The organism is Actinokineospora spheciospongiae, from assembly GCF_003182415.1.
Classification (GTDB): Bacteria; Actinomycetota; Actinomycetes; order Mycobacteriales; family Pseudonocardiaceae; genus Actinokineospora; species Actinokineospora spheciospongiae.
On sequence record NZ_QHCP01000004.1, the window covers coordinates 281,877 to 339,547 of the forward strand.

42 protein-coding genes, 1 pseudogene and 1 riboswitch (2 of these 44 cut by a window edge) are annotated in these 57,671 nt (G+C 74.0%); of the genes and pseudogenes, 24 read left to right on the forward strand and 19 right to left on the reverse strand.

Annotated elements, in window-relative coordinates; genetic code table 11:
- Nucleotides 1-587, reverse strand: partial view of a FadR/GntR family transcriptional regulator gene (locus DFQ13_RS12435; protein ID WP_035288233.1) — the 5' portion only. 103 nt of this gene lie to the left of the window's left edge; only the first 587 of its 690 coding nucleotides appear in the window; its start codon is at nucleotides 585-587; its stop codon lies off the left edge, out of view.
- A gap of 182 nt (nucleotides 588-769) precedes the next feature.
- On the opposite strand from DFQ13_RS12435, the gene leuA reads away from it, so the two are divergent.
- Together leuA and DFQ13_RS12445 are read left to right on the forward strand one after the other, a co-directional pair.
- Nucleotides 770-2,521, forward strand: a complete 1,752-nt coding sequence (leuA, locus tag DFQ13_RS12440; RefSeq protein ID WP_110079892.1) for a 2-isopropylmalate synthase — start codon at nucleotides 770-772, stop codon at nucleotides 2,519-2,521.
- Nucleotides 2,518-3,312 carry an ABC transporter ATP-binding protein gene (locus DFQ13_RS12445; protein WP_110079893.1) on the forward strand — a complete coding sequence of 265 codons (795 nt, stop codon included), beginning with the start codon at nucleotides 2,518-2,520 and terminating at the stop codon, nucleotides 3,310-3,312. Before leuA ends, DFQ13_RS12445 begins: the two co-directional genes overlap by 4 nt.
- A gap of 54 nt (nucleotides 3,313-3,366) precedes the next feature.
- Here the strand turns inward: DFQ13_RS12445 and DFQ13_RS12450 are convergent, their stop codons facing one another.
- The 6 genes from DFQ13_RS12450 to DFQ13_RS12475 all read right to left on the reverse strand — a co-directional run bounded on the left by DFQ13_RS12450 (nucleotide 3,367) and on the right by DFQ13_RS12475 (nucleotide 8,610).
- Nucleotides 3,367-4,197 (reverse strand): SAM-dependent methyltransferase, encoded by an 831-nt coding sequence (locus tag DFQ13_RS12450; RefSeq protein WP_052020454.1) that lies wholly within the window; start codon nucleotides 4,195-4,197, stop codon nucleotides 3,367-3,369.
- A gap of 207 nt (nucleotides 4,198-4,404) precedes the next feature.
- The gene (locus DFQ13_RS12455; RefSeq protein ID WP_035278049.1) at nucleotides 4,405-5,079 is read right to left on the reverse strand and encodes a TetR/AcrR family transcriptional regulator C-terminal domain-containing protein; all 675 of its coding nucleotides are present in this window, start codon (nucleotides 5,077-5,079) and stop codon (nucleotides 4,405-4,407) included.
- Between the two features lie 152 nt (nucleotides 5,080-5,231).
- The gene (locus DFQ13_RS12460) at nucleotides 5,232-6,692 is read right to left on the reverse strand and encodes an MFS transporter (RefSeq protein WP_233438377.1); all 1,461 of its coding nucleotides are present in this window, start codon (nucleotides 6,690-6,692) and stop codon (nucleotides 5,232-5,234) included.
- A 157-nt stretch (nucleotides 6,693-6,849) separates the two neighbouring features.
- A complete protein-coding gene (locus tag DFQ13_RS12465) occupies nucleotides 6,850-7,035 on the reverse strand; it encodes a PspC domain-containing protein (RefSeq protein ID WP_035278047.1) in 186 nt (61 codons plus the stop codon).
- Nucleotides 7,036-7,133: 98 nt separating this feature from the next.
- The gene (locus DFQ13_RS35580; protein ID WP_110079895.1) at nucleotides 7,134-7,886 is read right to left on the reverse strand and encodes a TetR/AcrR family transcriptional regulator; all 753 of its coding nucleotides are present in this window, start codon (nucleotides 7,884-7,886) and stop codon (nucleotides 7,134-7,136) included.
- Nucleotides 7,789-8,610: an alpha/beta hydrolase family protein gene (locus DFQ13_RS12475; protein WP_035278045.1), complete on the reverse strand. Its 822-nt coding sequence runs from the start codon at nucleotides 8,608-8,610 to the stop codon at nucleotides 7,789-7,791. Before DFQ13_RS12475 ends, DFQ13_RS35580 begins: the two co-directional genes overlap by 98 nt.
- A gap of 76 nt (nucleotides 8,611-8,686) precedes the next feature.
- Here DFQ13_RS12475 and DFQ13_RS12480 point away from each other — a divergent pair, with 76 nt between their 5' ends.
- Both DFQ13_RS12480 and DFQ13_RS12485 read left to right on the forward strand, forming a co-directional pair.
- Nucleotides 8,687-10,036, forward strand: coding sequence for a zinc-binding metallopeptidase family protein (locus tag DFQ13_RS12480; protein WP_110079896.1), 1,350 nt, complete (start codon nucleotides 8,687-8,689; stop codon nucleotides 10,034-10,036).
- A gap of 251 nt (nucleotides 10,037-10,287) precedes the next feature.
- Nucleotides 10,288-11,634: a hypothetical protein gene (locus DFQ13_RS12485; protein ID WP_052020446.1), complete on the forward strand. Its 1,347-nt coding sequence runs from the start codon at nucleotides 10,288-10,290 to the stop codon at nucleotides 11,632-11,634.
- Nucleotides 11,635-11,752: 118 nt separating this feature from the next.
- Here DFQ13_RS12485 and DFQ13_RS12490 read toward each other — a convergent pair whose 3' ends face one another.
- The 8 genes from DFQ13_RS12490 to DFQ13_RS12525 all read right to left on the reverse strand — a co-directional run bounded on the left by DFQ13_RS12490 (nucleotide 11,753) and on the right by DFQ13_RS12525 (nucleotide 19,913).
- Complete coding sequence (locus tag DFQ13_RS12490; RefSeq protein WP_110079897.1) at nucleotides 11,753-12,301, reverse strand: DUF998 domain-containing protein; 549 nt, start codon at nucleotides 12,299-12,301, stop codon at nucleotides 11,753-11,755.
- 135 nt (nucleotides 12,302-12,436) lie between these two features.
- Nucleotides 12,437-13,201 carry a hypothetical protein gene (locus DFQ13_RS12495; protein ID WP_146241202.1) on the reverse strand — a complete coding sequence of 255 codons (765 nt, stop codon included), beginning with the start codon at nucleotides 13,199-13,201 and terminating at the stop codon, nucleotides 12,437-12,439.
- A 28-nt stretch (nucleotides 13,202-13,229) separates the two neighbouring features.
- Nucleotides 13,230-13,799, reverse strand: coding sequence for a S1 family peptidase (locus DFQ13_RS12500; protein WP_325050926.1), 570 nt, complete (start codon nucleotides 13,797-13,799; stop codon nucleotides 13,230-13,232).
- 430 nt (nucleotides 13,800-14,229) lie between these two features.
- Complete coding sequence (locus DFQ13_RS12505; RefSeq protein WP_035278038.1) at nucleotides 14,230-14,997, reverse strand: ABC transporter ATP-binding protein; 768 nt, start codon at nucleotides 14,995-14,997, stop codon at nucleotides 14,230-14,232.
- Nucleotides 14,994-16,022 carry a FecCD family ABC transporter permease gene (locus DFQ13_RS12510; protein WP_110079899.1) on the reverse strand — a complete coding sequence of 343 codons (1,029 nt, stop codon included), beginning with the start codon at nucleotides 16,020-16,022 and terminating at the stop codon, nucleotides 14,994-14,996. Before DFQ13_RS12510 ends, DFQ13_RS12505 begins: the two co-directional genes overlap by 4 nt.
- Nucleotides 16,019-16,900: an ABC transporter substrate-binding protein gene (locus tag DFQ13_RS12515; RefSeq protein WP_233438378.1), complete on the reverse strand. Its 882-nt coding sequence runs from the start codon at nucleotides 16,898-16,900 to the stop codon at nucleotides 16,019-16,021. The genes DFQ13_RS12510 and DFQ13_RS12515 overlap by 4 nt, the downstream gene beginning before the upstream one ends.
- Before the next feature lie 196 nt (nucleotides 16,901-17,096).
- Nucleotides 17,097-17,240, reverse strand: a riboswitch (cobalamin riboswitch).
- A 62-nt stretch (nucleotides 17,241-17,302) separates the two neighbouring features.
- Nucleotides 17,303-17,986 (reverse strand): response regulator transcription factor, encoded by a 684-nt coding sequence (locus tag DFQ13_RS12520; protein ID WP_110079900.1) that lies wholly within the window; start codon nucleotides 17,984-17,986, stop codon nucleotides 17,303-17,305.
- On the reverse strand, nucleotides 17,979-19,913 hold the full coding sequence (locus DFQ13_RS12525; RefSeq protein ID WP_146241203.1) for a GAF domain-containing sensor histidine kinase: 1,935 nt from the start codon (nucleotides 19,911-19,913) through the stop codon (nucleotides 17,979-17,981). The genes DFQ13_RS12520 and DFQ13_RS12525 overlap by 8 nt, the downstream gene beginning before the upstream one ends.
- 187 nt (nucleotides 19,914-20,100) lie before the next feature.
- On the opposite strand from DFQ13_RS12525, the gene DFQ13_RS12530 reads away from it, so the two are divergent.
- The 3 genes from DFQ13_RS12530 (at nucleotide 20,101) to DFQ13_RS12545 (ending at nucleotide 22,537) form a co-directional block, all read left to right on the forward strand.
- The gene (locus DFQ13_RS12530) at nucleotides 20,101-21,276 is read left to right on the forward strand and encodes an alpha/beta hydrolase (protein ID WP_110079902.1); all 1,176 of its coding nucleotides are present in this window, start codon (nucleotides 20,101-20,103) and stop codon (nucleotides 21,274-21,276) included.
- Nucleotides 21,277-21,591: 315 nt separating this feature from the next.
- Entirely contained in the window at nucleotides 21,592-21,807 is a 216-nt protein-coding gene (locus DFQ13_RS12535; RefSeq protein ID WP_110079903.1) for a hypothetical protein, read from the forward strand.
- A 226-nt stretch (nucleotides 21,808-22,033) separates the two neighbouring features.
- Entirely contained in the window at nucleotides 22,034-22,537 is a 504-nt protein-coding gene (locus DFQ13_RS12545) for a hypothetical protein (RefSeq protein WP_146241204.1), read from the forward strand.
- Between the two features lie 164 nt (nucleotides 22,538-22,701).
- Here DFQ13_RS12545 and DFQ13_RS12550 read toward each other — a convergent pair whose 3' ends face one another.
- The gene (locus DFQ13_RS12550) at nucleotides 22,702-23,211 is read right to left on the reverse strand and encodes a sigma-70 family RNA polymerase sigma factor (RefSeq protein WP_110079906.1); all 510 of its coding nucleotides are present in this window, start codon (nucleotides 23,209-23,211) and stop codon (nucleotides 22,702-22,704) included.
- Between the two features lie 313 nt (nucleotides 23,212-23,524).
- On the opposite strand from DFQ13_RS12550, the gene DFQ13_RS12555 reads away from it, so the two are divergent.
- The gene (locus tag DFQ13_RS12555) at nucleotides 23,525-23,761 is read left to right on the forward strand and encodes a hypothetical protein (RefSeq protein ID WP_146241205.1); all 237 of its coding nucleotides are present in this window, start codon (nucleotides 23,525-23,527) and stop codon (nucleotides 23,759-23,761) included.
- Between the two features lie 46 nt (nucleotides 23,762-23,807).
- Here DFQ13_RS12555 and DFQ13_RS12560 read toward each other — a convergent pair whose 3' ends face one another.
- Complete coding sequence (locus tag DFQ13_RS12560) at nucleotides 23,808-25,769, reverse strand: Hsp70 family protein (RefSeq protein ID WP_233438379.1); 1,962 nt, start codon at nucleotides 25,767-25,769, stop codon at nucleotides 23,808-23,810.
- A 220-nt stretch (nucleotides 25,770-25,989) separates the two neighbouring features.
- On the opposite strand from DFQ13_RS12560, the gene DFQ13_RS12565 reads away from it, so the two are divergent.
- The 6 genes and pseudogenes from DFQ13_RS12565 to DFQ13_RS12590 form a co-directional block, all read left to right on the forward strand.
- Nucleotides 25,990-28,602 (forward strand): hypothetical protein, encoded by a 2,613-nt coding sequence (locus tag DFQ13_RS12565; protein WP_146241206.1) that lies wholly within the window; start codon nucleotides 25,990-25,992, stop codon nucleotides 28,600-28,602.
- 23 nt (nucleotides 28,603-28,625) lie between these two features.
- The gene (locus tag DFQ13_RS12570) at nucleotides 28,626-29,171 is read left to right on the forward strand and encodes a type VII secretion system-associated protein (RefSeq protein WP_110079909.1); all 546 of its coding nucleotides are present in this window, start codon (nucleotides 28,626-28,628) and stop codon (nucleotides 29,169-29,171) included.
- 236 nt (nucleotides 29,172-29,407) lie between these two features.
- Nucleotides 29,408-31,825: a right-handed parallel beta-helix repeat-containing protein gene (locus DFQ13_RS12575; protein WP_110079910.1), complete on the forward strand. Its 2,418-nt coding sequence runs from the start codon at nucleotides 29,408-29,410 to the stop codon at nucleotides 31,823-31,825.
- A 117-nt stretch (nucleotides 31,826-31,942) separates the two neighbouring features.
- Entirely contained in the window at nucleotides 31,943-35,260 is a 3,318-nt protein-coding gene (locus DFQ13_RS12580; RefSeq protein ID WP_146241207.1) for a hypothetical protein, read from the forward strand.
- Nucleotides 35,260-36,498 (forward strand): type VII secretion-associated serine protease mycosin, encoded by a 1,239-nt coding sequence (mycP, locus tag DFQ13_RS12585; protein ID WP_110079912.1) that lies wholly within the window; start codon nucleotides 35,260-35,262, stop codon nucleotides 36,496-36,498. Before DFQ13_RS12580 ends, mycP begins: the two co-directional genes overlap by 1 nt.
- A gap of 1,377 nt (nucleotides 36,499-37,875) precedes the next feature.
- A pseudogene (locus tag DFQ13_RS12590) lies at nucleotides 37,876-38,409 on the forward strand (glycosyltransferase); the annotation flags it as partial.
- Here DFQ13_RS12590 and DFQ13_RS12595 read toward each other — a convergent pair.
- Together DFQ13_RS12595 and eccCa are read right to left on the reverse strand one after the other, a co-directional pair.
- Nucleotides 38,403-38,954: a hypothetical protein gene (locus DFQ13_RS12595; RefSeq protein ID WP_110079914.1), complete on the reverse strand. Its 552-nt coding sequence runs from the start codon at nucleotides 38,952-38,954 to the stop codon at nucleotides 38,403-38,405. The pseudogene DFQ13_RS12590 and the gene DFQ13_RS12595 sit on opposite strands and share 7 nt — an antisense overlap.
- A gap of 229 nt (nucleotides 38,955-39,183) precedes the next feature.
- On the reverse strand, nucleotides 39,184-43,167 hold the full coding sequence (gene eccCa, locus DFQ13_RS12605; protein WP_110079916.1) for a type VII secretion protein EccCa: 3,984 nt from the start codon (nucleotides 43,165-43,167) through the stop codon (nucleotides 39,184-39,186).
- Between the two features lie 140 nt (nucleotides 43,168-43,307).
- On the opposite strand from eccCa, the gene eccD reads away from it, so the two are divergent.
- From eccD to DFQ13_RS12655, 10 genes are all read left to right on the forward strand, one after another.
- A complete protein-coding gene (gene eccD, locus DFQ13_RS12610; RefSeq protein WP_110079917.1) occupies nucleotides 43,308-44,705 on the forward strand; it encodes a type VII secretion integral membrane protein EccD in 1,398 nt (465 codons plus the stop codon).
- Nucleotide 44,706: 1 nt separating this feature from the next.
- Nucleotides 44,707-46,131 carry a type VII secretion protein EccB gene (gene eccB / locus DFQ13_RS12615; RefSeq protein WP_110079918.1) on the forward strand — a complete coding sequence of 475 codons (1,425 nt, stop codon included), beginning with the start codon at nucleotides 44,707-44,709 and terminating at the stop codon, nucleotides 46,129-46,131.
- Between the two features lie 92 nt (nucleotides 46,132-46,223).
- Nucleotides 46,224-46,550 carry a hypothetical protein gene (locus DFQ13_RS12620; protein WP_110079919.1) on the forward strand — a complete coding sequence of 109 codons (327 nt, stop codon included), beginning with the start codon at nucleotides 46,224-46,226 and terminating at the stop codon, nucleotides 46,548-46,550.
- A gap of 81 nt (nucleotides 46,551-46,631) precedes the next feature.
- The gene (locus DFQ13_RS12625; RefSeq protein WP_110079920.1) at nucleotides 46,632-46,937 is read left to right on the forward strand and encodes a WXG100 family type VII secretion target; all 306 of its coding nucleotides are present in this window, start codon (nucleotides 46,632-46,634) and stop codon (nucleotides 46,935-46,937) included.
- Nucleotides 46,938-47,020: 83 nt separating this feature from the next.
- Nucleotides 47,021-47,440 (forward strand): hypothetical protein, encoded by a 420-nt coding sequence (locus tag DFQ13_RS12630; RefSeq protein ID WP_035282721.1) that lies wholly within the window; start codon nucleotides 47,021-47,023, stop codon nucleotides 47,438-47,440.
- 132 nt (nucleotides 47,441-47,572) lie between these two features.
- On the forward strand, nucleotides 47,573-50,389 hold the full coding sequence (locus DFQ13_RS12635; RefSeq protein ID WP_110079921.1) for a hypothetical protein: 2,817 nt from the start codon (nucleotides 47,573-47,575) through the stop codon (nucleotides 50,387-50,389).
- Nucleotides 50,390-50,392: 3 nt separating this feature from the next.
- A complete protein-coding gene (locus tag DFQ13_RS12640; RefSeq protein WP_110079922.1) occupies nucleotides 50,393-52,234 on the forward strand; it encodes a hypothetical protein in 1,842 nt (613 codons plus the stop codon).
- 1 nt (nucleotide 52,235) lies between these two features.
- A complete protein-coding gene (locus tag DFQ13_RS12645; RefSeq protein ID WP_233427569.1) occupies nucleotides 52,236-52,712 on the forward strand; it encodes a YbaB/EbfC family DNA-binding protein in 477 nt (158 codons plus the stop codon).
- Nucleotides 52,705-53,025, forward strand: a complete 321-nt coding sequence (locus tag DFQ13_RS12650; protein ID WP_035282717.1) for a WXG100 family type VII secretion target — start codon at nucleotides 52,705-52,707, stop codon at nucleotides 53,023-53,025. The genes DFQ13_RS12645 and DFQ13_RS12650 overlap by 8 nt, the downstream gene beginning before the upstream one ends.
- Nucleotides 53,026-53,085: 60 nt before the next feature.
- Nucleotides 53,086-57,671, forward strand: the 5' end (the start) of a protein-coding gene (locus tag DFQ13_RS12655; RefSeq protein WP_110079923.1) for a WXG100-like domain-containing protein. Its footprint extends 11,842 nt past the window's final position; the window shows 4,586 of its 16,428 coding nt (coding positions 1-4,586); its start codon is at nucleotides 53,086-53,088; its stop codon lies beyond the right edge, outside the window.

Below are 57,671 nucleotides of genomic sequence, written 5' to 3' on the forward strand. Positions count from 1 at the left end.
TGGCCCGCGTCCCCGTGGTTCGGGTCGTCCGCGCGCAGGTCGAGCAGGTCCACCAGGTCGACCAGGCCGCGCTGCAACACGGGCAGGAACTCGGTGAACAAACCGGTCAGCACAGGGTTGTGCGCCGCGGCGACCACGGCCGCGTGCAGGGCGGTGTCCGCCTCGACGAACTCGGCGGTGGTCCCGCCCGCCGCGGCGCGGCGCCCGGCCAGGGCCGCGTCGATGGCGGCGAGGTCGTCGTCGGTGCGGCGGCGGGCGGCCAGCTCCGCCGCCGCGACCTCCACCAGCACGCGCACCTCGTAGACGTCGGTGATCGCCGCCTGGCGCAACCGGATCGACCAGTCCTGCTCCGACCGGGTCGCGACGACGAACACGCCCGCGCCCTGCCGCGCCTGCACGAGCCCGGCGCCCGCCAGTGCGCGGATGGCCTCGCGGACGGTCGACCGGCCCACCCCGAGGGTCTTGGCCAACGTCGTCTCACCGGGCAGCTTCGTGCCGATGTCCCAGGTGCCATCGGTAATCTGCTCGCGGAGCCGTTCGGCGGCCTGCTCCACCAGGGGGGACGGTCGTAGGGAACCCAGGGGCATGGCGTACGTCTCCCACTTGTCAGCTTGTCTGAGGAGTGCGGTTGTGGTTACGGTACCCGCATGTCGCCACGGGGGTTCCTCCTTCACCGCCGCTGCGGGGCCTGATCCGACCGGCTCCCCGCAGCGGGTGTCGGGCTGCGCCGGTCACCGAAGGATGACCGAGTGGAAGAGCTTCCCCAACCATGGTTTCCCTCTCCGAGACCACCCGCACGCCCCCGGCGGACGCGCCCGCGTGGAACCCGCAGCGCCCGAGCGCGATGCCGCACCACCGCTACCGGCCCGCCCACGCCAGGGTCGCGCTGCCGCTGACCGACCGGACCTGGCCGTCGCGCACCCTCGACCGGGCGCCGCTGTGGGTGCCGGTGGACCTGCGCGACGGCAACCAGGCGCTGGCCGAGCCGATGGACACCGAGCGCAAGCGCAGGTTCTTCGACCTCCTGGTCGCCGTGGGCTACAAGGAGATCGAGGTCGGCTACCCCTCCGCCAGCCAGACCGACTTCGACTTCGTGCGCCACCTGGCCCGCAGCGGTGAGGTGCCCGACGACGTGACCGTCTCGGTGTTCACCCCCGCCCGCCACGACCTGATCGACCGCACCATCGCCTCGATCGAGGGCCTGCCGCGCGCCGTCGTCCACCTCTACACCGCCACCGCCCCGGTGTGGCGGGACGTGGTCCTCGGGCGTTCCCGCACCGAGGTGCACGCGCTCATCAGCGACGCCGCCACCCACCTGCTGCGGCGGGCCGAGGAGCGGCCCCGCGCCGACACCCGGTTCGAGTTCTCCCCGGAGGTCTTCAACCTCACCGAACCGGACTTCGTCCTGGAGGTGTGCGACGGCCTGACCGAGCTGTGGGACGCGAGCCCGGACCGGCCGGTCATCCACAACCTGCCCGCCACGGTGGAGATCGCCTCGCCCAACGTGTACGCCGACCAGGTCGAGTACGCGCACCGGCACCTGGGCAGGCGCGGATCGGTGATCCTGTCGGTGCACCCGCACAACGACCGCGGCACCGGCGTCGCCTGCGCCGAACTGGCCGTGCTGGCGGGCGCGCAGCGGGTGGAGGGCTGCCTGTTCGGCAACGGCGAGCGGACCGGCAACGTCGACCTGGTGACCCTGGCGCTGAACCTGTACGCGCAGGGGGTGAACCCGATGGTCGACTTCTCCGACCTCGACGCGGTGCGCGAGGTGGTCGAGCACTGCAACCGGCTGCCCGTGCACCAGCGACACCCCTACGCGGGCAGCCTGGTGCACACGGCCTTCTCCGGCACCCACCAGGACGCGATCGCCAAGGGCATGGCCCACCACGCCGAGCAAGCCGCTGCCTTGGGCGTCGACCCGGGCGAAGCGCCGTGGGCGGTGCCGTACCTGCCCATCGACCCGGCCGACATCGGCCGCACCTACGAGGAGGTCATCCGGATCAACTCCCAGTCGGGCAAGGGAGGGATCGCCCACCTGCTGCTCACCCACCACGGGCTCGACCTGCCGCACGCGCTGCGCCCGGACTTCTCCCGCGCGGTGCAGCGCGTCACCGACACCACCGGGCGGGAACTGTCCGACAAGGAGCTGTGGGAACTGTTCCGCACCACCTACATCGCGCCTGCCCAGGACGGCCCGACCACGCTGGAGTCCTGGAGCACCAACGAAACCGCACCCGGCGAGCACCGGTTCACCGGCACCCTGCACACCGGGGAACAGCGGTTGTCCTGCGGAGGAGTGGGAAGCAGCCCGCTGTCGGCCCTCACCGACGCGCTGGGTGCCGCAGGCATCGAGGTGGACGTCCTCGGCTGCACCGAGCACTCCACCGGCAGCGACGCCGTCGCCTACGCCGAGTGCCGGGTGGGCGGGGTCGCGCGTTGGGGCGCGGGCCGGGACACCTCGGTCCTCACCGCCTCCGTCAACGCCGTGCTGGCCGCGGTCAACCGGGCCGCGTCGTGACACCGGTCCTGCGCGTCGAGGGCGTCGACTTCGTCCGCGAGGGCAACCCGATCCTGCGCGGGGTGTCCCTGACGGTCCGGGCGGGCGAGCACTGGGCGCTGCTCGGTGCCAACGGCGCGGGCAAGAGCACGCTGCTCAGCCTCCTCGGCGCGTTCGCCCACCCCACCCGGGGTGTGGTGGAGGTGCTGGGCCACCGGCTGGGCCGGGTGGACATGCGCGAGCTGCGCTCCCACGTCGGCCACGTCGACCCGCGGCACGCCCCGAGGTCACCGCTGGCGCTGTGGGAGGTCGTCCTCACCGGGTTGACCAACACCGCCGAGTGGGTTCCCCGGTGGGGTCCGACCGCCGAGCAGGTCGCCCTGGCCCACCGGCTCATCGACCTGCTCGGGCTGGGGGAGCGCCGCCAAGCGCAGTGGCCCACCCTGTCGCAGGGCGAACGGGGTCGGGCGCTGATCGCGCGGGCCCTCATGCCCAGCCCGCGCCTGCTGCTGCTCGACGAACCCGCCACCGGCCTCGACGTCGCGGGCCGCGAGCAGTTCCTCGAACGGGTCGACCTGTTGCAGACCACCCTGCCGGACCTGGCGTCGGTGCTGGTCACCCACCACCTCGAAGAACTCCCACCCGGCACCACGCACGTCCTGCTGCTGCGCGGGGGGCGCTGCCTGGCCGCCGGACCCGCCGACGAGGTGCTGACCAGCGACCGGGTCAGCACGTGCTTCGACCACCCGATCCGCCTCACGCGCACCGGCGGGCGCTGGAGCGTGCGCGCGGGCGAACCCCGGGGCGGCTGACCGCGGTGCCGCGGTGGTGCGCACCCGGCGGGGTGCGCACCACCGCGGACGTCGTCAGGGCTTGCGGCCGACCGCGGCCACGATGCAGCGCGCCGCGGCGGGCAGCTCCCCGAGCCGGGGCCCGTCGGACCACCAGTCGTCGGCCACGACGATGCCCGGGTCGACCAGGTCGAGGCCGACCAGCATCTCCTCGATCTCCGCCCGGGTGCGGAAGTACCCCCGGCTGATGCCCGCGTTGAGGATGCCCTGCACGCGCTGGGCGAGCGCGCTGTCCTCGTTCTCCGGGTCGAGGAAGTGGCTGAACACGACGTAGGACCCCGAGGGCAGGGCATCGATGTAGCGCCGCATGACCTCCACCGGGTGCAACCCCTCGTCGGCGCCGTGGTGGTGCAGCGTGGCCACCTGCAACAGGGCCAGGGGGCGGTCGAAGTCGAGCCGCGAACGCACCACCGCGTTCTCCAGCACCTGCTCCGGCCGGAAGATGTCCGCGGCGATGAAGTGGGTGTAGTCGTTCTCCTCCAGCAGCGCCCGACCGTGCGCCAGGACCACCGGGTCGTTGTCGACGTAGACGACCTCGGCCTCCGGGTTGAGCCGCTGCGCGATCTGGTGGGTGTTCTCCGCGGTCGGCAACCCGGACCCGCAGTCGAGGAACTGGTCGATGTGCGCGTGGTAGCACAGGAACCGCACCGCCCGGATGAGGAACGCCCGGTTGGTCAGGGCGATGGACCGCACCTCGGGCACCGCCGCGTCGAGCTGCGCGAGCAACGCGCGGTCGACCGCGTAGTTGTCCTTGCCCCCGAGGGCGGCGTCGTAGGCGCGCGCCACACTGGGCACGGTCTCGTCGATCGCGGCTGACGGGGCTGGCTCGGGGGACACATCAACCATGGGGACCTCGTGGGGGAGTCGATCGGGGGGCACCCACAGTAGTCGACCGACCTCAGCCAGGACGTGGGGCGGGTCGTCACCGCCCGCGCACCCCCACCGGTGGTCGATTCGCCCGACCGGTGATCACTCCGCGTCTCCACGGGGCTCGGGGTCGACGCCGGGTTCGGGGTGCCCGCCCGACCGGCCGGCAGGTGTCGCCGCGAGGTGTCAGCGGGTGGTGTCGGTGGACAGCAGGCCGGTGATGATGGCCGCCAGCCCCCTGCGGTGGCTGTCCTCGGTCGTCAGCGCCACCCACCGACCGGACATCGACGTCAGCCGCGGGTACGCGGTGGGGTCCAGCGCGGCGAACGCCCGGTCGCGGTGCGTGGGCGTCCCCGCCTCCGCGCGTCGCCTGGACCGGGTGAAGTGGACCAGGAGTTCGCCCGCGGTGTAGTACCAGATCACCCGGTACGCGTGGACCGCCTCCTCGGGCGTCAGCCCGCACCGCACCGCGGCGTCGAGGATGTCCTCCACGATCCAGAGCGCCGAGGGGGCCACCAGGTCGTCGGAGGCGAGCACCTCGACGATCCACGGGCAGTCCGCGAGGACGTCGTGCAGGGTCCGCGCGGCGGCGAGCAGGCGCTGCCGGGGTTCGGTCGGCAGTTCGGGCCGGGGGAACCCGCGGGCGTGCGCCTCCAGCAGGAGCAGCAGGAGTTCGTCCTTGTCCTCGACGTGGTGGTAGAGCGCCATCGGGGTGGAGGACAGGTCCTTGGCCAGGCGGCGCATGGAGAGCTGTTCGACGCCGTCGGCCTCGACGATGGCGGCGGCGGCGGCCACGATGGCCTCCTTGGACAGCCGCGCGGGCCGTCCGGCTCTGCGGGGCACCGCGTCCTCGGTCGGCATCGGTCCCCTCCCCGCGCGCTGCTGGCGCGGCAACCCTAATCCACGGCCCCGCCCCCGCGGCACGCCCCGTCCCGGTGCCCGTCACCGGGGCGGGCCGGTGAGCCGGGGTCGGTCGGGTGCCGACCCCGGCCGGTCCGGAGTGGACGGAGCGCTCAGGCGTCCACCGGTGCGCCCCGGGCGGTCCTCTCCTCAGGCGCGGCCCGGTCCTCCCCCCGCCCGCCCGGCAGCACGAACACCGCGATGAGCGCTGCCCCCAGCAGGCAACCGCCCGCCAGCGCGAGGCCGAGGCCGAAGCCGTCGGTGGTCGCCAGGTCGACCGGGGCGCCCTCGGCGAGCCCGGCCGCGGTGGCGGAGACCTGGGCGGTCACCAGTGCGGCCAACCCGATCGCGCCGCCGATCTGGCGGGAGCTGTTCAGCAGCGCGGAGGCCACGCCCGCCTCGTGCGGCGGGAGCCCGCCGGTGGCGGCGGCGGTCAGCGGGACGAAGCACAGGCCGATGCCCAGTCCCGCCACCAGCGACGGGCCGAGGACGTCGGTGGTGAAACCGCCGTCGGGGCTCAGCAGCCCGAACCAGGCGAAGCCCGCCGCTGCCAGCAGCCCGCCCGGTACCAGCAGCGCCCGCACGCCGAACCGGCGCAGCAGCCGGGTCGAGGCGAAGATGCCCACCACCACGGCGCCGCACATCGGCAGGAAGGCCAGGCCCGCCCGCGCGGTCGGCAGCCGCAGCACCTCCTGGAGGTACAGCGACACGAAGTAGAACGAGGCGAACTGGCCCGCGCACAGCAGCAGCATGAACAGGTTCGACCCGGCCACGTTCCGCTGGGCCAGCAACCCCAACCGGATCAGCGGGTCACCGGTCCGGGTGCGCCCCTCCCACACCGCGAACGCGACCAGCAGCACCGCCGCCGCACCCAGGGTCAGCACCGTCGTCGCCGAGGTCCAGGTGTGCTGCTCGGTGCGGACCACCCCCAGGACCAGCAGGCCGACGCCCGCGGTGGCCAGCACCGCGCCGGTCGCGTCCAGCCTGCCCGGCCTGCCGCCGAACGCCCCGCTCGGCACCGACCGCGTCGCCAGCAGCGCCACCGCGAGGGCGATCGGCACGTTCACCAGCATCACCCAGCGCCAACCCGCGTACTCGGTCAGCAGGCCACCCGCGAGCACCCCCGCCGAACCGCCGACCGCCGACACGGCCGCGTGGACGCCCAGTGCCCGCGCCCGTTCCGGGCCTTCGCGCTGGGTCAGCGTCAGCAGCGCCAGCGCGGCGGGCGCCATCAGCGCCGCCCCCAACCCCTGCGCCGCCCGGGCGGCCACCAACTGCCACGGCGCTTGGGCCAGCCCGCCGACCAGCGAGGCCACCGCGAACAGCGCCGTGCCCGACAGCAGCAACCGGCGCTGGCCGAACAGGTCGCCCGCGCGCCCGCCGAGCAGCAGGAACCCGCCGAACAGCAGCGCGTAGGAGTTCACCACCCAGGGCAGGTCCACCGGGTCGATCCCCAGTCCGGACCGCATCCCCGGCAGCGCCACGTTCACGATCGTCATGTCCAGCGTGACCATGAATTGAGCCAGGGCGACGGCGGACAGCGCCGTCCCCCGCTTGAGTCCTGTCGTTCCCACGAGACCACCCCCATAGATTCTGTACGCGTAAATATACGCGTACAGTAATGCTGTGCGGAAGGTGGTTCCGTCGAAGGGCGTGCGCCACGGCGAATCCTGGTGGCGGTGGTGGCCGTACCGGCGGGTCGGCGCGGTCGACAGCGCGGCAGACGGCCTGCTAGCGCGAGGGGATGATCGCCCACAGGGCGAGGTAGATGATGAACTGCGGCCCGGGCAGGATGCAGGACACCACGAACAGCAGCCGGACCTTCCCCGGTCGCATGTTCCACTGTTCGGCGAGTCCGGCGCACACCCCCGCGATCCTGCGGTTGCCGCGGGGCCTGCTCAACGCTGTGGTCGTCATGCCACCATCCTCCCCCTCCCGGGCACTCCCGACATCTCGGCGGGCGCCCGGACGCGACAGCACGCCGTTGCGCGGCCGGGGGAGGCGGGCTGCCGGGTTCAGGTGGAACTGGGCTGGAGCATCCTGATGGCAAGTTCGGCGTAGGCGTCGGCCAGGTCTTCCGGTCCCAGGGTGGGGGTGGGGACGAACCAGTAGGGGGCCCGGACGCCCATGCTGGAGATGGCGGCGGTGGTGGTGATCAGTTCCGCCGCGTCGAACACGCCGTCGCGGACGCCCCGCATGCCGGGTTCGGTGGCCAGTTGCTCGGTGCGCCTGCGCAGCTCCAGCGCCTCGGCGGAGCGCTCGGGGGTCAGGTGGTGCAGTTCGTCGTTGGTGACGATGGCGAGCAGCGGGTAGGTCACGTGGCTCAGGACGTGGGTGCGCACCAGGGCGCGGACCCTGGTCACCGGGTCCGGTGGGCACTCGGCGAGGGTCCGCTCGAGCGCCTCGAGCAGGTCGCGGTGGCCGATGAGCACCAGCCGCTCCAGGATGTGCTGCTTGGACGGGAAGTGCTCGTAGAGGCTGGGGGCCTTGATCCCGACCGCGGTGGCGATCTGGCGGGTGCTGGTGCCGGGGTAGCCCTGGTGGGCGAACAGCCGCAGCGACTCCAGCAGGATGCGCAGCTCGGTGCCGGTCCCGTTGCCGGGGGGCAGGCGCGGCTCCACCGCGCGGACCCTGGTCAGCGCGGTGAAGTCGCGGGCGGGCGGCGGCGGGTCAGCCGCCTGCCCGCGAGTTCCGTCGGACGTCGACGTACGCCGGATCGGTGCAGATGCCGCAAGCACCGGTGAACTCGGCTGCCGCTTGTTGGTCACCCGACAAGTTGTACCGGAACCACGCGGTGATGGTGCCGCGGAACCCGCCGCCGTCCGGGACGGGGGTGAAGTGGGTGGCCCCACCGAGTTCGGCGTACCAGGCGGGGACGCGCGCCGCCTTCTCGTACAGCGGCAGCACCAGCCTGTCCGGGTCGACGATGGTGTCCTTCTCCCCGGCCAGGAACAGCGCGGGCCCGCGCAGCTTCGTCGGGTCGGCCAGCGGTCCCGGTTCCAACGCGACCGTCGTGTCGACCACCGGGTCGGCGCCCGCGTTGATCGCGCCCGCCCCGCCCTGGGAGTGCCCGATGGCGCCCACGTGCTCGAGGTCGACCTTGCCGTAGTAGGCGCTGCCGCGCCTGCCGTTCTCCAGGCGCAACCACGCCGCGCCCGCCAGCATCTCCTTGCCGCTGTTGGAGAACGCGGTGTTGGCGGCGGCCACGATGTACCCGTGCGAGGCGAGGTGGCGCAGCAGTCCGGAGTAGACACCGGGGAAGGCGCCGGTCCCGTTGCCCCAGACGATGACCGGGTGCTTGCCGTCGAGCCGGGTCGGTCGGTAGTAGGTGCTGTTCAACCCCACCTCGACGGTCACGGCGTACGGGCCGGGCGCGGCCCAGTCGGTGGTGGCGGCGGCCGGTGCCACCTGGGCGGCCTCCCCGCTCGGGGCGACGAAGACGAGCGTTGCGGTGACCGCGAGCGCGGCCACGAGTGGACGGCGGAGTTTCATCGGTGAACCCTCCCTAACGACTGTTAGGGTATCGTCGCAGTGACCCGCGAGGGTGTCAACCGGATCGGGAGGGCATGTGCTACCGCTGGACCGCGACTGGGTGGACGCCGAACTGGACTTCCTGCGCGACCTCGGTCCCCGGCTGACCGGCTCCCCGCAGCACCACCGGCTGGTCGACCGCGTCGCCGAGCAGGTCCGGGCGCTCGGGCTGCCGGTGGCCGAGGACCGGCACCGGTTCACCCGGTGGGACCTCACCGGCGCGGCCGGGCTGTCGGTGGGCGGGGAGCCGGTCGAAGTGGCGTCGGTGTTCCCCTACTCGGGTACCGGGCGGGTGACCGGGCCCTTGGTCCGGCTGCGCGGGCCGGTGCCCCGGTGGTCGAGGGCCCGGGGCGGGATCGCGGTCGTCGAGGTGCGCAACCGGGAGCTGCCGTTCGCCGAGGTCGTCCGGGTGTGGGGGTCGCAGCAGCCGTGGGAACCCCTGGCGCACCCGCTCATCCCGGCCACGATCGCGGGACTCGGGTTGCACCGCGCCCGGCGGGCGGGGGTGCGCGGGGTGGTCTTCGCCTGGCGCGGGCTGGCCGCCGAGGACGCGCGCGGCCAGTACGTGCCGTTCACCCTGCCGTACCAGGACATCCCCGCCGCGTTCGTCGCGGGCGAGGCGGCCGACGCGGTGCTCGACGCCGCCGCGCGGGGGCGCTCCGGCGACCTGGACGTGCCCGCCACCCTGACCCCGGGGGCGTCCATGCGCACACTGTGGACAACCGTCGAGGGCACGCAGCGTCCCGATGAGACGGTGCTGGTCGTGACCCACACCGACGGCACCAACGTCGTGGAGGAGAACGGCCACATCGGGCTGCTCGCCCTCGCCCGCGACGCGGTGGCCACCCCGCCCCGGCGCACGGTCGTGTTCGCCTTCGTCGCGGGCCACCTGCGCATCCCGGCGGTGACCCGATCCGGTCAGGCGGCCACCCGGTGGCTGCGCGACCACCCGGACCTCTGGTCGGGGCCGCGGCGCGCGGTCGCGGGCCTGGGCGTGGAACACCTGGGCGCCCGCGCCCCCGAACTGCTCTACGCCACCACACCGCGACTGCGCGACCTCGCCGCCGCCGAGTGGCCGGGCACCCGGGTGTCCAGGCCGAGCCCCCTGATCCACTTCGGTGAGGGTGAACCCCTGCTGCACCACGGCATCCCCGCCATCTCACTGGTCAGCGCCCCGATCGACCTGCTGTCGACCCGGCCCGGCGACCACGTCGACCCGGACCTGCTGCACCGCCAGGTCGACAGCTTCCGCCGCGTCCTGGCCCGCTTGGACGACACCGCTCCGGACGACCTCGGGCAGGTCCGGCCCGCGGGCGTGGCGGCGAAGGCGGTCGCGGCGGCACACCTGGCCGTGGCCCTCGCCCGGTCGCGCCGCCCGTCGAGCTGAGCGGCCCCGCCGGGGAGGGCGTCCACGGCAAGATGCTGCTAGGAGTGGAGAACACGGTCACCCCGTTCACCTGATCGTGAGTCCCACTCGTGCGCACAGTGGTCGGCGCCCGGCAACCGGGTGACGCGGTCCGTGTAGTGCAACCCCTTCCGGCGCTAGCCATCCCGGGTGGTCGTGCCCCACGATGAGGAGCACTCGCTTGTGGAGCAGGGTGAACCGCTGCTCCACTGTGGACCTGATGTGGAGATGGCATGACGTCTGGACACCACCCCAACGGCAGGCTCCGCGACCTGATGGCCGAGAGCGGCTGGACCGGCGAAGCACTGGCGCGGGCCGTCAACACCGCGGGCGGCAGAACCGGGCTGCGGTTGCGCTACCGGCGGGACGCGGTGTCGCGGTGGCTGGCCGGGATGCGTCCCCGGCCACCGGTGCCCGACCTGGTCGCCGAGGTGCTGTCCCGCCGGGCCGGTCGCCGCGTCACCGCGCAGGAGGCCGGGCTGGTCGCCGCGGAAACCGGCGCCCGCTCGCCGCACTGGTGGCAGGTGGTGCCCGTGGGCGCGCTGTTCGACGCGGGCGTGGGCGCCTACAGCGTGGCCGCGCTCGCCGTGCCGCCGTGGACCGCGCACCCGGTCGAGCCCCCGGCGGCCGACCCGCGCACCGGCCCCCGGGTCGGGGCGGGTGAGGTCGCGGCGGCCAGGCTGATGGCCCGCCTGTTCGCCGACGCGGACACCGCCTTCGGCGGCGGCCACTCCCGGCACACCCTCGCCTCCTACCTCAGCGCCACCGTCGCACCCTGGCTGCGCGCGGACGCGACCCCGGCGGTGCGGCAGGCCCTGCTGTCCACCGCGGCCGGGCTGGCCACCCTGTGCGGCGCGATGGCCGTCGACGACCGGGCCAACGCCTGCGCCCAACGCCACTACCTGGCCGCGCTGCGGCTCAGCGCCGAGGCCGGGAACGCCCCCGCCCACGCCGTCGCGCTGCGCGGGCTCGCCGAACAGGCCCGGCTGCTCGGCCACGCACACCACGCCGACCGCCTCGCCGAAGCCGCTGTGCGCACCGCCGGGGACGACGCCCACCCGCGCCTCGCGGCGTCCCTGCACGGCGAACTCGCCGCGTCGGCCGCCGCCGCGGACCGGGGGCAGCGCGCCGCCCGCCACCTCACCGCGGCCCACCGGGCACTGGAACGCGACACCGGATCGGACGCCCCGCCGTCGGACCTCCTGCTCCCGGGCACCCGCGGTCACCACTGGGCGGTGCTCGCCCAGCACCGGGCGGAGGTGGCCGCCTGCGCCGCCGACCGCCCTGCGGCGATCAACGCCCTGCGGGCGTCGTTGCGCCACCGACCGACCCCCGAGCGCCGCGCCCGGGCGCTCACCCTGGCCCGGCTCGGCGAACTGCACCTGGCCGAGGGGCAGGTCGAGGACGCGTGCCGCGCCTGGGGTCGGTTCCTCGACGACCACCCCGCCCTGACCTCCGCCCGCGCCGACGCCGCCTCCGACGCGCTGCGCACCCACCTCCGTGCCCACCTGTCCGTCCCGGCGGCACGGGCGCTGTGGACCAGGACGACCACCGGCGCCGCGGCGGGAGCGGGCGCCTGACCGGCACGACCCCTCCCGGCGGAACCCACCCACCACGCGCCTCGCGGTCATCCACGGGGGCCGGTTCGGCGACAACGCGGGCCGCGGTCGCCCATTCTTGTCCACTGTGGATGGCGCATCACCGGTCGCGGTGCCCGCCGTCGCGGTGGGCGAGCACGGCGACGGCGGGCCAGAAGACCTGGGCGCCCGCGAGCACCCGTTCGGCGAGCCCGACCAGGTGATCGGCGTGCAACGACAGCCCGAACCCGGCCAGGCAGAGCAGGAACACCGCCGTCGCCGCCCACGAGGACCGGACACCCGGTGCGGCGGCGACCGCGGGCCAGATCGACAGCGCACCGAACGCGACGGCAGCCGCGACCTGGTGCCCCGCGGCGGGCTGGGGGAGCGCGGCGACCGCGGCGCTGGCCACCCCGGCCACCGCCAGCAGCACCCGCCCCGCCGGGCGGGCCCCGGTCAACCCGGCCGCGGTCACCACGTGGCAGGCACCGACCACCGCGAGCCCGGCGGTCATGATCCACCGGTTCGGCGCGTCCACCGCGGCCAGCGCGCTGATCGTGTCGCGCACCTGGTCGAAGTCGGGGCGCACGGCGGCGGCCGCGGTCCAGCCCCCGATCAGCGCCACCGGAGCGAGCAAGGACGACAGGACTGCCCACCTGCGCACGGTCATCCACCCATGCTCCCGCGAATCCTCGGCGACGGCCGCGTGGGACAACCCCCGGTCGGTCCTCCCCTGTCCAGAGGGGAGGACCGACCGGGGGCCACACCCGGGCACACCCACAAAACCCCGGCGCTTCGCAGGGCACTAGCGGATGGCGACCTGGTACTCGACGCCGCCGACATCGGTCAGCGCCGTGCTCGGCTGATCCGCACCGAGCGGGGCGAACTGGGTCACCCGGATGACGTGCGATCCCTTGCGGACGCTCGCCCCCAGGCCGAACTGGAGCTTCAGCTCCGGTCTGGTCCGCGGCGCCAGCAGCACGCCGAACAGCCTGGCCTGCTTGAAGTCGCCGACCTCGAAGCTGGTCGGGCCCACCTGCTTCAGACCGGCCGCCCGGCCGCCGCCTTCCCGCCACCGGGCGAACAGGTCGGGGCCGGGGACGTCCGGCCAGGGGATCACCACGGTGGTGGTGCCCGAGGCCGCGACGGACACCCCGAGGACGCCGCCGATGCTGGTCCAGTCCGCGCTCCAACCCGTGCCGCCGCCGGGCGTCGAGCGGTAGACGTCGAGGTTGCCGACGTCGGCGCCGGAACCGCGGGGGCCGGGGTTGTTCAGCTTGACGAAGATGTGGTTGACCGAGCCGACCTCGGGGTTCTGGCTGGTGGTGCACTCCACGGACGTCGGGCACACCTTGACGTCCGGGCTGGTCCAGACCGAGGCCGAGTGCGGCTCGACCCCGGTGTCGCCGACGTGGTCCCGGATGTAGACGTCGGTGGCGGCGGTGGTGCCGATGTCCGCCGCCCCCGCCGGGGACGCGCTGGACAGCAGCGGGGCGACCAGGGCCACCACCGCGGCGATCGTGCGACCGAGGGTCCGGGTGCGTCGCGGTCGTCGTCGACCGCGTCTCATGGAACTCCTTCCGTGCACGGGGACCGGGTCAGAGCGGCAGTCCCGTCACGCCCTGAATCCACGGCCGCAGCGCGGGCACGTCGACGTAGATCGACGGCGCCACCGCGCAGGCGGACCCGCCACCGGAGCGGCTGGTGGCCCCGACCAGGTGCCACGCCCCGCCGACCGTCTTGACCTGGGGGCCACCGGAGTCGCCGTAGCAGGCACCCGCGACCCCGCCCGGGTTGCTGGTGCAGATCTCGGTGGCGCCCACGATCCCCGCGCAGGAACCGTCGGCGACGATGGAGGTGTTCAACTGCTGCAACTGGACCGGCGCCCCGCAACCGCCCGGGGTCGGGCAGGTCTGGCCCCACCCCATGATCCGGGTGGAGGTGCCGACCGGACCGGAGGTCGCCGCGATGACGACCGGCAGGTAGGCGGACGGGACGGTGGTCAGCCCGATCACCGCCAGGTCGTTGGTCGGGTGCGTGGCCACGGACGTCACCGAGACCAGCGCTCCGCCGGAGGTGCGGTTGTTGCTGCCCACGCGCAACCGCATGCTGGAGGGCGACCTGCCCTGCACGCAGTGCCGGGCGGTGACGGCCCACCTCGGGTGCACGACGGAGGCACCGCAGAAGTGGCTGCCCGACAGGGTTTGCAGGGAACCCCGAGAACGAGTAGGCGGGGGCCGGGGTGCCGCCGACCACCTGGGGTGTCAGCACACCGCCGTCCGTCGGCGGGCTCGCGGCGGCCGTCGCGGGCACGGCCATCGAGGCGAACACGAGCGAGGTGGCCGCGAGCAGGGCAGCGGCCAGTGAACGCAACGTCATCGTTGCCGTTCCTTTCCTGGGTGACGGTCCCGAGACAGGGGCAGGACCGTTCACGGAACGTAGCTCCCCCAACTCGGAGCGCACAAGCTCTGCGCCGGAGGTTGCCTCATTCGGCAGATGGTGTGCCCTGCTCGTGGCACTGATCGGCGTATCGCCGCAGCCCATCGCCGGTGCGTCCGGGAGGACGATCCCCGCCCCCGTGGCAGGCGGGCCGGGTCGTCACCGGGCCGCGGTGCGGCGGAAGCGGACGTGCAGTTGCCCGTCCTCGGTGGAGACCACCGCGCGGACGCCGTAGACGTCCGCGATCAGGTCCTCGGTGAGCACGTCGACCGGCGCCCCCGCCACCACGACCCTCCCCGCTCGCAGGACCACCACGTGGTCGCAGAACATCGCCGCCAGGTTCAGGTCGTGCAGGGCCACCACGGTCGTCACCGGCAGCGTGGTGACCAGGTGCAGCAGGTCGAGCTGGTGGGCGATGTCGAGGTGGTTCGTCGGCTCGTCGAGCAGCAGCTCGCGGGGTTCCTGGGCCAGCGCCCTGGCAAGCTGGACCCGTTGCCGCTCGCCGCCGGAGAGCGTGTGCCAGGACTGCCCGCCGCGGTCGGCGAGGCCGGTGGCCGCCAGCGCCGAGCGCACCGCCGCGGTGTCCGCCGCGGACTCGCCCGCCCAGCCGCGCCGGTGCGGGATGCGGCCGAGCCGCACCACGTCGAGCACGCTGAGGTCCACCTGGGTGTCGACCTGCTGCTCGACCACGGCCAGCCTGCGCGCGACCACGCGCCGCGGCAGGTCGGCCAGGGGAGCGCCGTCGAGGGTGACCACGCCGCCGCCCGCGGGCAACAACCCCGCCAGCACCCGCAGCAGGGTCGACTTCCCGGCGCCGTTCGGCCCGAGCAGGCCGATGGTGGCCCCCGCCCGGCAGTCCACGGTGACCCCGTCGAGCACGAGGTGGCCACCGGCGGTGCGCACGACGCGGTCCGCGGCGAGGGTCATCGCCTGCTCCTGGTGCGGTAGAGGATGACCACGAAGGCCGGGACGCCGATCAGCGAGGTCAGCACGCCCACGGGGATCTCCTGCGGGTCGAGCGCGGACCGGGCGGCGGTGTCCACCCACACCAGGAAGATCGCCCCGCCCAGCGCCGAGGTGGGCAGCAGGCGGGCGTGCCCGGCCCCGGCCAGCGCCCGCGCGGCGTGCGGCAGCACCAACCCGACGAACCCGATGGCCCCCGACGAACTCACCAGCACCGCCGTGAGCAGGGCCGTCGCGCACAGCAGCACCACCCGCACCCGGGCGACCCGGATGCCGAGCGACGCCGCGGCGTCCTCCCCGAAGGCGAACGCGTCCAGGGTGCGGCCGTGGCCCAGGCACACCGCCAGCGCCACCGCCAGCACGGCCGCGCAGACGCCGACCTCGGTCCACGTCGCGCTCGACAGCGACCCCAGCAGCCAGAACAGCACGCCCCTGGTCGTCTCGGCGTCGGCCGAGGTGAGCACGATGAACGAGGTGAGCGCGGAGAACAACTGCATCGCCGCCACCCCGCAGAGCACCACCCGGTCCAACTGCCCGCCCAGCAGCCGACTCAGCACCAGCACCAGGGTGAACGCCAGGACCGCCCCCAGGAACGCCCCCGCCGACAGCGACACCGCACCGCCGCCGACCCCGAGGACGACGACCACCACCGCACCGGTCGAAGCCCCGGAGGACACGCCGAGCACGAACGGGTCGGCGAGCGGGTTGCGCAGCAACGACTGGAGCACGACCCCGCACACCGCGAGCCCGGCCCCGCACACGGCTGCCAGCAGCGTCCTGGGCAGCCGAAGGTGCCAGATGATGCTGTCGCGGATCGGCGAGAGCACCCGCTCCCCGCCGCCGAGGTGGGCCAAGACGGTGCGCCAGACCTCGCCCACCCCGATGTCGGCCGGGCCGATGGTGATCACCACCGCCGTCGAGGCGACCAGCAGCACCAGGCCCGCGGCGTACCGCAGGCCGGCCCGGGCGCGCGTGGGCGCCGCGCTCACCCGAGCGGCCCGAAGCCCCGCAGCGCCGCCGCGACCTTCTCCACGCCCTCGACGGTGCGCATGGTCGGGTTGAGCGCCTGCCCGCTCAGCGGCACGTACCGCCTGCCCTGCACGGCCCGCATCCGCGAGGTCACCGGGTTGGACTCCAAGAACGCGATCTTCGCCGCCGCCGTCTCCGCGGTCTGCGACTTGCGGGTCAGGTCCCCGATCACCAGCACCGCCGGGTCGCGCTCGGCCACGGTCTCCCAGTTGACCTGCGGCCACTCCGCGCGGGTGTCGTCGAAGACGTTCTTCGCCCCCAGCGCCCCGGTGATCACCCCCGGCGCCCCGCAGCACCCGGCCAGGTAGGGTGATTCGGAGTTGGCGAACCAGTACAGGATGCTGACCCCCGACGCGTCGAGGTCCCTGGTTGCGGTGTCGAGCCGCTCCCGCAACCCCGCCACGACCTGCTCTCCGCGTTCGGTGACGTCGAACAGCTCCGCCAGGTCCCGGATCTCGCGGAACACGTCGTCCATGGTCAGCGCCGTGGACCGCACCCCGTCCCCGTCGCCGCTGTTGTCCTTGGTGCCGCAGTCGGTGGGGGACAGGTAGGTGGTCACACCCAGCTCCTCGAACCGCTCCCGGGTCGCCACCCCACCGGTCCCGAGCACCGACTCGAACGAGGCGGCGACGAAGTCCGGCTCGACCGCCAGGACCCGCTCGAACGACGGCGCGTTGTCCGCCAGCCTCGGCACCTTCGCGTTCGCCTCGGCCAGCTCGGGCAGCACCGGGTCGGTCCAGGTCGCGGTGCCCACCATCCGGTCGGCCAACCCGAGCGCCAGCATGATCTCCGCGCTGCCCTGGTTCAGTGCCACCGCCCGCTTCGGCGGCTCGCTCACCCGGACAGTCCGCCCGCAGTTGTCCACCCCGGTGCCCTGACCGGCCGCGGTGTCCGCCCCACCCCCACCGCACCCGGCGACCGCCAGGACCGCGATACCCACCAGAACCCGAAACCGCCACGCTCCGCGCACGCCGAATCCTTCACCCTCGAGGGCCCCACGCGAGCCCAACCGCACGGTCGCCCACCCCGGCCGCAGGCCGGAGCGGGTGCCAGTGGGTAATCGGACTTGGAACGCTCGGAAGCCGTCCCTCACCGCTGCGCGTCAGTCCCGGTCTTGCACCGGAGTTCCCCCGCCCGAACCCGCTTCCACGGCCTCGGCTGGCCCGCGAAAGCTAACACAGTCCACATCCGCCGCGGCCCACCCGTCGCGGCGTGAAGCACCTCACACCCCCGGTGCGCCTCAGGTCGGCGGGTCGTGGCGGAGGTAGGTGAGCACGGCGGACACCCGGCGGTGCAGGGTGTCTTCCTCGCCGAGCCCCAGCTTGGCGAAGGTGGAGTGCCCGTGCTTCTCCACTGTGGACTCGGCGATCACCAGGGCGGCGGCGATGGCCCGGTTGTTGTGGCCCTGGGCCATGAGCCGCAGGACCTCGTACTCCCGCTTGGTCAACCGGGACAGGGGCGAGTCGGCGGCGCGGCTGTGACCGCGCAGGAGGATGTCGACCACCCGGGGATCGATGCTGGAGCGGCCCGCGCGGACCTCCTTGATCGCGCCGAGGAGGTGGTCGAGGTCGCCGACCCGCTCCTTGAGCAGGTAGGCGAGCCCCGCGGTCCCGTCGCGGAAGAGGGCGAAGACGTAGGACTCGTCGGCGTGCTGGGACAGGACGACCACCCCGGTGCCGGGGTGTTCGGCGCGGATGGTGTGCGCGGCGGTGATGCCCTCGGTGCGGTGGCCCGGCGGCATCCGGATGTCGGTGACCACCGCGTCCGGGCGGAGTTCGCCCACCGCGTGCAGCAGTTCCACCGCGTTGCCCACGGCGGCCACCACCTCGACCTCACCGGAGTCCTCCAGCAGCAGGCGGGTGCCCTCGCGGACCAGGTAGTGGTCCTCGGCGAGGACCACCCGGGTCGTCGGCCGCTCAGGCACCGCTCCTCCTAACCGGCAGCCGGACCCGCACGGTGGCACCCGCACCCGGTGCGCTGGTGGCCACCAGCGCACCGCCCACCGCGTCCACCCGGTCGCGGAGCCCGGTCAGCCGCACCTCGCCGCTGAAACCGACACCGTCGTCGGTGACCTCGATGTCGAGCAGGTCGGCGCAGCCGCTGAGGCGGATCGTCGCCCGGGTGGCCTCGGCGTGCTTGAGGACGTTGGTGAGCGCTTCGGAGATGAGGAAGTACGCGGCCTCTTCCACGTCCGGGACGAACCTGGAACCGGTCACCTCCGGTCCCGCGTGGACGGTGACCGGGATCGGGGCCCGCCGCGCCCGCGAGCGCACCGCGGCGGCCAGGCCCTGGTCGGTCAACTCCGGCGGGTGGATGCCGTGGGCCAGCTCCCGGACCTCGGCGATCACCCGGTAGACGTCCTCCTGCACCTCATCGAGCATGGCGTCCACCCGGTCGGGGTCGCGCCGCAGTTGGTTGCGGGCCAGGCGCAGCCGCGTGACCATGGCGACCAGGTCCTGCTGCACCCCGTCGTGCAGTTGCCCCTGGACCCGGCGCCGCTCGGCGTTCTGCGCCTGCACGATCCGCGCCCGGGACGCCTCCAGCTCCCCGGCCTGCTCCTCGACCCGCGCCACGTGCGCCGAGAGCTGCGCGGCCAACCCGAGGTTGTGCACGGCCAGCGCGGTCTGCCGCGCCAGCGTCTGCACCAGCGCCCGCTCCGACGGCGTCAGCGCGCCCTCCACCTTCGGGCCGCACTCGATCGACCCGACCACGGTGTGCCGGTGGCACAGGGTCACCGCCAGCGCAGGTTCCTCGGCCTTCCCGGGTACCCCAGCCATGTCGACGGCCCGGTTCGGTGTCTCCAGGGTGACTCGCGCCCACCGCAGGTCGAATGCCTCCGCCACCGTGCGCGCCAGTTCGGCCGCCAGTGCGGACGGGTGGAACACCTGCTCCAACGTGGCGCCGAACCGGACCAGCAGCTCCTGCCCGCTCGGCCGGTGGCCGTACACCCGGGCCGCGGCGATCCTGGTCAACCGCGCTCGGACCGGCTCGGCCGCCACGGTGGCCGCCACGGCCACCAGCACCACCAGACCGCCCGGCAGGTACGCGCTCGCGGTCAGGCTCAACCCGGCCACCGCCCCGACGTACCAGAGGGCGATGAACACCCAGGACAACCGGTACCTGGTCGACCGGCGCACCGCCACGTCCGCGCCCAGCATCCGGTACCGGACCACGGCCACCACCAGCGCGGCGGGCACCACCACCGTGTCGACCAAGACCACCACCACGGTCGTCACCACGTCCTGCGGTCGCACCCAGCTCGCCAGCACCAGCGGCGCCACCACCGCGACAGCGGTCAGCAGCACCACGCCCAGCATCCACCGCAACTCCGAGCGCTCATCCCGGGGCAGGAGCCGGTACCGCACCCCCAGCAGCACCGGCCCCAGCAGGAACACCCACATCCCGACCGGAACGGGACCGAGCGGCAGCCGCGTCTCCGTCGCCGCCAGCACCGCGTCAATGGGCACCAGCAGCCACAGCGCGGGCAGCACCACGCGCTCGTGCGCGAACCGCCGCCGACCGTCCGGCAGCGACGCCAGCAGGTGCACCACCCGCACGACGAGGGTTGTCATCAGCACACCGAACACAACCCTCGGTGCCGTGGGCCCCGAACCGGGACCGCCGATCACCTCGGGCACGGCGAACGCGAAGGCGATCACCACCGCGAACAGCGCGCCCGAGACCACCAGGCGACGCGCCACCGGGTGCTCCGGGGCGTGCCACCACACGAACACACCCACCACGTGCCACGGCAACGGCCCGGCGACCGCGATCACCACCGCCAGCGGCCCCAGGGACCGCCCCAAGACCACCGCGCACAGCACGGCGAGCCCACCCAGCACGACGGGCACCCACATCCAGGGTGTCCGCCCGCGTTCTCTGACCATGACCGAATCGTCCCGCACGGCGGCCCGGCCCGACCAGCCGACTTCCTCCCTCTTCCTATGGAGAAAACCTCCAGTCGACACTCAAGCCACCCTGGTGTCCACAAGCGCGAGCACACGCCACGGTTGAACCACGACAACGAGAGGACACACCATGCCACGCCAAATCCCGGGAGCCGCGGTGCTCGCCGCCGCTCTCGTCCTGGGGGCGACCCCGGCCCAGGCCACCCCCGCCGACCCGCTGCACCTGCCCGCACCCACCGGCCGCCACCACGTCGGCGTCACCACCCTGCACCTGGTCGACCCCGCCAGGGCCGACCCGTGGCCCGACGCCGCGGGCAGCCCCAGGGAGTTGGTGGTCAGCGTGTTCTACCCGGCCACCGCCGTGCGCGACCACCCGGTCGCACCCCACCTGAGCCCCGGCACCGCGGCCGGGTTCGGCGCCGTCGCCCCCTTCTACCTGCCGGGCATCCCCGCAACCGGGGTCGACTGGGCGGCGACGCGCACCCACGCGCACACCGACGCCCCGGCGCGGGCGGTGCGGGCGCCGGTCGTGCTCTACAGCCCGGGCCTCGCCGATCCGCGCTCACTCGGCACGGTCGTGGCGGAGGAACTGGCCAGCCGGGGAGCGGTGGTGGTGACCGTGGACCACCCGGGAGAAACCAGCGCCGTGGAATTCCCCGGCGGCCGGGTGCGCACGATCGCCCTGCCGGGCGACCCCCGCACCAGCCCCGCGCTGTACCGGAGCCTGGTCGACACGCGGCTCGCCGACACCCGCTTCGTGCTCGACCAGGTCGAATCCCTGGCCCGGGGGCACAACCCGGACGCCGAGGGCCACCCGCTGCCACCCGGCCTCGACCGCGCCCTCGATGTCCGCCACCTGAGCATCCACGGACAGGGCCTGGGCGGCACCACCGCCACCGAAGCACTCCACGAAGACCCGCGCCTGGACGCCGCGGTGAACCTCGACGGCTACCTGGACTACCCGCCCGACACCGCAGGCACCCCCGGCGACCTGCTGCCCGCCGCCCGCGACGGAGTCACCAAGCCACTCCTGCTCGTCGGCTCGGAGGGCTTCCGCGACGAACGGCTGGACCGGTCCTGGTCGGCGCTGCTGGCCCACAACGGCCCGGCCGCCCGAACACAGGTCGACGGCGCCGCACACTGGGGCCTGACCGACCTCGGCGCCCTGGTGCCACAACTGCAAGCCCGCGGGCTCGTCACAGCGGCCGACCGGGAACGCCTCGTCGGCAACCTGCCACCGCGGTGGGCCGTGACCCTGCTGCGCGGGCACGTCGTCGATTTCCTCGCGCGCTGGGCAGGTTGCTGACGTTGTCGACACCTTCGAGTGGGTTTCCCGGTTCCACTGGCCAGCACGCCGCCATGAGCGCACAGCCGCCCACTTTCGTGGATTCGTCCGGCTGACTTGCGCGGTGATCTGCTATCGCCGAGCCATCAAGCTGGACCTGTTCACCCACAACAACATGAATGAGATGTGGTTTTGGCGCCAAGGAGAATGAAGTGAGCAGAGGCGCTGCGATCCATCGCAATGTCCTCAGTGGAGAGCGACTGCGGCCGAGTCTCCGCCCGCGCTCTGGTCCGCTAGCTGGAGATCCGGGAACTGCTCGCGGTCGGTGCCGAGGTCGTGGGAGAGGAGGCGATCATCGCCCAGCACGGCTGGGCTCACCTGGCCCTGGTGGTGGTGACGACGGGCGCGGTGCTGCGGGAGGTCGGTGCTGATCTCATCGCCGTGGTGGCGACGGCGCTGGGCACGGCCGCGCTGCTGCGCGATGCCGGGGCACCGCCCTGTTACGCCGCGCCGCGCTCGACAAGCGCCGGGCCGACTACCTCCTGCCGCTGAGGGTTTCCATGCAGGCGGTGGCGACCGGTGGCCACTTCGCACTGGCCGAACCCGGTGTTGTCGCTACCCCGGATTTCGCCGAGAACGGTTTGGTGGTGGCGATCCTCGGCGGGGTGGCGGTGCGCACGGGTGTGGCGGCAGGGCAGGTCAAGGTCGGCTTGGACGTGTTCGCCGAACCGCCGTCCGAGGTCGCCCCGGCGGTCTGGGACGAGGTGGTGGAGGTCAGTTGGACGGCGAAGGCCGGGTTCGCCACGCTCATCGGTGGCCGCAGGACTGCCGCACCCCGCCGTGGCCGGGGCCGTACCGGGTCGGGGCGCACGTCCGCGGTCGGGACGGTGACGACGTGGAGGGGCACCGCCTGGTGGTGTGGGTGGCACCCGCCGCGCCGTCGATCGTCCACAAGCGGATCGATCGGCTCGGGCACCGCCTGCGCGGGGAGCCCGAACCGCCGGGCGTGACCGCGCCGGAGGCAGCGTTCCGCTGGGTGCACCAGGGTCGGTTGTCCGTGGCGGCCACCATCACCTCGGTCATCGGGCTGACACCGGACGAGGTCGTGCGGGCCTTCGGTGTCGATCCCGGGCCCGCTGTCGTTGGAGGAGTGCCAGGACGGCGTCGATTGGTGCCCGCGCTCGCTGTCCGGGAATGCGGGGACGTGGTGGTCGCGGTCGAGGTGGACGGGTTTCGCGGATCGGACGAGGCGGTGCTGCGACGTCGTCTTCCGCGCCCCTGAGTGCGGTCGTGAAACGGGTTTGCCTGGACCTCGGCTTCGCCCACGACGAGGACGGTCTGGTCGACCTGGCCACCGCGCCGCCCGCCGTCATCGCGGGGGTCTGCGGTCTGTCCGCCGCCGACGCCCTGACGGCGGGTCGGCGCGGTCGGATCGGGTGGGTGCCCTCAGGCGGCTTCGAGGGCGGGAACGGTGGTGCGCAGGGTGCGGAGGGCGTTGTGGACGCGGCTCTTGACGGTGCCCACGGGGACCCGGAGGGCGACGGCGGCGCCCGCGGTGCTGCGGTCGGCCAGGTAGACCTCGGCGAGGGTGGCCCGGTGGGCGGTGGGCAGGGACCGCAGGACGTCCGCGACGAACAGGCGGTCGACGACCTCGTCGGCGCGTTCGGGGGTGGCGGTGGGGTCGGTGGCGGGCATCTCGACCTCGGCGGGGCGGGCGGCGCGGGCGCGGTGCTGGTCGACGGCGATGTTGTGGGCGACGCGCTTGAGCCAGCCGCGGACGGAGCCCTGGTCGTCGGTGAGGCGGGTGAGGTTGCGCCAGGCGCGCAGCCAGGTCTCCTGCACGACGTCCTCGGCGCGGTGGCGGTCGCCGCCGGTGAGGCGGGTGGTGTGGGCGAGGAGGGCGGGGCCGTGGGCGCGGACGATCTCGTCGAGCAGAGTGCTGGCGGTGGTGGTCATCGTGTGTCTCCCCTGGTGTCCGGCCCGTTTCGGCGTTGGGAGAAGACTCGCGGAAATCGCCGGGGAGTTCGGTGGGACCAGCCCTCCGGCCCCGGGGGTGAGCCCGCCGATTTCCGGCGGGGCTGCCCCGGCCCCGGGTAGGGGAATCCCCACTCCGACGGCAATCGGACCAGGTCAAGACGGTGCGGCCCCGCACAAGGCGACCGGTGGCAACCCGCCGGGCCCGTCAACCCCATCCGGGGACCGCGAACCCGTGGCGGCCCGCGGCCCGTGTGCCGGGCGTATCGCTCCCGACGAGATCGGACGGGTCCTGATGTCCACATTGCACACTTGGTTGCCCACCCCGGCCCGCGAGGTGCCCGCCGACCGCGACACCGACCAGTTGACCGAGCTGGCCGCGCTGGCCGCGCTGACCGAGGTGCTCGCCGACGTCGACGAGCGGCAGCACTTCCTGGACTACCTCGGCGGCGCGGAGCCCGCCCACCTCGACCACTACCGCGTGAGCGCGACCCCGCTCGCGGAGCAGGACTCCCTGTGGCGGGCGAGCTGACCCGCGAGTGGCCCGGCCCCGGGTGACGGGGCGACGACTCCGACAGCTATTCCCGACCGCCGCAGTCCAGCGCGTCCGGTTCATCGGCCGCGCCCGGCGTCCACCGGACGTTCGCCACCGACATGTCCAGTGCCTCTTCGGTGTAGAGCAGCATGAACGTGTCCACGTGCTTCGGGTCGAGCCCGTCGGCGACGAAGCACGAGATCGGGATTCGCACGGTCGTCTTCCGGCCCGGGGGCAGGTCGTTGAGCAGCGACGTCAACTCCACCTGACCCCCGCACGGGTACTCGCAGTGCACCGCGACGGAGGCCCACGAGGTGGGCGGGCTGTGCACCACGGCGTCGAACACCAGCGCGGCGTCGTCGTCCAGGTACGCGCTCATGTCCCGGAACCCGGGGTCCTGGAAGTAGAGTTGGGCCGGGCCCCGGCCCGTCCAGGTGGCGCGCAGGCCGTCCGCCCCGCCCACCTTGTCCGGCCCCACCCTGATCTCGGTGTGCTCGGCGGCCCGCCTCCCGCCGAGGTAGGTGCCGTCCCAGTTCTCCTCGGAGCCGATGATGCTCCGGAACGGGGACACGTCGGAGCCGTCGTAGACCTTGACCTCCGGGATGCCCGGGGTGGCCTGCGAGGCGGGTGGCGCGTCGGCCCGCGCGGTGGTCGGGGCGACCGGAGGGGGACCGGCGATGACCTGCGAGGTGCTCGCGGCGATCTGCGGCGCGGGGGTCGTGGCGGCCGCCGACGTGGTCGTGGTCGGCGGCACGGGCGAGGCGAGCGCGCCGCCCTGGGGCGGGGTCGGGGTGTCTTCCCCGCCGCCGATCAGGGTCGCGGTGGTGGCCGCCGCGACCAGCAGCACCGCCGCCGCTGCCGCCGCGGGCACCAGCCACTTCGGCCTGCCGCTCGTGGGCCCGGGGAGCGGGGTGTCGGACGGCGGGACGACCGCGGCGGGCTGCTCGGCCGCCGGGGTGCGCGAGACCGCGGCCGCGCCGAGGGCCACGGTGAACTTCGGGTGCAGGCCCAACCGGACCGGTCTGCCGAAGGCCTCCGAGACCATCTGCGTCACCAGCGGGATGCGCGACGACCCGCCCGCGAGCAGGACGGCGGCGAGGTCGTCGGCCTTGAGCCCGGCGGAGGTGATGGTGCGGTCCAGGGCCTCGGTGGTCAGCGCGACGGCGGGGCGGATCATCTCGTTGAACTCGATCCGCGACACGAGCAGTTCCCGCCCGCCGCCGGGCAGGGGCACCTGGAGCAGGACGTCCGGTTCGGTGGAGAGTTCTTCCTTGGCCCGCACGCACAGGGCGCGGATCGCCGCCAGCGCCGCCGCGGCCTCGGGGTCGGCGGGGTCGAGTGCGCTGACCGCGCCGTCGAGGCGGGTGTCGACGTGGGCGAGCAGCGCCTCGTCGAAGTCCATGCCGCCGAGTCGTTCGATGCCCTCGGGGGTGCCCAGGATCTCCATGCCACCGGCGGTGGCCCGCAGGATGGTCGTGTCGAAGGTGCCGCCGCCGAGGTCGTAGACCGCGACCAGCTCCCCGTCGCCGAGCCTGCGCTCCACCGAGTAGTGCGTGGCCGCGGCCTCGGGTTCGGTGATGATCCGCGCCCCGGACAGCCCGGCCAGGCGCGGCACCTCGTCGAAGTGCTCGCGCCGGTACGGGCCCCACACGGCCGGGCAGGTCAGCACCACCGACTCGGGCGCCTCGCCCTCCTGGGCGGTGACGGCGGCGACGACGTCGCGTAGCTGCGCGGCCAGCAGGGCGGCGGGGGAGTAGGCGGCACCGCCGATGACCAGGGGCGTGGGGTCGCCGAGCCTGCGCTTGTGGCCGCGCGAGAGCCGCACGGGGTCGGTCGCCTCGGCCTCGGCTGCCTCGCCGGTGACCAGGGTGCCGTCCGCCCGCGCGTACACCAGCGACGGGCTGATGCCGTCCTGCCCCAGCGGGACGATCCGCGTGCCCGATTCCCGGGCGACCGCGGCCGCGGTGAAGGTCGTGCCGAGATCAATGCCGAGCCCGTAGCCCACTGCCGCATTCCCCTTGCGTCTGTGCTCTGCCTGGCCGTTCCCGGGCTCATCGTCTCGTCGGGGAGCCCCGCGCGTCCCGCTCCGACCGGAACGCAGACCGGATCGTAATCCTGTTGTCTTGCGAGTGGGGAAGGCAGGTGAACCTGGCGGGCTCCCCGGTCCGTGGAGGGGGTAGAGCAACCCCGCCCCGCGCCCACCGGGGTCGACCGGAAGGGACCCGATGTCGCTGCTGGCCAGACTCCGCACCCGGCACCAGGAGCACGTCGACTTCGCCGCCACCCCGGTCGGGCACGCGCTGGTGCTGCACGCGCCCGGGGGCATCGGCGACGTCGCGCGGGCGGTGGCCCCGGCCCTGCCCGCCGACGTCGACCGCGACCTGGTGGTCGCCGACCTGCCCTCCGCCGCGACCGCGACCAGGTTCGCGCTGGTCGCCGCGTTGCCCCGAGGTCCCCGCGGCATCCGCCTGGTGCTCACCGGGACCCCGGTGGGTTCCCCGGCCGACGCGGCGCGCTGGTTCTCGGCGCGGCTCGACCGCCCGGTCGTGGTCGCCGCGGAGCCGCTGCCGCGCGGGGCCACCGCGGTGCTGCTCGTCGGGGCGGGCCGTGACGGCGGGTGGGCGGGTTTCCCCCGGTCGGCGGACTTCGCGTCGGTCGTGGCGCGCAGCCGCGCCCCCGGTGAACCCGAGACGGCCGAACCGCTCCCGGCGGGTGTGTGGCTGCGCCCCGACGGGGAGCCCCGCTGGCTGGCGGTCAACCGCGCCGAGCTGACCGGCACCGTGCCCGAGGTCCCCGGGACGCTCACCCTGGTCCTCGGCGGCCAGCACCTGCCCCCGCTCACCCTCGACGCGGTCGCCCGGTTCTGGTCCACCCTCACCGCGGCCGACCGCGCCCGGGCCCGCTTCGCCCGCTACGGCTCGGTGCGGCTGCCCGCCGGGCACGACCTCGGCCAGGCCCTCGCCGACGTCCTCGGCGAGGAGGTCGCCTGCTACAACGGCATCCCCGCGGGCGACCCGGGCGCACCGCGCGTGCGCACCGTCCAGCCGAACGGTTCACTGGGCTGGGACACCTTCGCCCAGTTGTTCTCCCACCTCCCGCACGAACCGGGCGCGGAGCCCGCGGCACCCCGGCTGCGCGGGCACCGGGCGCCGGTGGACGGGCTCGACGAGGTCACCCCCGGGGTGTACCGGTGGGAGCCGGACGCGGTGGTGGAGGTCGTGCGCGCCGGGCTCTGGGTGCGTTCCCCGGAGGAACCCGCACACGCCGCCGCGGTCCGCGCGGCACCGGTCGACCCGGCCGCGCACCAGCTCTTCCACGACGCGGACGACCGGGTGCGCGAGCTGGCCCGCGCGGTCGCCGAGCAGCTCGACGTGCAGATCCGCCTGGTCAACCGCGTGGTCCCCGCCCCGACCGAACGCGCCGCGCCGGAATCGGAGAACCCGGCCGACGAGAGCGCCCCGGCGGTGCCCGCCGAGGTCGACCTGCCGTGGCTCGCCCAGCTCATCCGGACCGACTCGACGCCCACCGCGCCGCAGCCCCCGGTCACCGCCGCGCGGGCAGGTCGGTTCGTCCGCGCCGTCGGCCCGGCGCCCGCTGTGGCGGCGGTCGCGGAGACCGTGGTCCTGGCCCACCCCCGCCGCCCCCAGCCGGTCGAGGACCTGGCACCGCCCGCCGACCCGGTGGGGGAGCCCGACGACGGGCTGATCGGCAAGATCCTCCGCGGCGTGCTCGCCCCCGTGCCCGCCGCCATCCACCTGCCCGAAGCGGACGGCGAGCGGCCCGCCGAACCGCTGGACCCCGCCGCCGACGAGGTCTGGGAACCGGTCACCGGTCACCTCACCGAGCCGCCGACCGAGCACGCGCCCCCGGACGCCGACCGGGTCGAGCCGGTGGCCGCCCCGGAGGGCGCCGAGACCGAGCCGGTGGCGGCCCCCGAGGACACCGAGGTCGCGCCGGTGGTGTCCCCCGAGGGCACCGGGATCGGGCCTGCTGACCTGGAGCACGCCGGGATCGAGCCGGTGGCGAGCCCAGCAGGTGCCGGAATCGAGGTGGCGACCGCTGAGGCCGAGCCGGTGGTGCAACCGGAGGGCGCTGACGTCGAGCCGGGGGGTGAGCGGGCGTGGGTTCGAGCCACTTGGGCCGCGGAATTCGCCGCCGCCGAGTCCACCGCGTCCGTGCTGGCCCGCCACCCCAAGCTCACCGACCCGGCCGCCCCCGAGGACTCGCTCACCGACGCGGCCGCCCTCCGGCTGTACCTGGCCGGTGGCGCCGACGACCTCGACCCGGCGCTGCGCGACGCCTCGGGAGCGCCGGTGCTCCGCCTCGGCCGCTGCGCCGCGTCCGCCGCCGCGCGGTTGCCCGTCCACCGGGGCGGCACCGTGACGACCCTGTCCCTGACGCCCGCGCAGTGGGAGTCCTACCGCGAGCGGGAGGTCGTGGTCGAGCCGGGTTTCCTGCACCTGCTGGCCGCCCCGTGCGCCGCGCAGCGCGGTGAGGTCGACCTGCTGGTGTGGTCGATGACCGGCAGGCGCACGGCACCGCTGGAACCGGCGGAGGACGCGGTGACCGACCGGGTGCTGTTCCTGCCGGGAACCCGGTTCAAGGTGCTCGACCTCAGCGAACCCGCGGCGGGGGAGCGCGGTCGCATCGTGCTGCGCGAACTGTCCCCGGCCGAGGTCGACGCCGACGGCGGGGCCGAGTCGAACCGGTCGTCGCTGGACCGCTTCGCCCACACCTCGCTGGAGCGCGCGGTCGACCGCTGGGCGCGCCAGGAGCCGCGCGAGCGGGTCCCGGCCGCCGCCGCGGACCGCTTCCGGCTGCTGCCCGGCCTGAGCTGAACCCGAACCGCGAAGGGAATCCCGTGACGACGACACCCGCCGAGCCCGTGGAGGACGGGCTGCTGCTGCTCATCGACAACGAGTGGCGCTCCACGGCCGCCGAACCCGACCCCCCGGTGTCCGCCGTGCTCGGCGCCTGGCCGGTGACCGACGGCACCCGGGGCAGGTTCCAACCCAACCCCGTCTACCAGCCCTCCTCACCGGACTCCCCGCTCGACCCGGTGGACGCGGTGCTGCGCGAGGCCGCCCGCGGCGGTTCCGCCGACGAGTTGCCCGCCCTGCTGCGCGACGCCGTGCTCGGCATCGCCGTGGACGAGGAGGGCAACGCGGTCGTCGGCCCCACCCCCGACGGCGCCCACGCGGTCCTGGTGACCACCGCGCCCGGCCACCGGCCGGGGGTGGACGCCCCCCACTGGTTCCCGGTGGACGTGCGGCAGCTCGCCGAATCGCTGCCCGAACAGGGGATCGACGTCCTGCTCAACCCCGGCGGTCCCGCCGCCATGCGAATGCCCGCCGAGGTCGTCCGGTCGATCGCGGCGGTTGACCGCGAAGCGGACCAGGGGCGGTAACCGCCGGTGGGGCGGCGCGACCGGTGCACGGGCGCACACCGCTCGCCGGACCGGTGAACCAAACCGGACCGGCGGCACGTGGAGGTGTTGTCGGCCCGGTGACGGAGGCCCGCCCGCGAGGGTCCCTCCCCGTCGAGACCGAGGAGCACCGCACCCGGCCGGGTCCGGTGCGCGGCCGAAGGCAGTCCGGAGCGCGCGAGTCCCGGGCACCACAGCGGAGCGGAGGAGAACCGATCGTGAGTCGGAACGTCGTGCTGGTCTCCCAGACCCCCGGTCGCGGCCACCGCAGCATCGGTGACGCCGTGTCGAGCGCGCCCGACGGCGCCGTCATCCTCGTCGGCCCCGGTCGCTACAGCGAGAACCTGGTCATCACCCGGCCCGTCACCATCACCGCCGAGGACGGCCCCGGCACGGTGCGCCTGGTGGCCACCACCGGCGTCGCCGTCGCACTCGGCGCCGACTCCGCCGCCCTGTCCGGGCTGGTCGTGGTCGCCGCCGACGCCGACAGCCCCGCGGTGCTCGTCGGCGGCGGGCAGCTCGACCTCACCGAGTGCTCGCTGGCCGCGTCGAGCTGGGCCACCGTGTTCGCCCGCGACGACGGCAGCGTGGTCATGCGCGACTGCGAGATCCGCAACGCGGTCGGCGCCGGGGTCGTGGTCACCTCCCCGCGCGGCGGGGTGCTCGACACCTGCCGCTTCGTCGACCTGGGCACCTCCGCGGTCGTCGTGGCCGACGACGGCGCCCTGCTGATGCGGGCGTGCTCGGTGGACACCGCCGCGGGCAACGGCATCTGCCTCAACGGCCGCGGCAGGCTCACCGTCGAGGACACCACCGTCTCCGGCACGGGCAAACCCGCCGTGGCCGTCGAGCAGCAGGCCGTGCTCACCGCGTCGCGCCTGTCGGTGACCGGCGTCGCCGCCATCGGCTTCTACCTGGCCAGCAGCGACCAGGTCCTGCTGGAGGACTGCACGGTGGAGCGCGCGGGCGGCGAAGGCGTGTTCGTCGCCGAGGCGTGCGCGCCGGTGCTGCGCGGCTGCACCGTGCGCGGCACCCGCGGCCGCGGCCTGTACTTCGGCGGCCGCGCCGCGGGCAGCGTCTCCGACTGCGCCGTCGCCGACGTCGACGGCGTCGGCGTCGCGGTCAGCGGGCGCAGCGTCACCGAGTTCGACCGCACCACCGTCTCCGGCTGCTCCGCCACCGGGGTCCTGCTCGACGACGGCGCCGACCCGCTGCTGCGCCGCCTGCGCGTCGTCGGCTGCGACGGCGACGCCATCGAGATCGCGGGCGGAGCCCGGGGCACCCTGGAGAACGTCGAGGTCGACGGCGGGCGCGGCGCGGGCCTGGTGGTCACCGGCGGCGCCCGGCCCTCGGTCAGCGGGCTGGGCGTGCGCCGGACCGCTGCCGCGGGCGTCCGGGTGCAGGAGGCGGCGCTGGCGCTGGTCGACTCCGCAGTGGAGGCCGCGGGCGCCGAGGGTGTGCACGCGGGCGCGGGCGCGGACGTCTCCGTGCTGCGGTGCCGGGTGCACGGCAGCGAGGGCGCGGGCTGCCTGTTCGCCGAGGGCTCCTCTGGGTCGGTCGTGGACTCGGAGTTCTCCTCCGGCGCGGGCGACGGCATCCGGGTCGACACCGAGGAATCGGTGCGGGTCTCCGGCTGCACGGTGCGCGACAACCGCGGCAGCGGCGTCCGCCAGACCCGGCCCGGCTCGGCCATCGAGGTCCTCGACGTGATCAGCGGCGGCAACCGCACCCCCGACGCCTTCGGCACCGCGGCCACCGCCGACGCGCCCCCGCCCGAGGCCGACGCCCCGAGGCAGCGGGCCGCCGCCGGGTCCGACCCGCTGGTGGAGTTGCAGAACCTCGTCGGCCTGGCCGGGGTCAAGAGCGAGGTCACCTCGCTGGTCAACCTCAACAAGATGGCCAAGCGCCGCCAGGACGCGGGCCTGTCGGCCCCGCCGATGGCCCGGCACCTGGTGTTCGCGGGCGCCCCCGGCACCGGCAAGACGACCGTCGCCCGCCTCTACGGCCAGATCCTCGCCCAGCTCGGCGTGCTCGCCAAGGGGCACCTGGTCGAGGTGGCCCGCGCCGACCTGGTCGCGCAGATCATCGGCGGCACCGCGATCAAGACCACCGAGGCGTTCACCAGCGCCCTCGGCGGGGTGCTGTTCATCGACGAGGCGTACACGCTGAGCCAGGGCGGCGGCGGCAGCGGCCCCGACTTCGGCCGCGAGGCGATCGACACCCTGGTCAAGCTGATGGAGGACCGACGCGACGAAATCGTGGTCATCGCCGCGGGCTACTCCAAGGAGATGGCGGGCTTCCTGGCGGCCAACCCCGGCATGGAGTCGCGGTTCAGCCGCACCATCGAGTTCGCCAACTACACCGCGGAGGAACTGGTGACCATCGTGCAGTCGCAGTGCGCGCGACACGACTACCGGCTCGACGAGGAAGTCGTCAACGCCCTGCTGCGGTACTTCGAGGACATCCCGAAGGACGGCACGTTCGGCAACGGCCGCACCGCCCGCCGGGTGTTCGAGCGGATGACCGACCGCCAGGCCTCCCGCCTGGCCACGAGCACCACCGCCGACTCGGTGGACCTCACCCTGCTCACGGTCGAGGACCTGGAAGCGGTCGCCCGACCGGCCCCCGCGTCCTAGGACCGGCACGCGACCGCCGCGGCGAAGTCATCGCCCCCGCGTCGGGGACGGTGCCGGGCGGGGAAGAGGGGGTGGGTGGCGGGAGAAATGGACACAGTTTCAACGGCGGGAGTGATGATGCACCGGCTTTTCGCACAAGAGGCGCTCGACGCGCTCGTCGCCGAGCCGATCGGCGCGCACGTGCTGCTCCGCCACCGCGACGAGGGCGCCCACGGCCACGACCCGGTGCTGCACCGGGTGCCCGCCGTGGCGGGGCAGTTGCTCGTGGTGGTCTCCGAGCAGGCCCGCCAGGAGAAGACCCTGGCCCGGTTGCTGCCCACCCTGCTGCGCTCGGTCCTCGCCGACGTCCGGGCGACGTCGCTGTGGCTCGGACTGCCCGGTCTCGCGGGCCACCCGGCGGCCCAGCGGCTGGCCCGCGAACTCGGCGTCGACGTCATCGCCCCGGACGGCCCCCTGGCCACCGGACCCGCCGTCCTGTACGCGGGCCACGGCACCGGCGCCTCCGGCTGGTGGCGCGTCCGCGCCGGTGCGGACCCCGAGTACGCGGGCCCGCGCTGGCCCGCCGCACCGTGGGAATCGGTGCTGCCCACCACCCCGGTCACCGTCGCCGACCTCGTCGTCGAACCCGTGCCCGCGGGCATCCTGGTGCGCGCCGGGAGCCCCGAACCGGTCCACGCCACCGACCCCGCCTTCACCGTGGTCGGCGACCACCGCTTCCCGAGGATGGTCGTCGGCGGCGGCGACACCGTCCCCACCCCGGCATCCGTCGCGTCGGTGCTGCTCAGGTTGGGGACGATCCGGGCGGTGCTGGTCCCGGCCGTGCCGGAGGTCTGCTCATCGGCCTGGCAGCGCGACCTGGCCGCCAAGGCGGGCGCGGACGTCCTGTTCACCACCGGGATGCCGGTCGACACCACCTCCACGGTCGTCCCGGCCGCCGACGGCAACCCCGGGTTCCGCCCGTTCCCCACCCTGCTGCGCCAGCTCACCAACGGTGGCGGGCAGCAGGTCGTGGAGATCGCCCCCGCACCCCGGGGCTGGGTGCGCCACGGCGTCCGCGCCTACCGCCCACTCGACGGCGTGCCCGCGGGCGTGGTCGCCGAGGTGGTCCCCTCCGGCCTGGTCCTGCACTCGTCCACCGCGGGCGCCGCCCCCGACCCGCTGCCCTTCGACCCCACCCGCTGGTTCCTGCACCTCGGCAACCCCGGCGAACCGGTCGACCTGCCCATGCTCACCGCCGCCGACGACCTGCTGGGCGCCCTCGACCCCGACCAGCGGGCCGCCGCCCGCATCCGCGTCCTCGGCACCCTCGACGCCCACGCCGCAGCCACCCTCACCCGCGTCCGCGCCGACCACGACCAACGCCCGGCAGACCACGCGCCCCCCGCCGAGCCGACCCCCGAGGCCCGCCCGCAGACCGCGCCCCCCTCGCCCGGTGCCGGGACGATGCCGCCGGTGTTCGCCACGACCGCGAGCGGCCCGCGCTCCGGGACGGCGGACCTGCCCCCCGCCCCCGCCGTACCGGCGACCGTGTCCGGCCCGGTTGCCTGCGCAGAGGCGACCATCCGCTTCCGCCCGATCACCGCCTCCACGCCCACCCCTCCCCACCAGACCCCCGACAACCCCCACCGCCCGGCAGCGGCGACCGACGAACCGAATTCCCCGGCCCGCCCCACCACCGCGACCGGCCCGGCGCCCTCGCTCCCGCCCTTCTCGACCCCGGCGGCAAGTCCCGCTCCGGCGACCGGACCGGATTCCTCGTCTCAGCCGATCCCCACTCCGACGGACCCCGCGACCACGACCGGCCCGATGCCTCCTGCCCAGCCGCGCCCCACCCCGGCAGCGGACCCGGTCACAGCACCCGGCCCGACACCTTCGCCCCGGCCGCTGCCCACCTCGGTGGACCCTGCTGCGGCGATCGGTCCGATGCCTGCCGCACAGCCGCTCCCGATCCCTGTGGTGGGCTCCGCTCCGGCGACCGCTCCGGCGCCTTCGCTCCGCCCGCTTCCCACCCCGGTCTCGGCTGCGCCGCTGGATCTACCCACCCCGGCTGAGGCCGCCCCCGTCAGTCCTGTCCCGGCCGCGCCCGCTGCTGCCGAGCCGGTTCCGCCGCGCGAGCCGCTCGGATCGATCCACTCCGAAACTGCTCCGGTCGAGGCGGTTGAGCCGCGTGCGGTTCTCGATCCGGGTGGGTCGATCCCCGTGGTGCCCGGTGCCGCCGGCCGCGAGCCCGCCGAGGCCACTCCGGTTCAGTCCACTTCGGACTCCGCAGTCCCTGGGGCCGTTCCGGGGTCGGAGTTCCGGTCTGCCGCCGAGCGTGATGCGGCACCCGCGGTGGATGCCCGGTCGGTCGAGCAGGGTGGTGCTGTGCCGTCGCGGCCGTCGGTTGTCTCGTACTCCGCGCCGCCGATCGTCACCACGTCGTCGTCGCCGGTGCCCACGGTTTCCGGGCCTGCGGAGCGCGTCGACGAGTTGCCCGCGCCGGTGCGGGTCGAGCCCGTGGTGACCACCGAGCCCGACGCGCCGGTCGAGGTCGCTGCGCCGGTTGAGCCGGTCGAGCCCGCGGCGCCGGTCGGAGCGGTGCGGGAGGCCGGTTCGGAGGCGGTGGCCGCGGTGGTGCCGCTGGTGCTGGCGGACCGGTCCAGTTCGGCGGCCGAGCAGGCGCGGTTCGCCGCGTCGGCGGGTGAGTTGTTCGGGGAGGCATTGGCGACGGTGAACGCGGCGTTGGCCACCTGGCCGTCGCTGCGGCAGGGTGGGGCCGCCGGGATCAAGGCCGACTACGTGGCGGTGTGCCTGTACCTCGGGCGGGGACCGCTGGCCGGTACCGAGCTGAACCAGGCTGTGCGGGCCGGTGACGGGGCCGAACTCACCGGCCTGCTGCCGTGCCTGGTCTCCGGCATCCGCAGGTTGCCCGTCCACCGCCGCGCGGTGCTGCGCCAGGGCAGGCTGGGGTCCGCGGAGCACGAGGCCGCCCCGGGGGTGGTGCTGACCGAACCGGGGTTCCTCAGCGCCAGCATGGACCTCGACGTGACCGTGCCCGGTGCGGACCTCGACGTGCTGATCTGGCCCGCGACCGCGCGCCGGACCTCCGAGCTGCTGGTCAACCGCCCGGTGGGTGAGGCGGTGTTCGCCGCCGCGGGCCGGTTCAAGGCGCTGGCGGTGCGCACCGCGGAGGGGGAGGAGGACCCCGAGCGCGAGGGCCCCGCCGCGCCCCGGGTCGCCGCGCTGTTCCGCGAACTCGCCCCCGGCGAGCTGCCGACCACGACCGACCTCGACGAACAGGACCTCGCCGTGCTCGCCAAGCTCGACCGCGTGCTCGCCCGCAGGCAGCGGGCCCCCCTCCGGCTGGTGGACGACCCGGAGGCGGCGGCCCGGCTGACCTCGTCGCTCGTGCGGTGGCAGCACGCGAGCGCCGACCGCACCGCGGTGGGTGCCTGATGCGCGCCCTGCGGTGCGCGCTGGCCGCCGGGCTGGCCACCGTCCTGCTGGCCCCGACCGCCTCCGCCCAGCAGTCCGTCCCCGCCCTGCCCGCCACGAGCGACGCCTGCCTGCCCGCGCCCCAGGGCAGCGCCACCGACGTGCCGTGGGCGCAGAAGCAACTGGCCCCGCAGCGGGTGTGGCCGGTCACCCGGGGTGCCGGTGTCGTCGTCGCGGTCGTCGACACCGGGGTGGACTCCTCGGTCCCGCAGCTCTCCGGCGGCCGCGTGCTGCCCGGCATCGACGTGATCACCCCGGGCGGCGGCCGAGCCGACAGCGACTGCTACGGCCACGGCACGTTCCTCGCGGGCATCATCGCGGCCCGCACCGAGACGGGCACGGGTTTCGCGGGCGTGGCACCGGACGCCACGATCCTGCCGGTCCGCGTCGCCACCTCCGCCGAGAAGGACAAACCCGGCGCCCTGACCCCCACGGGCATGGCCCGCGGCATCCGGGCAGCCGTCGACGCGGGCGCCCGCGTCATCAACGTCTCGGCCAGCACCACCGCCCCCTCAGCCGAACTGGCCGCCGCGATCGACCACGCCGCGGCGAAGGACGTGGTCGTGGTCGCCTCAGCATCCAACGGCGCCCGCGACGGCGACCCGGTGACGTACCCGGCGTCCTACCCCACCGTGGTCGCGGTGGGCGCCGTCGACGCCGCGGGCGCCCGCGCGGACTTCTCCCAAACCGGCCCCTACCTGTCCCTGGTCGCCCCCGGGGTGGACGTGGTCAGCACCGGCCCGAAGGGCCCCGGCCACTGGCAGGGCAGCGGCACCAGCTACGCCGCCCCGTTCGTCGCGGGCACCGCCGCCCTGGTCCGCGCCTACCGCCCCACCCTGACCGCGGCACAGGTCAAGCACCGCCTGGAGGCCACCGCCAACCACCCGGCCGCCGCCCTGCCCGACCCCGGCCTCGGCTGGGGCACGGTCAACCCGATGGCCGCGGTCACCGCCGTCCTCCCGGCCGAGGGCGGCGCCCCGGCAGGCCCCCTCGTCGCACCCCCCGCGGCCCAACCACCCGTGGCCGCACCGCACGACGAACTCGGCCCGGTGCTCGCGGGCGTGGGCGTGACCGCTGTGGCACTGCTGGTCCCCGCCATGGTGCTGGCGTCCCGCCTGATGTCCGCAGGCCGAGGCCGCCGCTGGCGCCGCGCCAGGATCGTCCAGGTGGTGCCCTCCCGCCCGGCGAAGACGGGCTGATCCCGCAGCCTGACCGGCCAGCCGCTCCAACGACCCGAGGGGGCACCGCGACAGCGGTGCCCCCTCGCGGTGCCCCACCCCGGGCACCTGGTGGTTGCCAACAAGACCTGCCCGCAAGGCAGCCGATCACCCCACCAACCGCCAGCCCAGCCACCAGCCACTGACCACCACCGGCGCAGCCGCCCACCACCCCACAAACCACAGGCCCGACGGCCAGCCCCCGAACCTCACGGCCGCAGCCGCGAACCGCCAGCCCGGCAACCGCCAGCCCGGCAACCAGCCACCCGAACCCCACCAGGCGCAGCAACAACCAGCCACCCCCCGAACCTACGGCCCGACCACCAGCCGCGCCGAACTCCATCGGCGCAGCCGCCGACCACCCCGAGAACCGTTGGCCCGGCGGGCGAATGCCCGGGTGGGTGGAGGTCCTGAACGCAGGCCGACCACTCCAAAAACCGACAGCCCGGCGAGCCAACTGCCCGGGTGGGTGGATGTGTTTGGCCGGGGGTGGCGATCATGTGACAGCCTGCCTGGGCGGTGGGGCATCTTTTCAGCCCCACCCGGTCACACTGGAGCACATGATCGCCATAGGGGCCCCGGCCAAACACATCCACCCAGCCGGGCACCCCACACAAAGCCCCGGGCTTTGAACCAGGGAATAGCCGAGCACATCCACCCAGCCGGGCACCACAGCGAAAAGACCGGGCTTTGAACCGGGGAATAGCCGAGCACATCCACCCAGCCGGGCACCCCACACAAAGCCCCGGGCTTTGAACCGGGGAACAGCCGACCACATCCACCCACCCGGGCGTACCTTAACGAAAGACCGGGCAGCCACGCAGCCACGACGAAGCACGTCCTCCACTCAGCGCCTCAAAGCTCGACCTTCGCAGAGCGCAGCCCACCCAGATCGCAGCCGCAATCGCCTGTGGATAGTCGTTTGACCAGCCCCTTCACCCTGCGGAAGAATAGAAATCGGGGGTCCCCCAGGGCCTGTGGATGGCGCGGCACCACTTTCGTCCGGGCGTGGTAAGGGGTGACCGGATGGAGCCGGTCCGTCATGTTGCTCCGCCACGCTGTCCACCACGGGATTCGCCGACAGTGTCCGATTCGTCGACAGTGTCCAGAGTGGACGAGTCGCGACGGCGGCAAGAAGGCCCCACTTCCCCCCACTTCAACATATAGCGCGCCGGGGGGCTTGTGGCAAGACCCCCGGTCAGGTCGCAGAATTGCCGCCTCCAGGCCAAATCTGCGGAATGGGTGTGCACAGTGCGTGTTTTGTTGACCTCGTGGGGATCACGCGGAGACGTCGAGCCGCTCGCGGCGCTCGCGGTCGCGTTGCGGCTGCTCGGCGCGGAGGCGCGGGTGTGCGCCCCTCCGGACGAGGAGTTCGCGGCGCTGATGGACCGGGCCGGTGCGCCGCCGGTGTACGTGGGTTTCGGCAGCAGGGCCGCGCAGTCCCCGGTGGACACCGCGCGGGTGGCCACCGAGGCGGTCCGCGCGCAGGGGCGCCGGGTCCTGCTCGCCCGCGGGTGGGCCGGGTTGGCGCCGGTCGACGACGCGGAGGACTGCTTCGTCGTCGGTGAGGTCAACCAGCAGGCGCTGTTCGGCAGGGTGGCCGCCGTCGTGCACCACGGTGGTGCGGGTACCACCACGACCGCCGCCCGGGCCGGTGCGCCCCAGGTGGTCGTGCCCCGGATCGCGGATCAGCCGTACTGGGCCGCCCGGGTGGCCGGGTTGGGCATCGGTTCGGCGCACGACGGTCCGACCCCGACCACCGACTCCCTGTCCGCCGCGCTCGCCACGGCCCTGGCCCCCGGGACCGGGGCGCGGGCGCGGGCCGTGGCGGGCGAGATCCGCACCGACGGGGCGGTGGTCGCCGCGAAGCTGCTCCTCGGAGCAGGTCAGTGAGGCCCGTACCCCGGTGGCGGGTACTGGCCGTACGGCGCGTGCCCGGGGAAGTGGGGTTTGTGCGGGGTGTGCCGCAGGAACGCGAACGTCGGCGGCAGCAGGCTGAGGATCATCTCGAACAGCGCTGTCAGGCCGATGAGGACGACCACCGCGGTCATGTCCAGGTACGCGACGTAGATCCGGATGTTCGGGACGAGGAAGAACAGGACGGCCGTCACCGAGGGCAGGAAGGCCCCGACCGCCGTGAGCACCGCCCCCGCGGTCTGGCGCGCGAAGATCAGTGCCGCGCCGACCAGCAGCAGCAGCGCCGAGACGCTCAGGCCGACCGCGCACGCGATCGAGATCGGGTAGGAGGCGCCCGACCTGGCCACGCAGCGCCCCACGCACTCGGAGACCGCGCCGAACGTCACGAAGGCCCCCCAGGCGCAGGCGATCGCCAACACCACACCGGCCCCGGCCGCCGTGTACGCGGTCGCACCGCTCGGGCTCGGCTGCGGGAACCGGGGCGGGTACCCGGCAGGTGGGTACGGCGGGTACTGGCTCACGGGTCCATCCAGGTCGGGTCCGGGGCGGAATCCGGGCTGACACCGCCGGGCACCGGCATGCTAGTGCCGCGGGCCCGCCCGGTCGGTGACAACCGGGAGTTCCCCGACAGCCGCGCCAGGCGGCTCAACCCGTCGCGGGACGGGTGGCCGCCCGCGACCGGTTCGGGTTGAACGCACGGGAGAGGGGTGGTCACCGCGAGCGCGGTGACCACCCCTTCGCCCCGACCGGTCAGTCCGTGGCCTCCGGCAGGTCCACCAGCGGGGTCTGCACCAGCCGCACCGAGCGGCGGCGGTTGATGTACTGACCCCGGCCGACGGGCAGGGTGCGGGGCTTGAGGTTGCCCAGGAACGCGCCCTCCTGCTTCGGGCACGACAGCAGCAGCGCGGGCGTGCCCAGCTCCCACATCTTGCGGACCGCCGCGTTGCCCATCGACCGGCCCGCCCCCGTCGTGGAGCGGGCGATGATCACGTGCACGCCCACGTCCGCGGCGTCGGCGAGGACGGGGAGCAGGGGGGCCAGCGCGCCCGCGCCGCCCGCGGTCTCGGTCATCTCGAAGTCGTCGATGATGATGTAGAGCCTGCCGCCCTGCCACCAGTCGCGCTTGGGGAGCCTGCTGGGGGTGATCTCCGGGCCGGGGACGCGCTTGCGGATGACCGACGCCGCGCCCTCGATGGACTTGGCGAGGGCTTCCGCGCCGACCGCGTACTCCATCTGGTGCTCGGCGGGGACGCAGTCGCGCAGTTCGCGGCGGAAGTCGCCGAACATGATGCGGGCCTCGTCGTTGCTGTGGTGGGTCACGACGGAGCGGGCGATGTGGCGCAGCAGGTTGGTCTTGCCGGACTCGGTGTCGCCGTAGATCAGCAGGTGCGGGCTGGCGTCGAAGTCGTGCCACAGCGGGCCCAGCTCGACGTCGTCGACGCCGAGGGGGATGCGGACCTCCGCGGCCTTCGACGGCGCGGTGGGCGGGGGCAGCTCGGCGACCGACAGGGTGTGCGGCAGCAGCCGCACCTGCGGGGCCACCGGGCCGCCGGGCACCGCCAGCGCCTCGGCCAGCTCCACCGTGGCCTCGGCGAGGTCGTCGGTGTCGGACTGGCCGTCGATGCGGGGCAGGGCGGCGAGGAAGTGCAGCCGGTCCGGGGTGATGCCCCGGCCGGGGATCGCGGGCACGGTCGCGGCGAACCGGCTGTTGATCTCGGAGTCGGTCGGGTCGCCGAGGCGCAGCTCGAAGCGGGTGCCGAGCACGTCGCGCAGCCACGGGCGCATCTCCGCCCACCGGCTCGACGAGATCAGCAGGTGCACGCCGAAGCTGAGCCCGCGCGCGGCGATCTCGGTGAACCTCTCCTCCAGCTCGTCGAAGTCCTGCTTGATCGTGTACCAGCCGTCGACGACGAGGAACACGTCCCCGTACGGGTCGAGGTCGGAGAAGCGGCCCTCGCGCCGGGCCCGCCGGTAGGTGGTCATGGAGTCGATGTTGTGCTCGGCGAACAGCTCCTCCCGCTTGGACATGATGTTGGTGACCTCGAGCACCGTGCGGGTGACCCGGTCGCGGTCGAGCCGGTTGGCGATGCTGCCCACGTGCGGCAGCTTCGCCAGCGAGCTGAGCGTGCCGCCGAAGTCCAGGCAGTAGAACTGCACCTCGGCGGCGCTGTGGGTCAGCGCCAGCGCCGAGATGATGGTGCGCAGCACGGTGGACTTGCCGCTCTGCGGGCCGCCGACCACCGCGGCGTTGCCCTTGCCGCCGGACAGGTCGGCCACGAGCAGGTCGCGCTTCTGCTGCGCGGGCAGGTCGACCAGGCCCAGCGGCACGGTCAGCTCGGAGGTCATCAGGTCGCCCACCGGGCGCAGGCCCAGCTTCGGGTCGTCCACCAGCGGCGGCAGAAGCTGGTCGAGGGTGGCCGAGGTCTTGAGCGGGGCCAGCCACACCTGGTGCGCCCGCGGGCCCACCCCGCGCAGCCTGCCCATGAGCACGTCCAGCATGGTCTCGGTGACCTCGCCGTTCACCGGCTCCGGCTCCGGCTCGGGTTCCAGGGTCGCCGGGGGTTCGACGTAGGCGGTGCCGAACGGCACGACCCGCTGCTCGACCCCGTCGTCGGACTGCGCCCGCTGCTTGGTGCGGTAGGGGGAGGAGGAGAACGCGCCCTTGAACCGGATCAGCGACTGGGTGTCCGGGCGCAGGTAGCCGTTGCCGGGGCTGTTGGGCAGCTCGTAGGCGTCCGGGACACCGAGGATGCTGCGGCTCTCCATCGCCGAGAAGGTGCGCAGGCCGATCTTGTACGACAGGTGCGTCTCGATCTTGTGGATGCGGCCCTCGTCGAGCCGCTGGGAAGCCAGCAGCAGGTGCACGCCCAGCGACCGGCCCAGCCTGCCGATCATGGCGAACAGGTCGATGAAGTCGGGCTTGGCCGAGAGCATCTCGGAGAACTCGTCGACCACGATGAACAGCGCGGGCATCGGCTCCAGCGGCACGCCCTGGGCGCGGGCGGCCTCGTAGTCGCGGCGGGAGGCGTAGTTGCCCGCCGCGCGCAGGTGCTCCTGGCGGCGGTTCATCTCACCGGCCAGCGCGTCCTGCATCCGGTCGACCAGCTCCAGCTCCTCGGACAGGTTGGTGATCACCGCCGAGGTGTGCGGCAGCTCGTCGAAGCCGAGGAACGCCGCGCCGCCCTTGAAGTCCACCAGCACGAAGTTCAGGTCTTCGGAGGTGTGCGTGGCGGCCAGCGCCAGCACCAGCGTGCGCAGCAGTTCGCTCTTGCCGGAACCGGTGGCCCCGATGCACAGCCCGTGCGGGCCCATGCCGTCCTCGGCGGCCTCCTTGAGGTCCAGTTCCAGCGGCGTGCCGTTGGCGGCGATGCCGATGGGCACCCGCAGCCGCCGCTTGGCCGTCATCCGCTCGCGGCGGTACTTCACCGGTTCGAACCGGGCCACGTCGCCGAGGCCGAGCAGCCCGGCCAGGTCGTAGTCGGCGGCCATCGGCTCGTCGTCCTCGGACACCTCGCCGACCCGGAACCGGGCCGTGGTGCGGGCCAGGGCGCTCGCCGCGATCGCGCTGAGCCGGTCGGGCCTGCACAGCGGGCTGGTCCTCGGCTTGCCCAACCGGTCGAACGACACCGTCCGCGCCTCGTCGGCGTCGACCTCCAGGAACAGCACGCCGGGGCGCTGCTGCCAGGGCAGCGAACCGGACACGTCCAGCACCACGGCGTTGCGGTAGCCCTCGTCGGCCATGCGGTGGTCCGACGGCACGGACACCCCGTCGACGACCAGCACCACGAACGGCTCGGAGGCGGTGATCGGGGTGTCGGCCTCGAACCGGGGCCTGCCGGTGAACGACGGGCCGCCCAGCAGCAGCTCCACCTCGGCCACCTCGGCGGCCACCAGCCGCCGGGGACCCGCCGCGTCGCGGCTCTCCGGGTCCTGGTTGTGCGGCAGCCACTTGACCCAGTCCCAGCGGTCCACCCGGTCGGCGGAGGCGCACACGGCGATCCGGGCGTCACCGGGGGCGTGCGCGACGGCGAACTGGGCCAGCACCGCCCGGACCAGGTCCAGCACGGCCGCGTCGGCGCCGCTGAACTGGATCTGGCCGAAACCGCGCAGGTACACCGCGATCGGCGCGTCCGGCAGCGACGAGTAGGCGCGCAGGAACCGGCGCAGCGCGTGCGCCGACATCGGCTCCAGGTCCTCGATCGGCTTGGTGCTCGGCGGCAGCAGCTTCAGCGTCGAGCGCTGCGCGCCGACGCCCAGGCGGACCTCGCCGAAGTCGTCGTGGGCGGGCCTGCGCTCCCACAGCCGGTAGCCCAGGGCGATCGACCACAGGGCGCGCGGGTCCGGGTGCACCCACCGGGCGGCGCGCTGCTGGGCGTGCAGGGACTTGCGGACCCGGCCGCGTAGCTGCGCGAGGTAGCGGATGTAGTCGCGGCGGTGCCCGTGCAGCTTCTGCTTGTGCGTCACCGAGCTGCGCATGAGCTGCACCACGAGCATCCCGACCACCGACAGCACCATCATGCCGCCGCCGATGTAGGCCATCGCCCCGGCGCCGGGCCGGACGAACATCATCACCATGGCCATCGAGCCCAGGCCCATCGGGGCGTACATCAGCACCGAGCTCATGCCGCCGCCGGTGTCCTCCGGTACGGCGGGCGGCTCCTGGATCTCGATCTCGGAGTCGGGGGCGGTCGGCTTGGGCCGCCGCGACCTCCGCGCGAACAGGACTGTGCCCACGTGCTCTCCTCGGTCGGTCGGTGCTCTCCACCCCTGCACGGCTCCCGACCCCGAAAAGGGTCACCGCCGCCGCGGGTGAACCCGGGACCGCCCCGCAGCCGTGCTCTGCCTCGCACCGGCAGGAAAGGACCCGGACACCGATGGAAGAGCAGACACAGCACCGCACGACCACCGCCGTGAGGCTGCGGTTCGTGCTCGGGAAGAAGGCGACCGACGTCGCCCTGCCCGCGGACGTCCCCCTCACCGACCTGCTGCCCGCCGTCCTGCCCCAGTTCGGGGCCGAGTGGATCGAGCAGGGCGCCGACCACGAGGGGTGGGTCGTGCAGCGGGTCGGGGAACCGCCGCTGGACGAGGACCGCACCCTCGCCGAGCTGCAACTCCTCGACGGCGACACCGTCCACTTCCGGCCGCGCGCCGACGAGCTGGCGGCCATCGACTTCGACGACCTGGTCGACGGCGTCGGCGAGCAGGTGCGCGAGCACCCCGGCGCGTGGAACGCCGCCCGCACCCGGGTGCTGCTGCGCGTCGTGTCCGGTGCCGCGCTGGTGCTCGGCGTGCTCCTGGTGCCCGGTGTGGGCGCGGTCGGCCTCCAGGCCCTGGTTGCCGGGGTGGTGGCCGTCCTGCTGCTGGGGGCGAGCGCCCTGGTGGCGCGCGGCGCCGCCAAGCCGCAGCCCGCCACGGTGCTGGCCGGTGCCTGCGCGGTCTACGCGGCGCTCGGCGGCGACCTGCTGGTGCGGGTGCTCAGCCCGGAGTCCGGGACGATGGTGCGGCTGACCGCCGCGGCCGCCGCCGCGCTCGTGGCGCTGGCCGCGGGGGTCGTCGCGGTCGCCGACTCGGCCCTGCTGTTCGCCGGGGCCCTGCTGTTCACCGGGGTGCTGGCGGTGACCGGGCTCATCGGGTCGCTCGCCGAGGTCACCGGGCCGCAGGCCGTCGCGATCGGCCTGACCCTGACGCTGCTCGCCGGGGCGTTCGTGCCGTCCACGGCGTTCCGGCTCTCCGGGCTGACCCTGCCGATGCTGCCCGGTGGCGCCGACGAGCTGAGCGAGGACATCGACCCGGTGCCGCACAAGGTGGTCATCGAACGCGGTGCCGCGACCGTCGGCTACTCCACCGCCCTGCACACCGGCCTCGGCCTGGCCCAGTCGGTGCTGGTGCCGTTCCTGGTCGTCGGCGGCCACGGCTGGTCGATGGTGCTGTCGCTGGTGATGGCGTTCCTGCTGCTGCTGCGCTCGCGCCACCCCAGCGGGCTGGCCGCGCGGTGGGCGTTCGTCGTGCCCGCCCTCGTGGTCGTGGTGACCAACCTGCTGCACGTCGGTGCCGAGCAGACCGGTGGCGCGCGGTTGCTGGTGGTGTTCCTGCCCGTCCTGGTGGTCGGGCTGTTGCTCCTGCTGGCCGGGGAACGCCTGCCCGGGCGGCGGTTGCGCCCCTACTGGGGCCGGGCCGTGGAAATCCTCGAATCGGTGACCGCCATCGCCGTGGTGCCGATCCTGTTGCAGGTGCTGGGCGTGTACGCGGCCATGCGCGGATTGGCGGGCTGACATGCAGTCGCGCAGGGACCAGGTCCAGGCCTACTTCTTCGTGGTGGGGCGGCTGGTGTCCGCCGTGACCACCGGCAGGCCCGACGCCATCCAGTCGCCCTACCGGCGGCTGAACACCGGCACCGTGTTCGGCGTGCTGCTCGCGGCGGTGCTGATGGCGATCTTCGGCATCTACGGGCTGTTCGTCCCCGGCGGGGACAACTCCTGGCGTCAGGACGGCGCGATCGTCATGGACAAGACGACCGGCACCCGGTACGTCTACCTCGCCGGGCAATTGCGCCCGGTGCTCAACTACTCCTCGGCCAGGCTGGCGACCGGGGGTGCCGGTGGCGGCGGCCAGGTGAAGTCCGTGTCGCGCAACTCCCTCGGCGACACCCCCGTCGGCCAGCCGATCGGCATCACGGGCGCACCGGACATGCTCCCCGGCGCCGACCGGCTCAACCGCGGCCCCTGGACGGCCTGCGTCACCCCCGGGGACGGCACACCCCAGGCGGGCCCGCAGGTCACCCTGCTGATCGGCGGGCCGTCCCGACCGGGGCTGACCGACGCGCAGGCCCTCCTGGTGTCCACCCCGGACGGTGGGGTCCACCTGGTGTGGCAGGGCAAGCGGCACCGCGTCGGCGACCGCGCCGTGCTCGACACCCTCGGCTACGGCGACACCCGGCCCCTGCCGGTGTCGGCGGCCTGGCTCAACCCGCTGGAGCAGGGCAGGGACGTGGCGGCCCCGGTGACCCCGGGCATCGGCGCGGCGGGCCCGCAGGTCGACGGCAAACCCGGTGTGGTGGGCCAGGTCTTCCGCGTGCGCAACCCCGCGATCGACTCCGACCAGCTCTACCTGCTGCGCGCCGACGGCGTCGCGGCGCTGAGCCGGACCACCGCGGCCCTGCTGCTGGCCGCCCCGGACACCAAGCGCGCGTACCCGGGCGCGGCGGTGACGCCGATCGAGGTCGGACCCGCGGCCCTGCAGGGCATCCCGGTCGCACCGGGGGTCGACCTGGTGAGCGGCCTGCCCGCGCAACCACCCACCCTGGTGACCCCGCCGCGCGACTCCTACGCCTGCGTCCGCTACGGGCCGACCGGCGACGGCGACATGGACGTCGCGGCCGAGGTCCGACCCGCCGCGGAGGTCGACGCCAAAGCGGTGCCCACCGCCCCGCACGACGCCGGGACGATGGCCGACCGGGCCTCCGTGCCCGCGGGCGGCGGCGTGCTGGCCCGCGACCTGCCCGCCCCCGGCGCGGCACCGGGCGCCCTGCACCTGATCACCGAGAACGGGATGCGCTACCCGGTGGCCGACGCCGCCGCGCTCGGGGCGCTCGGCTACGCCGAGAACGCCGCGGTGCCGGTCCCGGCCGCCCTGCTCGCCCTGCTGCCCACCGGTCCGCTGCTGAGCACGCAGGCCGCGTTGCAGACCCAGGCCCCCTGATCCGAATTCCCCGTTCCGGGGGTGAACCACCCGGAGCTCCCCGACCGTGTTGGGGATGAAGGCAGTCGCACACCGAACCCAGGAGGACCGCAATGGCAACGAAGTTCAGCCAGACACAGATCGACGACGCCGCCGGGCGGCACCAGAACTTCATCGACACCCTGGAGAACACCCACCTCCGGACGCTGCGGCAGCAGATCGCCGAGACCCTGGCCAACAGCGGCAGCAAGGTCACCACGGCGCTGGACCAGGTCTGCGAGGAGTGGATCAACCAGATGAAGCAGGGCGTCATCACGAACATGAACGGCATGATCCAGGCGATCAAGGGCGCGGCCGCGGACCAGACCGAGATGGACCTGACGAGCGCGCGGGACATCACGAACCTGTCCATGTCCAGCTCGAGCTTCCTCGGCGGCTGAGCGCCGGGCCCCGGCCCGGTCCACCGCGCGACCCCCTGATCCCACCCGAACCCACCCCGACACGAGCAAAGGACCCCGATCATGGCGAACGACCAGGTTCTCTACGACTACGACGTCATCGAGCAGTGCGTCACCCTCATGAAGAACAAGGCGAACGAGATCGCCGGTGACGTGAAGGAACTGCAGACCGACGTCAAGAACATCATGGTCAACTGGGAGGGCACCAGCGCCCAGGCCTACGAGAGCCTGTCCACCGACCTGGTGGCCGACCTGGGCAAGCACAACGACTACCTCGAGCAGCTCAAGGTCAAGCTGGAGGCCGCGGCCTCGGGCATGCAGGGCTCCGACAGCGACTGGGGCAAGAAGATCCTCGCCAACGGTGGCTGATCGGTCCGCGGTGTGCCTGCCGGGTCGCAGGCACACCGCGGACCCTTCCCCCTCCCGCAGAACAAGGTCAAGGAGCCCCGATCATGACCACCAAGTTCGACCCGGAGGCGATCCGGACGTCGGCCAAGAAGCTCGGCGCCCTCATGGACGACATGGGTGCCTTCTCCAAGCTGAAGCCGCACTGGCCCAACGCGGGCCAGTTCGAGCTGGCGCAGTGGCTCGAGCGCGTCGTCGACGACCGGCGCAACGGCATCGTCGCCCACGCCGAGCACCTCAAGATCGCGCTCGAGCAGATGGAGACCACCCTCACCCACATCGCCGACGACTTCGAGAACCTCGACGGCGACAACGCCAAGAAGATCAAGGACAGCATCGGCGAGCTGAAGAAGAACATCACCTCCGGCATCACCACGCTGGACCAGAACACCGAGAAGGACCAGGGCAACTTCGGCGGCCGCAAGAACGACGCCGACGGCGACGGCTACAACGACAGCGTCGGCTGAGCCCTCCTCTTCCGCCCTTCCCCACCCACCCGCCCTCCGCCCCGGCCCGGCACCGTCCCGGCAGGACGACGGCGGGTTGGTGCGCGTACCGACCCACCCAAGCCAACCGCTCCCCGGTGAGGAACCGATCCCATGGCCGACTCCAAAAAACCCCAGTTGGTGGGCGTCTACCAGGCGTCCGCCCCAGCGTTCCTCCCCGGGAAGTACACCACGTACAAGGCCCTCAGCGACGCGGTCAAGGACCTGCTCTACACCGCGCACCGGGGCCGCGGCGTCGAGGGCAGCCTCTCCACCAACAACACGGCGGAGGCCTGGTACGACCTCGAGTTCGCCGTCAAGGACGCCACCAAGCGACTGGGCGAGGTCAACGAGGCGTTCGCCACCGAGATCAAGAACGTGCGCACCGCGCTGGAGGGCGAGGCGGGGGAGGCCTTCGAGAAGTACACGAAGGACCTGCTCAGCGAGAGCGAAGAGCTCTACACCACGCTCAACAGCAAGCAGTACGGCACCACGATCGGCAACGTCGGCCACGCGATCCAGGCCTACGCCAACCGGTGGTGGGAGATCGTCGACGAGGCCGACAAGAACCGCGAGAGCGAAGAGAAGCGCATCCAGAACGCGGGCATCAAGGGCATCAACAACCTGATGGACCTGGCCGACGACACGAACGCCTCCGAGATCCAGCAGTTGATCAACAAGTTGGCGGAGAAGACCAACGAGGCGATCGTCGCCCTCAACGACGAGGCCGAGGCGGCGCTGATCAAGAGCCTGCAGGAGCTGACCTCGGGGCTGGGCACGCAGTACGACTCGCGCGGCCAGGAACTCGCCCCGCTGCGCATCATCAACGGCCTGGCCAAGTCCGAGGACCCCCGCTACGGCGGTTCGACGGGCGGCAGGAACAACAACGGCAACGGCAACAACAACGGCAACGGCAACAACAACGACGATGACGACGACACCGACACCGGGGGCGGTGAAGGGGAGGACGAGGACTACCAGGAGGGCCTCGACGACGCGGAGGCCGCGGCGGTCAAGGCGATCGACGACCTGATCGCCAAGACCGACGACCCCGAGGAGAAGGCCGCCCTCGAGGCGGCCAAGAAGGCCGTGACCGGGGCGATCGACGACCTGGGCGACGACTCCGGCACGGGTGGCAGCGGCGGCTCCTCCGGCGGGTCCGGCTCGAAGTCGGGCGGCTCCGACACCGGCGGGGGCGGCAGCACGGGTGGCGGCGGGAGCGGTTCCGACAAGGAGGCGCTGGACAAGGCCAATGCGGCCGCCTCCGACGCGATCAACGGCCTCAAGGGCGGCGCGGGCGGCGAGACCGGCTCGGGCGCGACAGGCGGCGGCGAGACCGGCTCGGGCGCGGCGGGCGGCGGCGACACCGGCGCGGGCGGCGCGGGCTCGGCGGAGCAGGCCAAGCGCGACCAGGCGCTGGAGCAGGCCAAGGACGCCGCGGGCAAGGCCATCGACGACCTCATGGGCGGCGGGAAGTCCGGCGGCCTCGGCGGCGACACCGGTGCGGGCGGCAGTGGTGACACCGGCGCGGGCGGTGGCGGCGACACCGGCGCGGGCGGCGGCATGACCGGCGGCTCCCCGGGCATGGGCGGCACCCCGGGCGGGTCGGACCCCGCCGAGCAGAAGCGGCAGAAGGCCCTCCAGGACGCCAAGGACGCCGCGAACAAGGCCATCGACGACCTCACCGGCGGCTCCGGCGGGTCCGGCGACAAATCCGGCGGGCTCGGCGGCGGCTCCGGTGTGCCCACCCCCGAGGAGCAGGAAGCGCTCGACGACGCGAAGGACGCCGCGGGCAAGGCCATCGACGACCTCACCGGCGGGACCGACGACCCCGAGCGCAAGAAGGCGCTGGAGGACGCCAAGGACGCCGCGCAGAAGGCCATCGACGACATCGGCGGCGGCGCGGGCGGGCTGGGCGACAAGCCCTCCACCTCCTCCGACGGCCCCGGCTCCGGCTCCGAACCGCTCGACCCGAAGGCCCGCGAGGCCTTCCAGGACGCCAAGGACGCCACCACCAAGGCCCTCGACGACATGATCGCCAAGACCGACGACCCGGCGCAGAAGGCGGCGCTGGAGGAGGCCAAGCAGGCCGCCCAGGACGCGATCGACAACCTGATCAGCCCCGAGCACCACCGCGCGGTCGAGGACGCCAAGGACGCCGCCGAGGCCGCGATCGACAAGCTCGGCAGGCCGGGGGACACCCCGGAGCAGCAGAAGGCCCTGGACGAGGCGGCCAAGGCGGCGCGGGAGGCCATCGACGGCCTCGACAGCGCGATCGACCCCGACGACCCGGACTACGCCAAGGCCGTCGAGGACGCCAAGGCGGCCTCCGACAAGGCGATCGACGCGCTCGCCCAGGAGGGCGACAGCCCCGAGCGCACCAGGGCGCTGGAGGAGGCCAAGGAGGCCGCCCGCCGGGCCATCGACGGCATCGGCGCCGCCGGGGACACCGCGGGTGGCACCAGCTCGGCGCTGGAGAGCTTCCTCAACCCGCTCGGCGCGCAGAAGCCGGACATCAAGACCTCCTCCGGCGGCCTGGGCGGCGGCGGGGCGGGCGGTGGTGGCGGCGTGCACGTGCCGTCCCTCGGCGGTGGCGGCGGCGCCGGGCACGTCCCGGCCTCCGTCGGCGCGGCGGGGGAGGCCCGGTTCGACACCGACGTCTCCCGCGACCGCGGCCTGACCGTCCCCGGCGGGGTCACCACCGCCGCGGCGAACGCGACCCCCGGCATCCCGGGCGGCCTGTCCCAGGCGGGCCAGATGGGCGGCATGCCCATGGGCGGGATGCCGATGGGCGGCGGCATGGGCGGGATGGGCGGCATGGGCGGCCAGCAGGACAAGGAGCGCGAGCCGCAGATCTGGATTCAGGCCGAGGACGGTGCCTGGGACGAGGACAAGGACGGCCCCCGGCCGCCCGTTCTGGGACGGAGCTGACCCGTGGTACTCGCACCCCTCGACCCGCCGCCCCCGGCGGACGACCCGAACCTGGCCAACCTCACCACCGAGCAGCTCGCCGCGCTCGTCTTCGCGGGAGACCCGGAGGTGTACCACGAGCAGGCCAGGGCGATCGACGCCGCCACCGAACGGCTCCAGCAGGTGCTCGACGGCATCCGGCACGACGCCCGCCTGATCCACGAGGCGCTCGACGGTGAGGTGCTGGTCGCCTTCGACGACGTGTCGCACCGCCTCGGCGCCTCGGTCGACGCGGTGCTGCAGGCCGCGTGGAACCCCGGCTACGCCGCGTCCCTGCGCGCGGCGGGCGACGCCCTCGCCGCGAGCCAGCAGCGCTTCCGGGACCTGCAGGGCAAGCAGGCCGAACAGGCCGCGGCGCCACCGGCCCCGGACGCACCGGCGCCCGAGGTGGTGCAGGCCCAGCACGCCGAGTCGGCGTTGCAGATCGTGCGCGACCTGGGCACCGCCTACCGGGACATCGGCACCAGGATCACCCCGTTGCCGCTGATCAACGGGGCGAAGACCTGGCAGGCCCCCGATCAGGCCGCTCCGGGGCCCCAGCCGGTGAACTCGTTCACGCAGACCGGCGTGGACCTGTTCCAGGGCCAGGGCGACCCGGGCACCTACGGTGCGGTGGGCGCCGGGTTCGGCCCCGGCGCCTTCGCCGCGGGCGGCCCCGGGTCGGGCACCTTCGGTGGAGTGGGCGGTGGGGCCTTCGGCAGGCGCGAGACCGTGACCTCCGGTGGGGGTCCCGGCGACACCCAGTGGGGCTTCGCGGGCACCCCGGTGGTCGGCAGAGCACCCGTCGAGACCACCGCGGGGACCACCTGGGCGGCCGCCGGGTCGGGCGACCAGGTCACGGCGGCCGGGGGCGACCCCTGGGCCGCCGCGATCTCGCCCGCGCAAGGTGCGGTCACCGCCGCCTCCGTCGGGTTGCCGCCCGCGGTGCTCGGCCGCAGCTCCGGTCTCGGGACAGGCGCGCCCCAGCCCACGGGCAAGCGCGAACGCACCGTCATCGCCACCCAGCAGGAGGACGAGTCCACGGAGGAGGAATCCACGCGCGGGCCGCAGGACCGGGGGGAGGCGCTGGACGAGCGGCAGGTCCGGGTCACCTCCGACCCGAGCACCGAGCACGCCGTCCCCGCCGTCGTCCCGGTCCTCCCGGTGACGGTCTCGGCGGCCCCGCCGGTCACCGCCGCCCCACCGGTCACGGCGGCGGCGCCCGCCACCCTCGCCGCGACCTCGGCCCCGGTCGTTCCCGCGCCCCCCGCCGCCCCCGCTGTCCCGGCGGTCGCCGCACCCCCGGCGCATCCGGGGGGCACCCCGACCATCCCCGCCATCGCGACCTCCTCGGGCGGGCACGGGATGCCGGGCGGCACCGTCACCCCGGCGTCCGGGCAGTTCGGGCCACCCCCGGTCCGGCCCCTGGCCACGGACCTGACCGCCGTCCAACCCGGCACCGGGCTCTCCGGCGCACCCGCCGCGCACACGTCCTTCAACGGGCACACGGGCCCGCCCGCGGCACCCGGCTACGGGCCGATGAACCCGATGGGGCTCGGCGGACGTGGTCCTGGTGAGCGCGACAACGAGCGCTTCGCCGAGATCCCGCTGGAGGCCGACGCAGGTGTGTGGCAGAACCCGGTCGGCGCGACCGTGCTCGGCAGGCCCCCGGCCACCGAGCAGAAGTCCCCGTCGCCGATCGGCAGCCCACCCGCCGAGCAGCCGACCGGGGGACCGCAGCGGTCCGAGGAGGACGCGAAGCTGCTGGAACAGGCGCGGGAGCAGGCGTTGCGGATGCTGGGCCGGACGAGCGAACGGGAGAGATGACGTGAACTGGAGTTCGATGTCGGAGGCGGACCTGCGCCGCATGGCCGACGACGCGATGGCCGACCTCGACCGCGAGCGGGCCAAGCTCGGCGAGCTGGGCAGGCTGTGGAACGAGAACACCACCGTCCACGCCAAGGACCGCTCGCTGTCGATGACCGTCGACGGCCGCGGCGAGCTGCTGGAGATGGCCTTCACCGGCGGCAAGTACAAGACGATGCCCCCGGCCCAGCTCGCCCACGTCATCGTCGAGACGCTGGGGCGGGCCAAGGCCGAGAGCATGGCCAAGATCAGCGAGGCGATGGGCGACCCCGCCATCCCCGGCATCGACGTCGCGGGCCTCGCCAGCGGCAAGGTCGACCCGATGGAGATGGTCAACTCCCTGCTCGGCCCGATGCTCGACGGCTTCGGCGGCCTGGAAGCCCTCGGCGGGACCGCGGGCAAGCCCGCCGACAACGGAAGGCGCAAGTCCGATGACTGAGCAGTTCCGCCTCGACCCCGACGGCGTCGCCGCGGGCACCAAGAAGCTCAAGGGCGCGGGGGGACGGCTGAACACGGCCGTCACCGCCCTCAACGTCGTCCTCGACGACCACGACGGCTGCTGGGGCACCGACGACATCGGCAAGGCCTTCGAGCAGAAGTACGTCAAGCCCGCCACCGACACCCGCAAGTACGGCGCGGACGCGGGCACGGGGATCGTCAAGACCGGCGAGAACCTGGACAGCGCCTCGACGACGTTCCAGTCCGTCGACCACGAGCACGCGACCAGGATCGACCGGACGCCGCCCGAGTAGTTCGACTTCCCCGCCACCTGCTGGCGGTTCCCATTCGGTTCAGGTCAGGAGGGCGGGCGGATGAGCGGCTCGGACGAGGTCACCCGTCTCCCCGACGGCCTGCAGAAGTTCTTCAAGGTCACCCTGGGCATGGAGTGGCCGGAGGGCAACGAGGGCGGCCTCAAGGCGATGAGCCGCGCCTGGACGGACTTCGCCAAGGAGTTGCGCGCGGTCAGGGACGAGGTGGTCGGGGCCGCCCGCGACGTCGACCGCGCGATGGACGGCGTCACGGCCACCAACGTCGTCGACTACCTGAACCAGGACATGGTCAAGGGCCTGGAGGAGCTGGCCACCCAGGCCGACGACCTGGCCAAGTCGTCCAAGACCGCCGCGGCCGACATCCAGAAGGCCAAGATCATGCTCATCGCCATGGCGGCGCTGGCGCTGGCCACGGTGATCGCGCTGCTCTCCTCGCTGTTCGGGGCCTTCTTCGTCGGCCCGGTGCTCACCACGGCCAGGTTCACGCTCCAGGGCATCCTGCGGCTGCTCCTGTCGAAGATCATGCAGTTGAGCATCAAGCAGGTCGCCACGAACGTGCTCGTGAACGCCCTGAAGATGGGCGCGTTCGGCGCGATCTTCATGGGCGCGCTCGACGGCGGCATCCAGCTCGGCCAGATGGCGGCGGGCGGCCGCGACGACTTCGACTGGGACTCCTTCAAGGGCTCGGTCATCGGCGGCGCCATCGGCGGCGCGGCGGCGGGCGTCTTCCACGGCGTGGCCAAGGGCGTCGCCGGGGCGATCAACCCCAGGGTGCGGGCGGGCCTGCCCAAGAAGGTGCAGATCGGCCTCAAGTTGGGCGGCAACGCGGGCTACGCCGTCGGCCAGGTGGCGATGGTCGCGGCCAGCAACCCCGTGGTCAACATCGCCACCGGCGGCCACGGCGACGTGTGGGACGGCCTGCTCGGCGCCATGGGCCCGGCGCAGGGCATGTACAAGAAGGGCGAGTACTCCGGCTACGGCGACAGCCGCGGCACCGGCGCCAAGCTCGCCGCCGTCTTCGACAAGATCCGCAACGGCACGCCGATCAACGTCACCCTGGACGGGGACCCCGGCGGCACCACCTCGTCCGACGGCGGCCCCACCTCGGAGAAGGGCCAGCCGGTCGTCGACGGCTCCGGCAAGTCCCTCGGAACGGTCTTCGACCCCCCCGAGGTGCAGACCGAGAGCAAGGGCGACCCGTCGTCGACCCGGGGCGACACCCCGTCCCGGGGCGACACCTCGACCGGGGGCGACCGACCCACGACCGTCTCCGACGGTGGCCAGTCACAGGGCGCGGACCGCTCGAACCAGTCGGGCGACAACACCCAGTCGTCCACCGCGGGCTCGTCCAACGGAAAGCCCGCCGCCGTCACCCTCGGCGAGAACACCCCCCAGACCACGACGAACACCGCGGGCGGTCACGGCGACACCGGCGGCCAGTCGAACGCGGGTGGTCGCGGGAGCACCGGGGAGACCGGCAGCCAGTCGAGCACCGGTGGCCGCAGCGGCTCCGGTGAGACCAGCGGGCAGTCGAGCACCGGTGGCCGCAGCGGCTCCGGTGAGACCAGCGGGCAGTCGAGCACCGGTGGCCGCAACGGCTCCGGCGAGAACAGCGGCCAGTTCGACGGTGGTGGCCGGGGCAGCTCCGGTGAGGGCAACGGGCAGTCGAACGCGGGCGGTCGCGGCGGCTTCGAGGAGAACACCGAGCAGCCGGGTACCGGCGGCCGGGAGGGCTTCGGCGAGAACAGCCGCCAGCCCAACGCCGACGGCCGCGGCGGCTTCGGGGAGAACGGCGGCCAGTCCAACACCGGTGGCCGTGAGGGCTTCGGCGAGAACGGGTCGAACACCGGTGGCCGGGACGGTGCCGGTGCGGACGGCGGGCGGTCCGACGTCGGCGGCCGGGACGGCTTCGGCGACACCAGGCCCGCTGACTCCACCACCACGGGCGACGGCAACCCGGCCGGTGCGGTCGCCGGTGGCGTGAACCCCGGCGGGAACACCGTGGGTGGCAACAACGCCGCGGGCGGGAACAACGCCGGCCAGGGTGCGGGTCAGGGTGGCAGCCCGAGTGGCAGCCAGGGCCAAAACACGGGCCAGAGCGCGGGTCAAGGCCAAAGCGCGGGGCAGGGCCAGAGCGCGGGCCAAGGGCAGAGCGCGGGGCAGGGCCAGAGCGCGGGCCAGCAGTCCGCGGGCGGCCGCGCGGGTGGGCAGGGCCTGCCCAGCACGACGTCCGGCGGCCCGGGCACCTCGTCCGCCCCGGCGGCCCCCGCGCAGGGGAGCCCGGTGGGGGACCGCACGTCCTCGTCCGGCCCGGCCACGGGTCAGCAGTCGGGCACCTCCACGAACGCGACGCCCCAGACCACCACCTCGGGCCCGACCCGCACCGACACCGCCCCCACCCAGGACAGCGGCTCCCGCCCCGACACCGGCAAGTCCCAGACGACCACGACGGGTTCGACCCCGACGACCCAGCAGCCCGGCACCATTCCGTCCCAATCGGACGGACGCCCCCAGTCGACGAACCCCGCCGACCCGGCACAAACCCCCGCCCGAGGCGGGAACACCACCCCGTCCACGCCTCCCAGCCCGCCCACCGACCGCCCCGCGGCGGGCCCCCTCGCTCCTGCTGCCCCCACCCAGCCCGGCCCCACCCAACCCGGCCCTGCTCAGTCCGGCCCCACCCAACCCGGTTCCACTCAGCCCGGTTCCACCCAGCCCGGTTCTGCGCAGTCCGGCTCCACTCCGTCCGGCCCATCGCAGTCCGGTTCCACCCAGTCCGGTCCCGCGCAGTCCGGTCCCGCGCAGGCTGGCCCTGCTCAGTCCGGCCCCGCTCAGTCCGGCCCTTCGCAGTCCGGCTCCACCCAGTCCGGTCCTGCTCAGTCCGGTTCCGGGCAGCCGGGTCCGATCCCCGCCGCAGCCCACTCCGGTTCGACCCAGTCCGGCTCGGTCCAACCCGGCTCGAACCAGCCCGGTCCGGTGCAGACCGGACCCGCGCACTCCGGTGCGGGGCAGTCCGGCCCGGTCCCCACCCCGACCCAGTCCGGTCCGGTGCAGTCCGGTGCCGCGCAGCCGGGTCCGGTGCCCGGCCCGGTCCAGTCCGGTCCGGTGTCCACGCCTGCCCAGTCCGGCCCCGTCCCCACCCAGTCCCAGCCCGCCCGCTCGGACGCGACCACCCCCGACCAGCAGGCGAAGCCCGCCTCGCCTACCCAGTCCTCCACCTCACGCCCGGTGATGCCGGAAATCCCCACCACCCAATCCCCGAACCGCACCCCCGGCGGCGCCGAGCCCACCTCCCCCCAGCAGCAGGCACCCCGCCCGGACGCCACTCCCAGCCGGGCCGACACCCCCGCCCGCTCGGAGAGCCCGACGCGCTCGGAGACACCAGCGCGCTCGGAGTCCCCGACCCGCTCGGACGCCCCCACCCGTTCCGAGGCCACGGCTCGGTCGGAAGCCCCAGTCCGGGCGGAGGCGCCAGTCCGCTCGGAGTCCTCGGCTCGCCCGGAGGCTCCGGCGCGTCCGGATTCTTCGTCCCGCTCGGAGGCTCCGGCCCGCCCGGAGTCCTCGGCCCGCCCGGAGTCCTCAGCGCGGCCGGAGGGCTCTGCCCGCCCGGAGGCCCAGCCCCGGTCCGAGGGCCAGTCGCGCCCCGAGACGTCCTCCCGCACCGACGCCCCGGCACGCCCCGCTGCGGGTGCCGGTCAGTCCACCGCCACCTCCTCCACGGGCCCCGCCCCCAAGGCCGAGTCCACGCTCCGCCCGGAGACCCCCGCCGCCGAGCAGCGGTCCCAGCAGGCCACGGCCAAGGCGGGTGAGCAGGCGACCCAGCCGCAGAACCGGCCCGGTGCGCAGCGGTCGAGCACCGACCCCGACGCGCCGACCCCGGCGCAGGACGCGCTGGCGGCCGCGGCGGCGGCGAGCCTCGCCCTCGACGGGACCCCGCACGCCCCCGGTGGGCGGTCCGCAGGTGGACCGGGACCGGACTTCGTCGCCCCGAAGGACTGGAACGGGCGGCGCGACTCGGCGCAGCCCACGCGGTTCAGCGCCGAGCGGTTCGACCCGTTCGCGAGCGGGCGCACCAAGGACGGGCAGCGGGCGGGGACCATCACGCAGATCCGCTTCGACCTGCGCCGCTTCGAGGTGGCGCCCGGCAAGTGGGTGCGGGAGTTCACCATCCCGGTCGAGGTGCACGCCAAGGCCGGGGCGGTCGACCCCGCGGGCAGCCGCGCGCTGGTCGAGCAGATGCAACAGGTGCTCGACGAGAAGTTCAACCAGCGCTCGCACTTCGCCAACGGCGACCAGGCGCACTTCACCATCGAGGCGAAGTTCTCCAACGGCCCGGAGTCGGGTTGGGACACCGACTCCCACCGCTCGGTGCCGGTGGAGGTGTTCGACTCGGCGAAGGGTGACACGCGCGAGACCAACCAGGTGCAGTGGGACCTGCGCGAGGGCCCCGCGAGCCTGCTGCACGAGCTGTTCCACTTCGCGGGCCTCGGCGAGGGCTACGCCGACCCCAAGATGCTGTTCAACCGGGCCGACCGCGAGGGCATCATGGGTCCCCGGTCCAGCCGCGGCCTGTTCCTGCCCCCGGAGGACATCAGGAAGATCGACGAGGTGTCCCGCGGCGCGGGCCA

Coding starts and splice junctions, on each gene's coding strand:
- DFQ13_RS12450 (WP_052020454.1), bottom strand. CDS start 4,197: ATGGTTGATGTGTCCCCCGAGCCAGCCCCGTCAGCCGCGATCGACGAG.
- DFQ13_RS12635 (WP_110079921.1), top strand. CDS start 47,573: ATGGCCGACTCCAAAAAACCCCAGTTGGTGGGCGTCTACCAGGCGTCC.
- DFQ13_RS12625 (WP_110079920.1), top strand. CDS start 46,632: ATGGCGAACGACCAGGTTCTCTACGACTACGACGTCATCGAGCAGTGC.
- DFQ13_RS12530 (WP_110079902.1), top strand. CDS start 20,101: ATGCCACGCCAAATCCCGGGAGCCGCGGTGCTCGCCGCCGCTCTCGTC.
- DFQ13_RS12490 (WP_110079897.1), bottom strand. CDS start 12,301: ATGACCGTGCGCAGGTGGGCAGTCCTGTCGTCCTTGCTCGCTCCGGTG.
- DFQ13_RS12650 (WP_035282717.1), top strand. CDS start 52,705: ATGACTGAGCAGTTCCGCCTCGACCCCGACGGCGTCGCCGCGGGCACC.
- DFQ13_RS12455 (WP_035278049.1), bottom strand. CDS start 5,079: ATGCCGACCGAGGACGCGGTGCCCCGCAGAGCCGGACGGCCCGCGCGG.
- leuA (WP_110079892.1), top strand. CDS start 770: ATGGTTTCCCTCTCCGAGACCACCCGCACGCCCCCGGCGGACGCGCCC.
- DFQ13_RS12555 (WP_146241205.1), top strand. CDS start 23,525: ATGTCCACATTGCACACTTGGTTGCCCACCCCGGCCCGCGAGGTGCCC.
- DFQ13_RS12620 (WP_110079919.1), top strand. CDS start 46,224: ATGGCAACGAAGTTCAGCCAGACACAGATCGACGACGCCGCCGGGCGG.
- DFQ13_RS12465 (WP_035278047.1), bottom strand. CDS start 7,035: ATGACGACCACAGCGTTGAGCAGGCCCCGCGGCAACCGCAGGATCGCG.
- mycP (WP_110079912.1), top strand. CDS start 35,260: ATGCGCGCCCTGCGGTGCGCGCTGGCCGCCGGGCTGGCCACCGTCCTG.
- DFQ13_RS12505 (WP_035278038.1), bottom strand. CDS start 14,997: ATGACCCTCGCCGCGGACCGCGTCGTGCGCACCGCCGGTGGCCACCTC.
- eccD (WP_110079917.1), top strand. CDS start 43,308: ATGGAAGAGCAGACACAGCACCGCACGACCACCGCCGTGAGGCTGCGG.
- DFQ13_RS12550 (WP_110079906.1), bottom strand. CDS start 23,211: ATGACCACCACCGCCAGCACTCTGCTCGACGAGATCGTCCGCGCCCAC.
- DFQ13_RS12630 (WP_035282721.1), top strand. CDS start 47,021: ATGACCACCAAGTTCGACCCGGAGGCGATCCGGACGTCGGCCAAGAAG.
- DFQ13_RS12565 (WP_146241206.1), top strand. CDS start 25,990: ATGTCGCTGCTGGCCAGACTCCGCACCCGGCACCAGGAGCACGTCGAC.
- DFQ13_RS12485 (WP_052020446.1), top strand. CDS start 10,288: ATGACGTCTGGACACCACCCCAACGGCAGGCTCCGCGACCTGATGGCC.
- DFQ13_RS12475 (WP_035278045.1), bottom strand. CDS start 8,610: ATGAAACTCCGCCGTCCACTCGTGGCCGCGCTCGCGGTCACCGCAACG.
- DFQ13_RS12495 (WP_146241202.1), bottom strand. CDS start 13,201: ATGAGACGCGGTCGACGACGACCGCGACGCACCCGGACCCTCGGTCGC.
- DFQ13_RS12580 (WP_146241207.1), top strand. CDS start 31,943: ATGCACCGGCTTTTCGCACAAGAGGCGCTCGACGCGCTCGTCGCCGAG.
- eccB (WP_110079918.1), top strand. CDS start 44,707: ATGCAGTCGCGCAGGGACCAGGTCCAGGCCTACTTCTTCGTGGTGGGG.